The organism is Sulfolobus sp. E5-1-F (assembly GCF_009601705.1).
In the GTDB taxonomy this organism is placed as follows: domain Archaea; phylum Thermoproteota; class Thermoprotei_A; order Sulfolobales; family Sulfolobaceae; genus Saccharolobus.
On the sequence record NZ_CP045687.1, the window covers coordinates 977,603 to 1,035,273 of the forward strand.

Sequence of the window (57,671 nt, forward strand, 5' to 3'; positions counted from 1 at the left end):
TTTGTAGGAGGGATTACGCTGAACAAGAACATTAAAGGATAGACTCTCCTCTATGGACTTTCACTTGGAGTTCCAATATGTTAGCGAGTTGGCTCTCTACCTTCTTCCTAATCTACAACATTATTTACACTCAAATTTAGTGGATAAGGAAGTGATAATTATATATGCACATATTTCAAATGCATAAAATTGTTGACCACGCTCGAAATGTAGAATCAATTACTCTAATCTAGTCTATAGAAACAAATTGAAATCACAAAGGAGACCTGAATGGTCCTTTCTTTTTGAAAATCCTTATAAATTGGTCAGTTTAATATTAAATACGGTGAAATTGTGGATTTAGATTATAAGGTTAAGGGGGCTATGGATATTTGTGAGATCTTTATAAGTAGTAGAAAAAATTTTAAAGAGAGTGAAGAAGATGAGTCAAGTGAGAATAAGAGAAAGGGTTACTTATCTAAAACTTTGATTAGGAAGATCTATACTATTGTAACTTCTCATGAGAATCCTAAGGAGGCTATTCCGGATCTGTTGTATCTAGTAGCTAGGAATGAGTCTAAAGAAAATGGGGGTACTGAATTGTGGAGTTTTGTAAGTAAGGTGATTGAGCTTATTAATAACAATACACTAGAAAATGTTAAAAAGTACCTTGAGGGAGCTGTTATGGTCTTTTACGTATTAGAGGGATTCAGTGAGAAGGGAAGAGATATTGAAAATATTTGTAACCTTTTGAAAGGTGAGAGGAGTGTCGCAAAAGTTTCCTAATTTACTTCACGCTTCTCTTAATTATAGACGAGTAGTGTCTTTTGAAATGCATACTATTGAATTTCTACGAGTTGGAGAGAGTAAGGTGATAGATATTGGTTCTCCAGATTTGCCCATTCTTAAAATTAAGGAGCAAAAGGGAGGAAGTATTAGATATAAACCTATTATACCGGGTTCATCAATAAAGGGGGCGGTAAGGAGTGAGTATTCTAGGGTTTTAAGTGGTCTTCCCGAGGATACTCTTAAATCTCTCTTCGGTTATAGTAAGCTTTTTACCGAGAAGGATTTAAAAAGTAATTATGACTCTTATGAAATTTTTAATATTATTGTTAATAGTATGACAAATAAGGAGAATAATGAGGTGGGATTACTTGATTTACTTTTCGGTAGTGATTTCTTCGCATCTCCCACTATTTTCACGGATGCAATTGTATCTAATGAAGCTGAAGAATACATAGGGGAAAGATATCATATTAGGATTGATGTGGATAGGGATGCTGTGATGGAAAATAGTTTGCTAAACGTTGAAGCTGTTTATCCTGGTACTAGGTTTACTTTCAAAATTATCTATAATTCTCTGGACTTTGGTGTAAAAGATGAATCTCCAGTAGATAAGGCTTTCAACGTATTAGTATCATCATTTCTAGATAATAGGGAAATGTTTTTAGGCGGTTTTAAGAGTAGGGGTTATGGTTTAGTTCGATTGAAAAAAATCGATGATAGAAAGTTTACTCCAGAGGAATTGGTGGGTGTTAAAAATGGTTGAAGTGAATTTCAAGACTTATTATATTTTAACTAAAATATGGGGGAAGATAACTAATAAATCTCCCATTAGAGTGGGTGGAACAAGGGGGTATGGTATTGGTGAGCCGGATTTACCGATTTTGAGAACTCCAGATAGGAGAGCTGTAATACCCGGCTCTACTCTTAAGGGCGTTTTTAGGAATAGTTTAGCTAGATATTTGAAAAATGTTAATCCAGAAAGCGATTTGGCGTTTGCCTTTGGTGGGAATAGGGTGATCGGTGGTAGTAAGGGGAAAAATAACCTAGCCTTAGGATCTGCTGTTATTTTTTCTGATTTCACTACTAGGCAACCTATAGACGTTTATGAAAGAACTCACATAAAGATCGATTTGAGTAAAGGTTCAGGGCGTCCTTTTCAAGTTGAATATGTTCCAGAGAATAACGAATTTGAGGGCACTATTATAGGTAGAAATTTGCCATTAAGTGACATGAGTGGAATGATTTACGTAGTAAAGAATTTAATGGATCTAGAAGTTGTGAGGATTGGCGGTTTTAAAAGTAGAGGGTATGGAATTGTTAGATTTGATGTTGCAAAAGTTGAAGTTTATTTACCCTCTAATAGCGTTGAGTTTGAAACAAGATTGGGGATTTTGAGTAGGGGTATAACAAGGAAGATCTCCATTAAGGTGGAAAATAATAGTCTTAAAGAAAATGAAAAAAGTTTCACTATTATTAGCTCATCTTCTAATGAACTTTTCAATAAATACGAAATAAATGTAGATTCATTCTATAACGTAGGAAAAACTATGTTAGAAGGTGGCTAAAGTGGGGTATAAATGCGTTAACTATAATACAAATGAACATGATTTTCAGAAAAGAGACAAGTATGATGAAATATATAAAATATATGCAACTTTTAAAACTGTAACACCAGTTTGTACATGTAGCGGAAATGTTAAGATCGAGTATGATAGAAATAGTCATAATGTTAAAGTGACATACCTTGGGTATAGAGTGAATGGTAAGCCAGCTATTATGGGATCCTCATTAAAAGGTGCCCTTAGAACTTACGCGTTAATGTTGTCAGATGAGGCTACAGTTAAAAATCTCTTCGGCACTAATGGATTTGAAAGTCTACTCTACTTTAAAGATATAGTTCTTACAGAAAATTACGTGGCATTGCCTTTAGGGGAGGAATGGACTCCCAAAAAGAGTTGTGATAAGCACGCTGTTAAGGTTTATATTTATAGATATCCTAAGGTTAAATCAACTAATATTTACTTTGAAGCGATACCAAAAAATAAGAAGTTTAGTGCGGAAATTATCGCAATTAATGTAAGTATAGAAGATTTGAAATTACTTTTAGCCAGCATGGGGGCTAAAAAGTATGGGATAAAGATTGGAAGAGGAAAAGAAAAAGGATATGGGATAATAAAATTAGATGAAATTAAGATAGAAAGTTTAAGAAAGTTTCAGGCAATAAAGGTAAATGAGTTAATTAATGATGCTCAAAAAATTATTGATAATAGGGTGGAAGAAAATGAAAATCTCCGATATGCTTTCTTTGATTAATGATAAAGAATATGGTGAATTATACAAAATATTAAAAGAAAATACACCACTCGATGACGAGACGATCAACAAAATTATAGAGAACGTTTCAAGAGAAGTACTAGTTAAGACCAAGATTAAAAAGGATGAGTTTAACGAAATTATTAATAGAAGCTTAATAAGGATAAGACATCTTAAGAAATTTAAAGATGAACAGAAAGACGACCATTTTATAAATACAAAGTGGAGGGATCTATTGTTTGAGAAAATAGAAAAAATAGATAAAAAAACTTTAAAAAACGTTTTCGTATATTCCTATTTGATAGCAAGGGAAAAGGAGAAAGAAAGGAAAAAGAAGAGAAAAGAAGAGAGGAGGAAAGGATATAAGTGGAAAAAAAGGTACAGATCAAGATAAATTGTGAATGGGATGATTAACGATTACTACACCCCCATTCTCTTGTTCAAGGTTTAATTTGCAATTTCGCACAACCATGATTGAACCGCTCCTTACTACAATGTCGATTTTCCAAGTATCGTAGTCGAACCTTTTTCTCTTGTCAAAGGTAACGTTTTCGTAAATTATTTTTCCTTTGCACTCATTCTTAATTTTCTCATAAGTCTCATAGCTGACATTCCCGTAAAAGTCCAGAACGCAAATTTCATCATCACATTGGTTTAACGTAAATTCCTTTTTATTAACTAGTTTGATTAGCCCATATCCCTTGGTTTTGAATGAACCTACGTAAATTCCCTCTTTTAAAGATTCCTCAAGCACCTCAATTTTTCCACTGGCAATAAATGAGAAAATTTGACCAGGGTATATAGCCTCAACGTGAGCTATGTAGCCCTCCCTTTCGTTTTTCCCTCGTATAAGCGGATTTTTGGTATACTCATCAAGCTTAAGTATAGTAGTTTCTATTCTCTCTATAGGGATTGAATAAGCTTTATCCCTTAAGTAGATCCAGTGCTGTGGTCCCTTCTTTAACCTAATTGTCTTTTCTCCCCACTTAGATTTCCCCATAATAGTATTTAGAATATGTGACAAACCATCAACGTAATAGTTATCTCTTTCATTATCCTTGTAAAGAGTTACTAACCCAGCAGGGTTTAATGTAGTTTGGTCAATAGAAGAAGGATACGCATCGGAAACTTTGATACCTAGATCAAAATCCTCTTTTGGACCTCCCCAATTCTTAATAGAACGCGACTTAACAGCACCAATTATGCTAGATGCAGGTATATAGTCAAGGGATTTAAAGTAATTTCCCGATGCGTAATTTACAACCAATGGTGTCTCATTTCTTATGAAGAAGAGATAATAGTCTGTCATCCAATTTCACCTCCTCAACAACTCCAATTCCCCTACTTCCACCCCAACCTATGGTTGAGTACTTCATTAAGAGAATTGCCTTAGCCAAACATTTTTTCTCCTCCTCATTTAAGGGTGAAAGTTCGACAATATCAAAGTTAACATTGATCTTCCCTTGGAGAATTTCATAAGAATAGAGTGAGTGATTCTCTACGATCCCTAGTTGCCTATTCACCCTTATGCCATACTTGACCTTTTTCTCTGCCTTTTCACGAATGTAACCCCATCCTACGATAACTTTACTCATTTTCGATCTTCCTTCATCAAATTCTGAGCCAAGAAATCCAGTATCACACTTTAAAATTTTCAAATTCCTTCTAATAATTCCCTTTAATGAAGATCCGGGTATGACGTAAATTCTCTTCTCATCTCCATTCTTCAATTCAATATACATTGCACTCAAATCTACATTTTTCTCCCCAGATTCAATGTGGCCTCTTAGATTATTTACCGTAACCGTATTCGTATAAATTACTCTCACTCCCATCTCACCTCATAATATTTCATAGTTTTACCATTTATCTGATTAGCATCCTTTTCTATAATTTTACTCATTATTGTTAATAGGAGTATATAGCTGGAAAGCGGAATACTTTTACGATCGGCATATTGAATTACTTCAATAATGTTTTCAGCTGCATCCTTATTATTTCTAGCCACGTCATAAAATATTCTGATTCTATCGCTTTCTAGCTTTACGTAATCCAACAGTTTCCTATAGGATATCTTAGATTCCTCTAATTTCCTTATAATATTATAAATATCTTTAGCCTCCTCACCAAGAATAGACAGGACTCTCGACCCCTCATAAATGAATTTATTATCTAAAATGGATAAAATGAAACCACTACCCTTATATCTACGTTGAATCCTAGTTTTTGATTCACTTTTTGAAATATGTTCTAAAAATTCAGCTTTCTCCCTGGCCAAGAATAAGGGGTAGGCTGTATTCGTATAAACGAAAGCCCCAGCTGAAATCCCAAACCAAAGATAGGGCTTCTTTCTTATTATCTTATCAGAAACACTCTCATACTTTTGTTCATTTTCCACTCTCCCATTAATCTTGACAAGAGCCTCATCAAAATAATAGGCAAATTGAAGTAAATTTTGTGCGGATATTAGTATTGAGATATCGTCCCCACCAATTAATATAGGAACCAATTCTACATATGGTTTAAGGAATAGCTTCGAATTGAACTCTCCAACTCTTGTCAACGCGTATAACAATGAGTAGTATATCATATATGTAAAACGTCTAGTTATTTCTATATACTGAGTTAAAGTGGTGACATTCGATTTTATATTACCAAAGTTATCACCATCAGCTACGATCAAAACGGGGTCCCTACCGAATTTCTTCTCATCAGAACCTACTCTTTTCTCCATCTCATCAATTGTCGACAAAACTTTCACTCCATGCTGTAAAATTCTATCTAAATCTACTATTAATTTATAAGATCTCAGCTTACTCAGTTTATCCCTAAAAAAGTCACTTACTTCCTTGTCCCCCCTTATCATTCTTCTATAACTCTCGTAAAATCTCTCAGCGAGACTACATGGTAAACAAACCTTTTCCTCATATACTGGATTAACCTTACACTTCTCACATAGCCTTCCAGAGGGCTCCGGGTTCCATAAGATCAATGTATGTGTATAATTTCCGCCAAAAAATTTAGAAAGTAAAGTTCCAAAACCTCTTAAGGAATCCCTTGTATAAGGATTTACGTTATTCCAACCACTCCAATTTTCCTTGGGACCTAAATGAGCCTCTGCAAACTTAAAATCCATCTTACCCACTCTTATAAAGTCAAATACTTTCTCAGATCCAAACAATTTGGAAATGAACTCCCCTACGTTCAACTTAAAAGTAGAAGGAACTATGGCCAAAACAGAACCTCCTTCTTCACTTATTACCGCTTCTTTGCCGATACTCCTCTTTATATAATGAGATACCTCGTGAATAAAACTGTCTATTAAAAGGCTATACCCCGAGTAAATTGATAATTCTCTTCCCCTCCTTAAGTAAGACTTAATGCTTGGAACTTCAAGATGATATAACGCTAAGAGCTTCTCACCATTACATAATTCCTCCTCAGCACTTATCAATTTCTTAGCAAGAGCTAAAGCCTTATTTTCGTCAGTACTCAGAATCCCATAAGTTCTATAATCCTCTGAATCCTCCTCCGATTCATAAATTCTATTTTCAATTTGATTTAAGTACTCTTGACCACCTAAGTCGTAACCAATACTCTGAAGATCCTTTGCTAAATCCAGAAAATCTTTGAAAGCGTCTGGCGAATCCCTTATCAGAAAAGCTCTAGAGGACGCACTTGCCTTATCAGCATAAGCAATTATCCATTCAAGAACGTTGGAAGGCTTATCTCTATAATTTTGGCCATAGTGGTGCCGAGAAGCCGTATTACTCAAAATCTCAGCAAGTTCCTTATCAATATCCTTAAATATATCATAAACTATATCCTTAGTTCTACTAGCATGACCATTGGGTGGAGGCTTTCCTATATCATGTAGAAGAGCCGAAACCCTAACAATTCCCCTAACTTCTTCCCTCGAAAGAACCCTATTGTTTATCTTAATTTCACCACATCTTTTATCTAAATATGATAAAGCTGCAGAGACAGCAAATGCAGAAGTAGTAATCATGTGATCCCCAATACTATTACTAAAACCCGGAAAACGAGTATCAGCCGGAATTAGAACAAAGTAAAATTCATCTGGCAATTTATCATCTAAACTCACACCTCTACAGAAAGCGTTATCTTTACCGTCAGAACATAATAAATACTTAAAATAGTACTCCCAACCCCTATTAATTGCCTCAATAATTTCATCAGCGATCTCATTTAGAAATCCAGACCAATCATTCCTCCCTTCATACTTTTTCTTGACGTTATTCACAATATTACGAACAACATTAATTATATGCTCCCTATCTGAATCCGAAACACTAGCGACTGCTGAAAGTGTCAATGGATCTATCCTTAAATACCTTGTCACATTATAAGAAAAACCAAACATAGATAATAAACATTATTCCACTATATAGGAGATATACATAATAGAAAAGTTGACCAACTAATGGACTTCCCTTGGGAATATTCCACTCTATAGGAGATATAGCGAGAGGATTAAAAGATAAGAGAAACACCTTCAACTTTCTCAAGAATTTATCAAGAATATAGGTTCAGTTTATATAATTAAAAGTTCTCATTCTTTCAATTCCTTTGTGGATTTATCCCTGCGAGGCACCCGACTGCGAAAGTTGTTTAGCGTGGTGCTTTCAATTCCTTTGTGGATTTATCAGGCAATTGAAGCCATCCTTAATATCCCAGAGACAAAGGTCTTTCAATTCCTTTGTGGATTTATCATGTTTTCGATCGAGATGCAAACTGTGTGCCATTTATCAATCTTTCAATTCCTTTGTGGATTTATCATGTCATGGTTTGCTGGAGTATAATACTGAAATACCCCACTTTCAATTCCTTTGTGGTTTTTTTTTTTTTTTTTTTTTTTTTTTTTTTTTTTTTTTTTTTTTTTTTTTTTTTTTTTTTTTGAGAGATAAAGCTAGAACTTTCAATTCCTTTGTGGATTTATCAATTTTATTGCCAGACGGGGGAGATATTTCAGTTTATGACTTTCAATTCCTTTGTGGATTTATCCAATTCTCATCAGCTAGCGAGATGGCTAAGGCAATAAGCTTTCAATTCCTTTGTGGATTTATCTTAATGCTAAAAAAACATTTTCCAACTCTTCTAAATTATCTTTCAATTCCTTTGTGGATTTATCCTTGGGATAGTAACTTAGCCAATGCGGGATGCCCTATGAACTTTCAATTCCTTTGTGGATTTATCTCAGATATGTAGCACTCGAGCATATAAAAGCTCTACAAAGTCTTTCAATTCCTTTGTGGATTTATCTGGGGACGGGGTCACAGTCCCCAACCCTTAATTTAAAACCTCTCTTTCAATTCCTTTGTGGATTTATCGAATTCTACAGAGGTTGGCAGAGATATTAGAAGCCCAGAACTTTCAATTCCTTTGTGGATTTATCCATCAAATGTATTTACACATATCAAAAATTGTATGTTCTTCTTTCAATTCCTTTGTGGATTTATCACGAGGAGAGCCAGGAGTCCCACCGAACACACAAACCATCTTTCAATTCCTTTGTGGATTTATCATTGAGATAAAAAGTTCGCTCTATCCCAACCGTCAAATTAGCTTTCAATTCCTTTGTGGATTTATCTTGGATGATTTTGACGAAGTACTCAGACAAGCAAATAAGCTTTCAATTCCTTTGTGGATTTATCGAGATATATAACGAGGGGTGTGCTACTGGCAGAGAAACCTTTCAATTCCTTTGTGGATTTATCAGTTGCAACAGAAATGAATTTAAACAATTAAAAGATATTGCTTTCAATTCCTTTGTGGATTTATCGGAGACTACGCTAAATGTCTAGCTGATGCCGCTGCGCAACTTTCAATTCCTTTGTGGATTTATCGGATGGGTAGGTGTGGTGCCAAGCGGATGGGTTCTCACTCTTTCAATTCCTTTGTGGATTTATCTCGTCAAGTTTTGTGATTGTCTTAAAGCTACCAGAGTATCTTTCAATTCCTTTGTGGATTTATCAATCAAATGCACATATAGTATCAAGTAGTAATATGTTGCCTTTCAATTCCTTTGTGGATTTATCCAATATATATTATAACTATAAACTAAATAGCTATATATTCTTTCAATTCCTTTGTGGATTTATCGCAGTGAGAAGCTTTGAGGAATTACGGGACCACTTCGACTTTCAATTCCTTTGTGGATTTATCAAATTTCCTCATCAGTTTGCAAGATTTCGAAAATGCTACTTTCAATTCCTTTGTGGATTTATCGATTCAATCATACAGAATTATAGCGGACAAACTATAGAATTCTTTCAATTCCTTTGTGGATTTATCCCAAAAACGATATGCGGAGTAAACACAGAAAAGCTTTTAAAACCTTTCAATTCCTTTGTGGATTTATCCCTTATCTCATTTTCCAACACTAGACGTTTATCATTGTAACTTTCAATTCCTTTGTGGATTTATCGGAAATATTCCTAGGTAAAATGTTGTTGATGAGAACTTTCAATTCCTTTGTGGATTTATCACTGAAGTGTGAGAAGTATGTTGCATTATAGATAGTACTCTTTCAATTCCTTTGTGGATTTATCCGCTCTATTCCTATACAAGAATGGATACCATAAAAAACACTTTCAATTCCTTTGTGGATTTATCACGTGTTTCGTTAGAGACCCAATTACAAGAAATATTTAACTTTCAATTCCTTTGTGGATTTATCAATAATAGATAAGGAATTTTACCTAACTAAAATGGATACTTTCAATTCCTTTGTGGATTTATCTTGCATAAATTGCGAAAATTGTGCAAAATGACAGATTAATCTTTCAATTCCTTTGTGGATTTATCTTTCATTGTGTCTGGAATATTTACATTAATTTTGGGTTCCTTTCAATTCCTTTGTGGATTTATCTACACGAAGAACAACTTGAAAGAAGGACCAAAAGAGAAACTTTCAATTCCTTTGTGGATTTATCCCGCCCTCAAGTGGATTTATGAATGGTTCTGGATAAGGAAACTTTCAATTCCTTTGTGGATTTATCCACAGGCCGTAACGAACATCGTCTATCTGGTTACACTAGCCTTTCAATTCCTTTGTGGATTTATCATGAGTATGGAAGAGCAATGTCATATCAATCATATCTTGTTCTTTCAATTCCTTTGTGGATTTATCTAATAGCGTTTAAATAAGCTGAAGTTGAAGGTGCTAAAGGCTTTCAATTCCTTTGTGGATTTATCCCATATCCACAACCTAGAACTCCACTAAGACGTATTCGTATACTTTCAATTCCTTTGTGGATTTATCCTTTTTTGATAATGTAACGATGTCATTGATAAGAGATTTCTTTCAATTCCTTTGTGGATTTATCAAAGACTTGAAACAAGAGATGGAAAATTCTGAATCAATTAACTTTCAATTCCTTTGTGGATTTATCCTATTTACAATATTTTGCAAACGCATTCGGCGTAATCTTCTTTCAATTCCTTTGTGGATTTATCTGGTGTATTTTTATACTTCTATTTCCTTATCTCTCGTTTCTTGCTTATAAGTTTTTCATTTCTCTCGTCTTTCTACCATGCGACCAATTTTAGTTGTAATTAATTTAACAAATTGTGGTCGCAAGGATTTTCTGTTTAATTGAAACATGGGTTAACATTTATATACGTTCAATTATTTCATAACGATTCGTTTCGGTCGCATCTAGACTCGAACTATTACACTTTTAAACTCCTTAATCAACTCGAACTTCAATAGTTATATTTATTGGACGAACTTTAACTAGATTCGTTACATATCGTAAATTATTGTTTTATTCTAACCCTACCTTTTTTGATTACTTTTCATTTTAAGGAACAGTTATCTTTTTAAAGAGATTTATAAGCACATAAATTTTACATTTAATCCCACGACGTAATACTAAAAATTATTTAAAATGATAAAAACACATAATAGTATAGGATAACTCTCAAATAGTAGAAATATATCTTCTATTGATGAAGTAGAAAATGCAGACGTAATATTATTTTTTTAATTGATCTTATTTTGGCTAAAACCGCATATATTATTTTTTAAGCAAAAAAGAAAAATGATACCTTTTATGATCAATACTTACTCTGAATCCTTAACATTTCCCTTATTCTGTTCAGGGACTCTTTTTGAATATTTACCCTTTGATTGCTATTCATTTGATATATGTGAAAACTTCATCATCACATTACGCAAGGAATAGTTATTATTGTGGTATACGAGTTATCATTTAGTGAAAACGACTATCAGATTATATTCTTCTCTCTTCCATAAGTTAAATGCCTCTTTTTCCCCTTCTCATTTATTGGGAGTTTTGTGAGCGTTTTTTTTAAAAAAAAAGGTAAACAGATAGAATAAAAAGAGGGGAAAAAGTCATATTAATAAAAAAACTAAGTAAGAAGCAAGGGGAAAGTTAGTCACTTTCTTCTCACAAGTAATGTTACTATACCGGCTAAGATCGAGAATAGTGCCATGGCGTATATTCCATCTACGAACGATCCTGTGAATGATTTTAGAAATCCCACAGTTATAGGACCAGCAATTCCACCAAGATTTCCAACAGCGTTTATTAAACCTATAGCTGCTGCAGCCGCATCTCCATATAAATAGCCTTGAGGTATAGCCCAAAACGTTGCTATGAAACTATAAATCCCTATGGCAGCTATTGCGAAGAGTATGAATGATACTATAAATATGCTTTGAGTTACTGCACTTAAAATTAAACCTATCCCCGCAACTAAGAATACTAAAAATGTCACGAACTTGTGATTTTGCCTTCTATCAGCGTAGCGAGCTATGAGAATTAAGGATATCGATGCAATGACATATGGTATTACCGATAGGAAACTAGCTATCGTAGCGTTAACTTTACCAATAAAACTTATAATTGATGGTAACCAGATCGAATAGCCGTAAAAACTTGTAACTCCTAAAAAGTACACTATAGCTAACAATATTACGTTTAAGTCAGCTAACGCTCTAGTCCAACTAACCTTAACCTTATCCACCTCTTCCTCTTTAAAGGCTTGTTCTAATGCAGTCTTTTCGTCTGTGCTTAACCACTTAGCATCCCTTGGAAAGTCTGTTAAAATGAAATATGCAAGTAACCCACCGAATATTGCCAATATCCCTTCATACCAGAACAGATATCTCCATCCAGGGTAGTCGCCATATACTGAAAATATTGCTCCAGCAATTAGACTACCGAATATTCCAGATATCGGAATCGCAGCTGTAAAGAAACTGTTTGCTGTAGCCCTCTCTGTTTTTAAGAACCACAAACTCAGATAGAACATGACACCTGCGAAGAATGGAGCTTCCGCCATTCCTAGTATAAATCTTAATACGTAGACTTCCGCAACTGAAGTTACGAAACCAGTTGCGATAGTGATTACACCCCACGCTGTAAACGCTATAAGAAATATTTTTCTAACGCCGTATCTGTTAATACCTAAGTTTGAGAATATTTGTGGGATGAAATAGCCAACAAAGAACAAGGATGAAGCTAGGGATGCTATTATACCAACTTGCTTTGCGGGAACTCCTAGATATTGAAACATTCCAGCGTCTATTGCATAGGAAATATTCACTCTATCAAGAAAGTTGACAATATATAAGAAGAAAAGTATTGGGAGTAATCTAACATACCTTTTTCTCCTAGAGATTTCAATGAGGGAACGATAACTCATAAATTAATTTTTTATAGTAGTAATTAATAAGCTTTTTTAATGCTACAAAATAGTCTATTAATAAATTTCATATTTCTTTCTAGATGTGAAATAAATTAGGGATATGGTACGTATATATCAATTGAAGATAATGATAAAGTACTCGATTGTTCCTTTTTTTTTAAAAAAAATAAAGGATGATTGACATTATTGCACTAATAATGTCGAAACAAATGCCTTAACAAGTTGATATAACTGTATCTTCATAGAGAGAATTTTCTCTAACTCTTGATCGATATGGGGTTTTTGAGTTTCACAATATATCATAATATTTTATTTAATATTAACCTCAGCCCTTGGGCTTTACTAAGGTCATGAGTATTCATCTTTGTATGCCCTAGAGAAGTAAACCCTCATTGTGAGATACTTTGCTATGTGAAGAGGGGTAATACAACACATAATATAATGGGTTATAACAAAAGTTGCTCAGTGAATTAGGGTAGTACGTGCTGGTTCTGCGGTAGATCTCTGGGTCCATAATTATAGTTGCTCAGTGAATTAGGGTAGTACATATGAAATTGATTTTGTAGTTGTTTCTAACACCTATTCTGTTGCTCAGTGAATTAGGGTAATACAACAGTTTGGCAAAAATATTTATGAAAGAGCATGAGTCCGTTGCTTAGTGAATTAGGGTATACACAAATCTTTATATATTTCCTTTTTCTGAGTGGTACTTATGGCAGATGTTTTCATTCAGACTATTGGCGATATTGTGACAGCCTATGCCAAAAGCTTAGTGGAGAAGTCAAAGCAAGGTAAGAAGTTGAGTGAACAAGACTACCTCTTTCTCATGATATACTTAAACAGGAAAAGGATAGATGACCTTAGAAGTGACATGAATAAAAAACTTGACGAGTTAAATGAAAATTTGGATAAGAGGTTTAGTGACCTAAAGGGTTATGTTGACAAGAGGTTTGATGACGTTCAAGCTAATATTAGGAGCGTTAGAGAGGAGGTAAAGGGTTTAAGAGAATATACCGAAAAGAAGTTTGAGGAAGCTAGGGGTTATACTGATAAGAGGTTTGACGAATTAAAGGCTGATTTGAATGCCAATATGCAATCCCAGTTCACTAACTTTAGGGAATATGTTGATAAACAATTCGAAGGAGTTGATAAGAGATTTAACGATTTACGTTCAGATATGAACTCAAGGTTCAACGATTTGAAGAACGATTTAAACTTAATCATCAAACTACTAATGGAGAAAAGCTCATGATTGACCTTGAAAAATGAACTTTTCGCATTTGTACTAAATCGTTTTCTACAGTTTTAGGCCACTTGCTACTTTCCTCTATAATACCTTATTTCTCCTTTTCTGTTTGTTTTATCTATAAAAATTATATAAATTTCTTCATAAATTTTCATATACATTATTCATTCTCTTCTTCTATTGGATAGCAGGTTAACCAATTCTCACTAGCTCTTCACATTTTTTGTTCTATAGGATGTAGAGCATAAAGCAACTTCACTTGTTTGCATTATTCCTCGGATATGAGGAAGAGCGTTGGTCTTCATATATATTATCTTGCAATTGAAGGTTGGGGATATTAAGGTAAAAAATCTGCCAGAATACTTGGCCACTTTGAGGCGTAATCTGTTGATTTGAATATTAAGGAAAATCCTATACCACTTAACGTTAGAAGAAGAATTAATTACCCTATAGTAGTATCCTGGAAATGACGTATACTATATTAACGTTTAATTTTTCCTAGATAAGATAAGGTGTATTTATCAATGTATGATTAAAGATTGAAATGGCAATGGTTTGGTTTTGTTGGTCTCTTTAGTATTTATCAATGTATGATTGAACCACTTACGATTACTTAAATCTCCTTGACGAGAAGTTATTTTGTTATTTAAGGTTTAAGTGATTTCAAGTAAATTTACGTAAAGTACTAACCCTATTAGATTTCAGCTAGAGTCAAACCCTTAGCAATGGTAAATAAATTAATGATTTGAATGAAAACCTCCAATCCATGAGCGTTTCAGAAGAGAAGTGAATTGCGTGAGATGGATATTTTTGCCCATTTATGGGATACAGTAACCTTTCTCAAAGAGAAGTGAATTGCAAAAGGCTGTGTATATCCTTTTTATTTTTAAGAGAGGAAAAGAAGTGCGTAAAGGGAACATCAGTGTAATGTAAGTGATCAAAAGAACCTCTTATAGAACTAAAAGTGTAATGATGTAATTTTGGGGAAAATTTTTGAAAAGTTGAAGAACATGCCATTGAACTAAAAGAAGTATTAGCTGGCCAATTTTCCTAAATTTGAGAGAAGAGTGTGTACATATATGCTATAGAACTAAAAGGCCCATGGGGCTGGCGAATGCTAACAGACGCTAGGACGCTGTATAAATGATATAGAACTAAAAGTTGAAGTTTTCCTTTTCTTGGTTAGGATTTCAGACGTTTCACGTATACATGCTATAGAACTAAAAGAAGACTGGAGTTTTTATGAGTACATCGTGCAATGCGATCAACAGTATTTGATTTAAGATAAAGAATAGGAGAAGGAAAGATTACTTTACGTTTGATTTATGTTAACTCCATATTCTTAGGCAAATGTTTGTAGAAATTGAAAAAAGTGGTTTACTAGTTGGGCCGTTAAATTCGGATAAATCAGCGTAAGAAAGAACACCAAAGGAAAGTGAACTTCCGAGTGTTGTAATGCAAATTTAGATATAAATTACTATTATATATATATATAGACATAATACCAGTAGCTTATTATATAATGTGAGGACGCTTAACTTGAGTTGTTCTAATACATCCTAAATAGACGCGTTTAGACTATTATATATAACAATGTAAAGACGTCAGAAAACTATCATGATAAATTACTATAGACATAATACCAGTTTATTTATAAGTTACTTCGATTTATTTCACTTATGGCAAGATTAGTAGCAACTTTAGGGAAATCTCCAGGTGGAATAGCTGAGACTTTAGCAAACTTAAGTTCCGGCAATTACTTAGCCCCTTTTGAGACTAAGGAAGTTAAGATAAACGAACTTATCGTGATAAGGACTGCAGAGGTTATGGAGAGTTATTATTTCCTGAAAACCATACTTTTGTGTTGTCTAGATTTCACAAACATTAGGGAAGTAGGGCTTCCATTTGATGATATTTCATCCCCTCAAGATTTCCTAACTGTTAGGGAAACTGTTAGAAAAGTTTTAAGCACTGGGGATTATTTAGACTTCTCTGGAGGAAGAAAGGCAATTACTGCAGCTGCTGTATTAGCTGCGAGGGATGTTGGTGCGCATTTAGTTACAACAATTATTGACCAAAGCGATTACATCAGAATGAATAAGAGATATGAGGAATTGAAGGAGAGGGCTTTATCAGTTTACAATAAGGGAGAGTGTCTTAGTTACTTCTGCGATTTAATGTCATCTAAAGCTAAGACCATTATATTCTTCTAGGAATGGGGAAAAGTTCAGACCTTGACGTTAGCTATTCTCATTTTTAAAAATAATGAATGCAGACCTTAAAGAGAAGCATGGATGAAGTGATTAAAAATTACGTGGATAATTTAAACAAAAATTGTTGATTTTTGATCATCATCTTCCCTAGTCTAAAAATCTCCTTACATACGAACTTTTCTTCTATTTTACATTTTGAAATTTAGTCTTATTGTATTTTATTTATTACATAATTTTCTCCAAAGGTAATATATATACTAATGTCCTCTCAACCTATACTAACAAACTTCTTCTTATTATTATTATTTGTTTACTATTTCTCCTTTTTCCCCGTCATATACTCTATTAATCCACATAAGCCAAATTTCCCTTTATCTTAGGTCTACAGAAAGTGTAAAACCCACAATTATAACACTTCCTCGCATCTTGAACAACTTTCACTCTACCATTCATAGCCTCCCTTATCTTACTTAAAACACCCTCAACATATCTTCTCTCAGCGTAATTGTAATTTAACCTAACGATTTCCTTCAGACTCACATAATATATCAACCCTTCCTTTACATTAATCCCATTCATATCCATTAGGTAAAGGTAATATTTCATTTGCAACTTATGATCATACCTCTTCCTCCCACTCTTAACGTCAAGGGGAACCCAATAATTAGGGTAAGTCAGTACGTAATCCGGAGAGCCGATCAAATCCTTATACCTAAAAATAGGTTTCCCAATAATATTTAATGGCCTTAAAGTAGCGTATAGAAAGTTCATAACCTTATCCTTTTCAACTCTCTCCCCCTCGATCATAGCCTCACTAACCCTCTCAGCAAACCCCATGCTCTCAAGTCTCACTATTTGAGGACAATACGCAAAGTGCTTTATTGTAATACCACTTATCGTCATTACCCATCACAAATTAGGGATGACAAACACGGTAAAACATACAATCCCTTTCACAATCCTTAGCTATTCCAGGGTCAATCCCCTTATCCATTATGTCTTGAGCCTTATCCCTCATATCTAAAAACTCACTCCTAATGGCATCAGAAATGGGAACCAACTTACAATTACTCCTCACATCCCTATCTGTCACATTAACGTAACACAGATACCCGTAATCTATCGGTATCTCATACTGACTCTCGATCGCTAAAGCGTATCCAGCTAGAGACAACTCATGAGCATACCTATACTTACCAGTCTTCATCTCAGCTATTAATGGAAGATGAGGAACAAAGGCGTCAACCCTCAAATTGGTTAAACCCAAAAACGAACCATCTACTGGGAACTCAACGTAAAAAGGAACAACTTGTGAAACTAAGGAATCCCTAGTCAAGTTAGTAAACCTACTCCTAACCCTATCCAATTCGGCAGAGTAAATATTAGTAATGTGATCCCACAAAACCTTAGCGTATTTAGCATCCTCATCCTTCAAGTCCTTAAGTAAAGAGTAAAACTCATCACCCATCAACGTCCTCAGAGTACTCCCATCAATACCATCCTTAGAGTAAATCAACCGCTTAACAGTTTCCACACCAAAAGCGTAAACCATGTGAATAAGCGAACCTTGAAGAATTTGCTTACCTATATCCCCCTTAAATCCCTTCACTTTAAGGTAAATATTCCTCAAAGTACTGCAGTAATTTAGGTCAGAAACAGAAACCTGAGAAAGAGACCTAGTGTAAACCGGTGGTTCATTCCAATTCCATCCCCTTAACTCCTCATCCACATTCTTCGGCAACTTCTTAAGTCTCTTCGACAGCAACAATATATCCGAATAAGTAAAGAACACAATATAGTATGATAATACAACAATTAATAACTATTTATAAAAAGAAGTACGATAGGGTTGAGTATATACTATCAAAGCAAATTTTTGCAATTAATAATTATAAAAACTACTACACTACCCTCTTGCAATTAACGCTTATGAGATTATGATTAAGCGACTCCAAACCCTTTGGGGACTCGAAAACAATTATGATTAATAATTTCATTAATATGACGTACAGTATGTGAAGTTTAATTTTTCCAATATATGACAAGGTATATTTACACTATACACACTTGACGTATTTACGATTATTTAAATCTTCTTTAAGAGAATTTACGTTAATATTTAAGGTTTAAGGGATTTAGGGCAAATTTGTGTAGAGTAGTAGTATATTATATAAACCCTTTTGACTTTCAATTAGTTAAAAGATTTAGCATAATATTATAATATATTGTTATTTTTGATTTTAAATAATTTTTAGTGTTACGTCGTGGGATTAAACGTAAGATTTACGTGCTTATAGATCTCTTTAAAAAGATAACTGTTCGTTAAAATGAAAATCAATCAAAAATAATAGGGTTAGAATGAAACAATTATTTATGATATGTGACGAATTTAGATGAAATCTCTCCAATAAATATAACTATTAAAGTTCGATTTGATTAAGGGGTTTAAAAGTGTAATAATTCGAGTCTAGATGCGACCGAAACGAATCATTATGAAATAATTGAACGTATATAAATGTTAACCCATGTTTCAATTAAACAAAAAATCCTTGCGACCACAATTTGTTAAATTAATTACAACTAAAATTGGTCGCATGATGACTAACCTAAAATAATGAAAAACTTATAAGCAAGAAACGAGAGATAACGATATAGAAGTATAAAAATACACCAGATAAATCCTAAAAGGAATTGAAAGTAAATGATGAGTGCCCAGAACAAATTATACCAATTATTAGTTGGATAAATCCTAAAAGGAATTGAAAGTCATTGTAATAAACAACCGCCGGATAAACTATTATATAGGATAAATCCTAAAAGGAATTGAAAGTTGTATTCATCGTACTAATATACTTCATCGTAGGTATCAGATAAATCCTAAAAGGAATTGAAAGCCTTCGGAATTACAGTTATATACACAAACGCCTACACTATTATCGGATAAATCCTAAAAGGAATTGAAAGAAGTTGTCAAAAAGGTTGCCAAACCGCAATCATTATTACGATAAATCCTAAAAGGAATTGAAAGAGAATTAAAAAGACAGCAGGTGGATTTATTAAGAAGAACGATAAATCCTAAAAGGAATTGAAAGATAAAATTAGGAGGTGTGTGTGAGTCTGTCTTTATTTTGTGATAAATCCTAAAAGGAATTGAAAGGTAATAAAACACTCCTACCCATAATTTATGGGTACCATCCTTGATAAATCCTAAAAGGAATTGAAAGATACTTATATGCGAAAAGAGTGGTTCTCGGAGAGTAAGGGTGATAAATCCTAAAAGGAATTGAAAGTTAAGTTGGTGGACCAGCTCGTTCCTCTGATAAAACCTATGATAAATCCTAAAAGGAATTGAAAGGCTATTCAGTCCAGTTTCAATTAGAGATGTGATTATAGCGATAAATCCTAAAAGGAATTGAAAGATATACTCTGTTCTCTGTATATTCATTTTTGAACGACATCGATAAATCCTAAAAGGAATTGAAAGAATTATTATAAGCATATTGAGAAATTGCAGAAGGATCCAAGATAAATCCTAAAAGGAATTGAAAGCTGACTTGTAATGGTACCATAACGCCAACAGTTTTTCAATGATAAATCCTAAAAGGAATTGAAAGAGAACGATTGTTTGACGGCCGAGTTTAACCTAACGACGATTGATAAATCCTAAAAGGAATTGAAAGAGAAAATCAATGTTCAAAATCACAAAGAAAATATTTGTTGGATAAATCCTAAAAGGAATTGAAAGTATAACTTCCTCGATACTAATCATTCTCTTTCACCTCTTGGATAAATCCTAAAAGGAATTGAAAGCTTAACGCATTTAGAGGCAATGCATTAAGTAAAATTAATCGATAAATCCTAAAAGGAATTGAAAGATATTGCCGAATTAGCCTTAAATATCTCATCTAGGAAGGATAAATCCTAAAAGGAATTGAAAGTTTGCTACCAGTTTCATCAAATTCACATAATAGTCTAGGATAAATCCTAAAAGGAATTGAAAGTCATACATCCTCACTTTCTTGCCGTTCAAATATATTTTCGATAAATCCTAAAAGGAATTGAAAGTTTGTTAGCTCTAAGTGAAGTCGCAACTTTTTAGTTTCGGGATAAATCCTAAAAGGAATTGAAAGGGTCTTGCACCCGATGGGAATGCTATTATTCGCCTGATTCTGATAAATCCTAAAAGGAATTGAAAGAATCCTTATAATTATTATATTAATTATTGCCTTCGTGATAAATCCTAAAAGGAATTGAAAGAGATAAAAACAACATCTCATTTTTTACAAAACTATTATGGATAAATCCTAAAAGGAATTGAAAGAAGTTGATGCTAACATTGCCAAATCCATCATCACCAGATGATAAATCCTAAAAGGAATTGAAAGGAGGTACCTAACACATTTGAGGGAGTGTTCATGTTCAGATAGGGTGATAAATCCTAAAAGGAATTGAAAGAAGATTGAAAGGAATTGCGACAGTGAAACTAAGGGATAGGATAAATCCTAAAAGGAATTGAAAGTAAATTTTTGCATAAATATTATAGTTTCTATCCATCACATGATAAATCCTAAAAGGAATTGAAAGCTTATGTTCATAATCTCAATATCTAATTCTGTCAAATCGATAAATCCTAAAAGGAATTGAAAGCTTACGGGGTAACCCCCGTTATATGCCCTATGGCTAGCTGAAGGGATAAATCCTAAAAGGAATTGAAAGTTATATATTCTAACCCTTCTTGATAAAACCCTTGGATTGCGATAAATCCTAAAAGGAATTGAAAGGTACTTGTTCCCTTCAACACCCATCCGTGGGGGACCACCCATGATAAATCCTAAAAGGAATTGAAAGACATATGTCTCTACGATTGTTGATCCAAGAGTTGTGATAGGATAAATCCTAAAAGGAATTGAAAGTGGACTTCCTTATGCCAATATGCCCACTGTAATTAAGAAGATAAATTCTAAAAGGAATTGAAAGTACGTCTACTTCAACTAAAGATATAAAAGCTTTTCGCTTGATAAATCCTAAAAGGAATTGAAAGGCAATAATCTCAGTGTATACTCTTTCGCAAACTAAGTACGCATGATAAATCCTAAAAGGAATTGAAAGTAAGAATTGCCTAACAATTCGTTGCACAGCATAATCATGATAAATCCTAAAAGGAATTGAAAGCACAAAATATAGCGATATATTACACACCTGTAACACTATCGATAAATCCTAAAAGGAATTGAAAGGATTATCATTCATCTAACGCCGTCAACACCAAGCCCACCACGATAAATCCTAAAAGGAATTGAAAGAAATAGATGCTTACTATCTCCAATGCTCTGGGGGAGATGTTGATAAATCCTAAAAGGAATTGAAAGTCAAACGGTGGCATCAGTTGGTGGATAACGGGTGTACCCAGATAAATCCTAAAAGGAATTGAAAGGGCCACCACTCCTCTCGCAAATTCAGTTATAGTTAATCCGATAAATCCTAAAAGGAATTGAAAGTTTTTCCACAACTACCGTATTTTCTTCGATTATAATGATAAATCCTAAAAGGAATTGAAAGTCGTCATACACATGGAGCCTTGCATACTCTGTGTAGTTAGGATAAATCCTAAAAGGAATTGAAAGCTATCTCCCTCAGCAGTAACAATGTAAAAATAGCGATAGGATAAATCCTAAAAGGAATTGAAAGCTAGCCATCTGAATTACTCGCATTATTTTGTCCGATAGCACGATAAACCCATAAAGGAATTGAAAGACAATAGTTCTGTATCTGCATCCAATACTGCTTAACACCAAGATAATTCCACAAAGGAATTGAAAGGAGAAAACTAGTGGAGGAGAGACTACATTATATTGTTATGCTAAATCCTAGAGGGAATTGAAAGAAATATTGGAATAAAGATAGAGGGAATACTGTTTCTAGGATAAATCCTAGAGGGAATTGAAGGCTTATGGATTAGATTACAAAGCGGCCTCTAATGATAATTTAGATAGATCCTATAACTAATTAATAGTTGAAATAAATATTCAAGTAACCTAATATTAACCATAGTTAGTAGTCTTGTAATCGAGAATTCGAAAGTGACTAGCATAAATATATTCGATCATGATGCTTACACGATCATTCTCTTTTTTATCTATACGCAAGGGAATTGAAATTTGAGGAGATGTGAAAAGGTTTATGTGTAAAAGTAGTGAGTTTTTCATAAGAGTGATCATTCTAAGCCTGTTAATCCATATGGGTTCGCATTTAGAACAATTAACTCTATGCTTAAAATTCAGCCTGCTTACTGAAAAGTCCAATACATTGCTATTTCTGGCTTTAAGAAATTTAGGCAATTGAGAAACTACAAGTTAAAGAGGATTGCTAATGATAGCAGCTTACTCCTTGGTTTGATGACGAGATCGGTGATCAACACTAAAGGAGGAAGAAGTGAATATTTTCATACTCCAGTATATAAGCACTTAATTTTGTCAAGGATTGGATCTAACTAACTATTCTCGTCTTTCATACTCCAGTGTATACGCAGTGAAGAATTATTCACTGACTATCTGATATACTTTGAATCACTTTACCTAGAGTCACTTAAACCTTAAATACCTAGACGGATCACCCTGAAAAAGATTTGAATAAGATGAATAATTTACGCGTGTACTATTAATTAATATTCTCGCATTAGCGGAAAGATTAGACACTAGTATACACTCCATATTGTTATTATTTTCATGACAACTAAATGTTTTGTTTACACTATTTCACACTTAGGAAAAATTAACGTAACGTATTATTACAACGTGTGAAATTACTTTTCATAATACGGAGCGTTTATTTTGGAAGTAACATTTAAATTATTGAAAACACTGATGTTGTATGATGCAAGTATCAGAACAAATGGCGGAAATGGTATCAAAAAAGTTTTGGGCTTTGATAAAGATGTTGAGGTTTTATGTTGTCCTTAGGAGATTCAGTTACATTGATCCTTTAATATATTCTATTGATCCGAAACAGATCAAGGATGTTATATCGGAGGCAATGAGGGAGTTCGTTTCTTATACCTCATCTTCATCTAGTAGAAATATCATTATTAATGACGATCCTAAAAATCCAACGATCGTACAAGCTCCGTGTCTAGTTGTAGCTAAAAAGGATGAGGTTCCCCAAAATTTCCCCTACATTTATAGGTATACTATTTACAGGGTTCAGAATTCTAACGAGTACTGTATTTCGCCTCTTATTGTGAATGAGAATCGGGTTACTTTGATCTCGCCTAATGAATCAATTATAAAAGAATTTTTTGATAAGTTAGATTCAGATATTCAATACGCTCGAATTCTCGCATCTCTTGCAGTTGGAGGTGAATAATATGTGGATATCCTTTTCCGTAAGGTATTTGGTAAATGTAGAAGATTTAAATAATGTAGAATCTGCAGGTAACTACGTAAGGCATAGAAGGGCTCCAATAGTTTTTAAGGAAAAGGACGTGTATACGGTATCATATGTTCCAGCAGTGAGTGGGGAAATGATCGCTCACGGATATCAAATGAATTTGGTAGAATTGGCATTGCAAAGGAATTTACCAGTGGACGATTTAGCTAAACAAGGTATACTGATAAAGAGGGGTGCTGATGATAAGGTGCATGAAAATACTAAGTGTAAAGACATAGATGATGCGAGTGAATACGAAATGTGTGTTATTAGTGAGGATGTAGTTGAGGATGTTGCTGGGTTCATGAATCCCAATAAGCTAGTCAAGAGGGTATCAAATATAGCCTTTAGTTACATGGTTCCTGCAATAGATGCAGTGAAAGCATCAACAATATCTTCGCAATTTCACGTTAGGTATGCTAATAAGGAATTAATGGATAAATACAAGAATGAGAATCTTCAATCTTTATATAATATCGAAACTGCTAGTGCCTCATATGTGTTAACTGGTTACCTAAACATAAGTGGTGTGGGAAGAACACAAAACTATCCGATAAAAGAGGTTAATGACAAGAAGAATAGAGAAAGGACAGCACTGGACGCTCTAATGATAACTATAACTCAATTCTTATTTGGTGCGAAATTGACTAGATTTAAGCCAATAGTTGATATAGAGGCGATATTTGTTAGCTCCTCAGAGAAACCTTTCAATTTACCGCCAGTAACTGGAGATATAAAGAAATATATTGAACTAGTAAATTCCACTGCGGAATCATTCGCTAATATGTTGAAAGTAAATAAGCCGGTTATAAAATACTATCTAAAGGAGGAGAAAGGTAACGTTAATACACCAGTAGATGCGTTTATGGTAATGTGAATGATAAATAAGGGTATAGTTATTTCTGGTATTCATCATTGGGGTTTTTCTATCAGGGTTCCTAGAACTTCTGCTGGTGGAGATTCGTATATAGTTCCACCTATTACGACTATTTTAGGTGCGTTAAGTAGGGGTTATTGTAGCGATTACGCTGTTAGGTCCAACGTTTCGTGCACTAAGGAGTTTATAGATAAATTCTCTTCTGAACTATTCTGGATCACTTACGGTGCTGAGGATCGTACTCTGATCCCTTATTCAGATCTCCTAAGAGAGGAGAGAGTACCGTACAGGCAGTCTAAGAATAGAGATATAAAAGAGATGGCGAATTGGTTTGGAGTTTCAGCCTTTGGGAAGGTTTATGGTGCTAGTGCTAGTTTTAGTATAGCAGTACTTCTGAACAAGGAAAACGTAGAATTTTGGAGTAAACTGGGTTGGCAAATAGTGTCACTGGGTACGAAGGAATCGTTAGTTACAGTAACTGATGTTAGGGTAGTTGATGTGGTGGAGAGTAATGAAGAGGAGTTTTATACCATATATTATACTCCAGAGGAATGCCTTAAGAATAAAGAGGAATTTGAGACGGTGAATATGCCAGTAAAGAACGTTTACGAACTTTCTAATAGGCCGAATATTGGAGTTTTCTCAAACTTCCTTGTTCCAAGGAAGACACCTTTTATTGGTGGAAGGGTAAAAGTTAATAGGAGAAATGTAAATGAGGAGAAATGTAAAGTTCTCAAACTTTTAGGAAGTGATAAATACGTGATAACGTTAAAAGAGGGGTTAAGGAAATGGTATTAAAGATAACTCTTCCACCTGAGGGATATTTTGTTAGGAGTCTTGTAATAAGTGAATTGTTAGGTTTAAACGAAGTTGGGATCAATATAGAGGGAGATATAGCAACTATAGAGAAGACGGAGGAATTTAAGGAGAAATTAAAGTATGAGTTAGAACAATTTAAATTTGTACTGAATAAGCTAAAGAGGTATGTAAAGAACTACGGAAATCAGGTTAAGCTTGCAGAGAAAGTCTTTAGTGGGGATATTGAGGAGTTTTTCAAGAAAGATAATAATAACGCCAATGAGTACTTTTTACCATTAATCTTTCCAGAGATCATGGAGGCTGAAAAGTGGTTTGGTGGATGGAGTGGTAGTGGAAAGGGTAGTAAGAGAACTATTGGAATTAGCAAACAATCCTTTATCTTGTCCTTATTGGGTTTAGGGAAGTATCAATTAGTTAATTATAGGGTTGGGAAAGAACAAGTTACTGTTTTGGCTACGGTTGATACTACGATAATGTCAGATATGTGTAAGCCCTCAAAGAGAAAAGAGATCAAAATTAAAAATAATATAATAGACAAGCTCTCTCACATTAGTAGATTACTTATTTTCTCTATAGCATTAGACGAGCAGGGTTGTCAAGAAATTCTCTTACTAAAGGAAGGAGAACACAGAGCTGAAATATACGAGAAAAATCCTCACGCGTCCCTAAGGCCTTTAATTCGTTTCTGGGCTCTGGTAAATGATGGGCAAGTTGAGGATAGAGTAACTAATTTGGCAAATGATTCTCCAGATTCGTTTAACAAAGTATCGAATTACATTTTTGATGGAATTAGAGGGACATTGTCATCAGCAGAAGTGAGTTTCATGATAGCAAAGGAAACCTATTTGAAGGAGGAAAATTCACCTCTCACCTCATGGGATATTTTCAAAATAAGAGAGGCATTAAGAGCGTTAAGAGAGGAGATGAAAGAGGTCTATTCATCGACATGAGGAAAGGGATACAGAAAGTTTTGGATATTCTTAACTGTCGTAATGGAAATGAAATTTATGAATGTGAAGATGTAAATTTCATTCTAACATTCCCAACTGGTTATGGAAAAACTACACTATCCTTAGAAATTGCCGAAATGCTTGAGTCGAAACCGGCTAGAAACTTCAGCAGATTAATTCACGTTGTACCTACAAGGTCTTTAGCCAAGGATATTAAGAGAGGAGCTGAGGAAAGGAAATTAAAATACGCAGTTCAATACTCGTTTTCTCCTTCTGAAGTAAAATCCCCTCTTTTCTTAGCCAAATTCATAATAACGACTTACGACTCCTTTTTGCTAAATCTTTACAAGGCTTCTATAGGAGAGCCCTTCTCATACCATGGCCATTACGATTTGCCGAGATTTGGAATATACACGTCATTAGCACACTTCGATGAATTCCACTTAATGAATGAGGGAAATTCTTGGTCATCTCTGTTAAGCGCTGTTGGGCATTTGTCTAAAGTTGGAGTAAATATGATACTTTCATCAGCCACACCTAATAAGAACATAGAAGAGGAATTAATTAGAAAGATGGAGAATAGAAAAATAGTGAGGCTAGCGGTAGTAAGCAATTACGGTGAATCAGTAAAAAATAGGAACTGTAAAGAGGTGAGTGAAGGTTATTACGAATGTAGAGTGGGAGATGTTAAATACACTAGCCTGGAAGTGAAGGATGATATAAAGACGCCTAAGATAGATATTGAATTTCTAGATAATAAAGATAAATTATTGGAAGTAGTTAGAGGAAATAAGGATAAAAAGATAATAGTTATAGTAAACACTGTTGAAGGGGCAATTGAACTTTATGAAAAATTAAAGGACTTGTCCCCTTGCCTAATACACTCGAGATTTAAGATAGGTGATAGAGATCAAAAGCTAAGGAATGATTGTAATATTATAATAGCGACGCAAGTGATTGAGGTTGGTGTAAATATCTCCTCTGAGATAATGATAACTGAACAAGCTCCAATAACTTCTATCGTACAGAGGGTTGGTAGGCTATTAAGATATAACGAGAAAAATGAGGGAAAACTTTACATATGGAAGAGTGGAAACTATTATCCTTACGATAAGGATGAAGTTGAAAACACAATTAAGGAGTTGGAAAATAGGAAAGACAACATATCCCTAAAATTGCCTTCAAGTTATGGTGAAGTTGTAGATAAAGTCATAAAGATGCCAATTAAGGATATTGAACTACTTAATGAACTAGAAAGGATAGCTGAAAACATATTCGCAACTAAGGAGGATCTGGAAAAATTACTCGAAGATTACTGTACTTTAACTACATCATATGTGATAAACGTTGCATACGATATGCCTAATTCTGAAAACGATCTAATTCCATTAGATGGTAACTTAGCGTTCAAAATAGCTCTAAAAAATAACGACTGTGTTTACGCATATGTGGAGGAATATACGCCAAATAAGAACTCGGAAGTGGACAAGGTAACTCTAAAAGAAACGTGTGTTAAGATCAAAGATCCATGCAGAGACTATCGAAAACCTATTTACGATAATGGGAAACACTATATAATATATGCACTAAAGATCGATAAAAACCTCTATGATGAGAAAACTGGATTGAGGTTGACGAAATGACTTGTTGGGCCTTTTACGGAGTGGAAACGTTTAAGCAACACAGTTTAGGAATACTTAGATTCTTTAGGAATAACTTCTCCTATATTATTCCAATCATATCACATAGAACTGGAATTAATGAAGAAACGGTTAAGAAAAGCGTTGAAATCGGCGTTTCTCTTCACGATATAGGTAAAACATCTAAAGGTTACACTAAAAGCTATTTCGGTCATGAATTTTACAGTGGTTATCTTATTTACAAGATCCTCCAAGAATGTTGTGATTCTGAACTAAAGCCTTTAGTTGCATTAGCTGCAATGAACCATCATCAAGCAATGAAAGGGAGAACCTTAAGGGAAATGGTAATAAAGGGAAATTACACAAGAATCCCTTCAGTATATGAATTAAGGGATGAGTGTAGGGACGATATTAGGGAAGTATTTAAAGAAATTGGCGTGGAAATAAAGGGTTTTCCCGAAAAGGTCACTAGAAGTGATGTTATTGAATGGTTTAAGAGATTAAACCTAAAATGGAAAAACTTATACGTTATAATCCTAGGACCATTAATGGTATCTGACACAGTTATAGCTAACATGAATAGGGGAGAAAACCAATACAATAAAATTATAGAGGAATATGAGAAGTGGATAACTAAGTGAATTTTTTCTCTCGCAAATTTGAAAGATGAAAAGATGGTACTTACGTAAATTTGCCTAAAATCCCTTAAATCTTAAGCACTAACATAGATTCTCTTTGAAAAGATTTAAACTAGTGGAAGCGTACACGGTATAATCTTGAATTAGAAAATTAGACGCTATACATTATGTGTAATTTTCAGGGATCTACTAACTGAGTATTCTCTTCAAAAAGTAGTCGTAAATAGTTCAATCGTATGTGTAGATAGTATACCCGGAAAAGTTTTCGGGAAACCGCTAATCTACCATATGACATTACTCTTCTCCTCACTCTCTGAAGAACCTATTACTATTCTTTCCCTAAATTGGTTTTCAGTTATTGGCACAATCAATATGAAGAACCTCTCACCCTCTTTAAGTTTCTTCCTATTACTGATCATCTTCAATCCAGCCTCAACGTCCTTTAACCTTGAAGAGTTCAGATCCCCCATGAATACGCTGTACTGTATCCTATCTAACCCCTTCTTCTTCAAGAACTCAGCTACCCTAAGCCTAAGATTATCATCGGTAATATCGTAAAATATAAGATAAAGCATTACAATATCACTTCGCTAGATAAGGTCTATATTCCTCATTATTTAATATAGCGTTAACCAACCTTCTAGCCTGAGTGTAAATATCCTCCTCATTGATATCAGAAAAGAGAGAGTAAATTGTCTTAAGGTCATTTACCTTATCAGCATTTTCCCTTGCTAATCCAATAAGCTTTCTATCAACAAATGGACTCCTAAACTCCTCCATCAAATCGAAGACTAATGATGCCCTCCCACTCCTAAACTTATGTAGAAATCCAATATACGGATTTAATCCAACAGAGATTACAGCACTCCAGACAACTTTCCTCAACATCCCATACCCTATATTCAAAGCCCTATTGAAAGGATCTAAATTATCGCTTATCCTCTTCCTCCTTCCCTTAAATTCCAAGGACTTAGGCAACAAAACCCTAACCCCCCTCCAATAAACCTTAGCAGCCTCAGCCTCTTTCTGCATTACCTCTTCCACAGTGTTAGAAAACGAGACTTCCCTCATTATCCTATCCAGCTCCTCACTCATGAGATCGTATCCGTACTTCCTCTCATAATACCTCAACGTAATCCATTGATTGTGAATCTTACCGTAAATGAAGGACTTAGAGAAATCCACCTTTCTCCTCTTCCAGGCTTTTAACTGATTCAACCACACCTTAAATGAACCACCGTATTTCGCTGGAATCAATTTGGCGTAAGGCTCGTGATTATTAAAGAACACTAGCTCTATTCCGTACTCGTTCGCAACCTTTACCACTTCCGATGAGATCGAAGAGTTGACAAGAATAATAATTGATTGAAGCTCCGTAGGAGCAATTGACCATAACGTTTGTTCTTTAACCTTACAAGTGATTAACCCTTTCTCTAACTTCAGATAAGCACCAAAATCCTTAACGAACGCTATTTTCTTATCCATAGGTAAATTTGTTATCACCAACTTAAAAATAATCTGACGAATTCTAAACTACCAAACTGAGATATGCTCGTCAAGTTCTGAAACAATTTAAAGATTCTCATCAGTCTGTAAAATTGACAGAATGTGTGACAACTTGAGTTAAAATGTAATGTTTTCATGAGGATTTGCTAGTAGTAGCAGATATATATAATTATAAATGATAGTCGACTTCAGTCTAAATTCCTCCAATGTGCATCTTTTAAAGCTCGTGTTAATTTGCGTGATTAGCAGTACGCATTATATCATGACATGAGGAATAGTTTGAGAAAAATTTGAAAAGTGATAGGATCGGGCTTAAGACCCAGCCCGCGTTTGAGAAAAAGACAACTCGTTTAATTTTTCACTATTAGCCTATACAGTTTTATTGTCAAAAAATTGATCCCTTGAATATCTTTCCACTTTATTATTTAAATTAACGATCCGATGTAATGTTCACGTATAAGAATACGTCTGAGAATAATAATGTAGTAACGTATAGAGACGGAATATATGTGTATAAAAAATAAAAAGAAAATTATATAATATATGTGTATAATACTTATGTTTAAAAATGCCGTTAAAAGGTCAAAAGGGAAATTTTCAATAAGTCAACAAACTATCACTGAATACCCTAACGTGAATATTAATTTTGATGAATTATTCTTTCAATTCCTTTGTGGATTTATCTAAGATAACATTAGATATATACCAACAAAATGTAAATATCTTTCAATTCCTTTGTGGATTTATCATTGATAAAAAAGAGATTGTCTTTATAGTTTAAGATATTCCTTTCAATTCCTTTGTGGATTTATCGGCATTAATGAGCTTCCAAGGTTGTTAGCAACATTTTGTGCACTTTCAATTCCTTTGTGGATTTATCGTTTTTATGATGCTGTGGCGCTTGACACAACAGTAACAAGAGCTTTCAATTCCTTTGTGGATTTATCAGGGATAACAGCCACAACAAAAGACAGCAATAATGAGACACTTTCAATTCCTTTGTGGATTTATCGCTATTGATGCTAGCGGACCTAAAAATAAAAAGTTAATCTTTCAATTCCTTTGTGGATTTATCACCATTAACGTATCTGTCACTGGAAGATTGGAATAACTTTGTCAACCTTTCAATTCCTTTGTGGATTTATCACCGAGGCACCCAGTTATGCCAATTTAGTATATGACGCTCTTTCAATTCCTTTGTGGATTTATCGTAACTTGATGGAAAAAATCCAGGTGATAGACAATGAGCTTTCAATTCCTTTGTGGATTTATCACGTGTTGTTGCCAATAATAAGGGAAGAATATAAAAAGTCTTTCAATTCCTTTGTGGATTTATCCGAAACATATATTTCAAACTATGAATTATACTATAGAATTACTTTCAATTCCTTTGTGGATTTATCAAAATCCGAAAATCGAGATAGAACTAGACCCGAAAGAGACTTTCAATTCCTTTGTGGATTTATCTCTTTTGGAAACTTGTTCAGAGATAAGCCTGTATCTCTTAAACTTTCAATTCCTTTGTGGATTTATCATGACGTTTTGTATGATGGTGTGAATGTTGTAAAGCGTTCTTTCAATTCCTTTGTGGATTTATCAGTATCTTAGAGCTGGAGTTGCCGAATTTCTACGCAAACTTTCAATTCCTTTGTGGATTTATCCTATAAAGGGTAGAATAAGGTTTAAAAGGAATGAAGACCCCTTTCAATTCCTTTGTGGATTTATCCGTCACTTTCGCTGTAATGTCTGCACTTCCCGTCATTTCTTTCAATTCCTTTGTGGATTTATCTGTTGAATTTTTAGCTAGTGAGTTAAATGCTGAGATTGTAGTCTTTCAATTCCTTTGTGGATTTATCAGCAATATTGAATAATCGCCTAAGGCTTATCTTGAAGTTCTTTCAATTCCTTTGTGGATTTATCCGGCTAGACTGAAAGTAAAAAAAAAATTGGACCGCAAAAACGCTTTCAATTCCTTTGTGGATTTATCCGAATATATTCTAGCAAAAAAACTTACGCAAATATATTCGCTTTCAATTCCTTTGTGGATTTATCAGAAAATCGTTATGATGGAGGATGGTGTGCATGAAGACCTTTCAATTCCTTTGTGGATTTATCATACATATTTAAATATTTCTAAAAAACCAAGAAAGATCTTTCAATTCCTTTGTGGATTTATCATACTAAATTGGCATACGATGGTGCCTCAGTGTAATATCCTTTCAATTCCTTTGTGGATTTATCTATTTGTCAGGTAAGTCATTATAATCAACAAGATTATCTCTTTCAATTCCTTTGTGGATTTATCTTGTACTTGAACTTAGTATCAACTGATGTAAAAGTCTTTCAATTCCTTTGTGGATTTATCAACGGTTGTCTCACTGGCGTAAACATATAGAAGTTTAAGATTCTTTCAATTCCTTTGTGGATTTATCAAAAAATTAAAGTTTGGAACTTGCTTTTTGCGTAAAAAGCTTTCAATTCCTTTGTGGATTTATCAAAAAATTAAAGTTTGGAACTTGCTTTTTGCGTAAAAAGCTTTCAATTCCTTTGTGGATTTATCAGTACCCAAATTTTAACTGAAGATAAGTCAGAGGTATACTTTCAATTCCTTTGTGGATTTATCAAAGCCGTTGTAGGCTCAGTACCCTCGGCTACAGCGTCATCTTTCAATTCCTTTGTGGATTTATCTTTGGTTGCCGTATTTGAAATCTGTTATTGTAAGTTACTTTCAATTCCTTTGTGGATTTATCGAAATGGGGTGGGTTTGCGAAACAAGCCTCAACAGTATCGCTTTCAATTCCTTTGTGGATTTATCTTGATAATAAAAGTTTTACAGCAAGAGTAGAAACGATAACTTTCAATTCCTTTGTGGATTTATCAGTCTTGACGTTTGCTAATGGATTTGGAGGAGGTAGTGGTTTCTCTTTCAATTCCTTTGTGGATTTATCTTAACTCACCATACTCCCGCTAGCTTTTGCCCTACATTATATCTTTCAATTCCTTTGTGGATTTATCTAAAAAACGCTAACTAGCACTGACGCTAAGCCAAACTTTCAATTCCTTTGTGGATTTATCTTTACGCTCCGCAGAATTTCCAACAAGTCCTAGCTGAGATCTTTCAATTCCTTTGTGGATTTATCACAAACCACCCTTGATTTGGTGATGGTGGGAATGATGTACTTTCAATTCCTTTGTGGATTTATCCAAAGGATGGGAAACTGAGTGCCGTGGGGGGCCTTTTCTTGGCTTTCAATTCCTTTGTGGATTTATCCGACATAATAGTACAAGCCACTGGTATTCCTAAAGGCTTCTTTCAATTCCTTTGTGGATTTATCGTACCACCCAAGTAAACACTGTCTCCGCTAAAACTACTCTTTCAATTCCTTTGTGGATTTATCGTATTTGGGCGATAAAGTAGTAATTTTAGGTCAGTCTTCTTTCAATTCCTTTGTGGATTTATCCAAAGGCTATTCCTTTCTTCATGATTAAGAGGATTGATAACTTTCAATTCCTTTGTGGATTTATCTTGCGATTTTATGAAACTGATGAGGAAATAGAACTGTATCTTTCAATTCCTTTGTGGATTTATCAATATTCATGGAAGAAAGTCTACGCTATATAACCATAACTTTCAATTCCTTTGTGGATTTATCCTAAACGATCTACAGACGATAATTGATGCCGTTATGGCTCTTTCAATTCCTTTGTGGATTTATCAAGACATCGTTAAGATTCTGGAAGTTACCATTTTGATAATATCTTTCAATTCCTTTGTGGATTTATCCATAGAAGGTACGATGGAGGACTATGCGGGTGAGTAATACTTTCAATTCCTTTGTGGATTTATCCTAAATCCAGACCAAACAGAATTAATTACACAATATGAGCTTTCAATTCCTTTGTGGATTTATCAATGTCATTTCCTGCGGTAGTAAATGCACTGATTATCGCCTTTCAATTCCTTTGTGGATTTATCAATCTCATGTCTTTTCTTTATCTTATCTGGCGTTATTTCCTTTCAATTCCTTTGTGGATTTATCGTAATACTCCGCTTTACGCTTGGATAGAATCATATTCATACTTTCAATTCCTTTGTGGATTTATCAAGGATTATACATATATGCATGTTTGATAACGTGATACACTTTCAATTCCTTTGTGGATTTATCTTTGGAGAAGAGTTTTCTGGGAAAGAAAACAGAAGAGAACTTTCAATTCCTTTGTGGATTTATCGGGACGATGTCATCAGTGCAGTAGATGCAAAGTACAAACCTTTCAATTCCTTTGTGGATTTATCTTAAGAAGAGAAACAATAAGCTGATATTAGAGTTCTACAACTTTCAATTCCTTTGTGGATTTATCATAGCCAGCACCAAAACCAGCCGCGGCAAACCCTAGTGCTTTCAATTCCTTTGTGGATTTATCCTTGCTTAAGAACGAGAATCTCTATCCAAATGCTGCTGACTTTCAATTCCTTTGTGGATTTATCGACGACACCCCAAGGGATAAATCGTACTATCGTGGAAATTCTTTCAATTCCTTTGTGGATTTATCTCAGTTTTCATCCAAGTAGTAACAACGGTGCTAATAATTTCTTTCAATTCCTTTGTGGATTTATCCTGAAAACTTTGTATTTTTTCTATACGCAAAAGATGGACTTTCAATTCCTTTGTGGATTTATCATCTAGTCTCAAATGAATATTTGGAATTATATGTGGTCTCTTTCAATTCCTTTGTGGATTTATCCTTTAACAAGTTGGTTGAGATTCTTAATAACGCACAACAACTTTCAATTCCTTTGTGGATTTATCAAAATTGAACAACTCTTACTTAAGCACAAACCATATAAGTTCTTTCAATTCCTTTGTGGATTTATCAGTAGTATGTTATTTCTCAATGGTGCTGGGTATGGTGGGCTTTCAATTCCTTTGTGGATTTATCTCTATGGTCTTCACAAAGTGTTCCCGCTTCGGGAAGTTCTTTCAATTCCTTTGTGGATTTATCGAAGAAAATACATTATTACAATCACAACAACTCACAACTTTCTTTCAATTCCTTTGTGGATTTATCGAATGTAACCGTAACAAATAGTTCCCCTATTCCAGCTTTCAATTCCTTTGTGGATTTATCGATTTGTTCGAACACAGTACGACTCAAGACGTAAAAAACTTTCAATTCCTTTGTGGATTTATCAGAGGAATAAACTGAAATGTTTGGGTTTGTCCATTACTAGCTTTCAATTCCTTTGTGGATTTATCTAGGTGTTTTTACCGCAATCTCAATCCTAGATTATATCTTTCAATTCCTTTGTGGATTTATCGGAAGTGGCCGACACTGATAAACTTTCAAATAAATATATCTTTCAATTCCTTTGTGGATTTATCTTAATCTACAATACTTTGCACAAACGTTTGGGATGATTCTCTTTCAATTCCTTTGTGGATTTATCAAATATTCTACCCATGCACCGCCTTTAGTTGCAATAACTCTTTCAATTCCTTTGTGGATTTATCAAAAAAGAAGAAGAACAACTAAACGAAAATCAGAAAATACTTTCAATTCCTTTGTGGATTTATCCTGACCTTGTTTTTGGTGGTGTTGTAGTAGACAAATTTGCTTTCAATTCCTTTGTGGATTTATCTTGTTTTTATCGCAACGGCAAGCTAGTAAAGCGTATTGACTTTCAATTCCTTTGTGGATTTATCTGGTGTATTTTTATACTTCTATATCGTTATCTCTCGTTTCTTGCTTATAAGTTTTTCATTTCTCTCATCTTTCCACCATGCGACCAATTTTAGTTGTAATTAATTTAACAAATTGTGGTCGCAAGGATTTTCTGTTTAATTGAAACATGGGTTAACATTTATATACGTTCAATTATTTCATAACGATTCGTTTCGGTCGCATCTAGACTCGAACTATTACACTTTTAAACCCCTTAATCAACTCGAACTTTAATAGTTATATTTATTGGAGAGATTCCATCTAAATTCGTTACATATCGAAAATAACTGTTTCATTCTTACCCTATTATTTTTGATTGTCTTTCATTTTTACGCACAGTTATCTTTTTAAAAAGACTTATAATCACGTAAATTTCACGTTTAATCCTACGACGTAACACTAAAAATTATTTAAAATGATAAAAATACATAATAGTATAGGACGACTGGGAGTGTTCTCATGCAGTCATCTTATTCGAGAACTGTTAGTAAAATTATATCAGACTAGAAATTTTTATAATTACTAATCTTAACCTATAGGTTAAGGAATTAGAACACTAAGGAAATAGGTTAAACTCTGACGAAGTATCGAGAGGAACTTTTACGATTAGTACTTTACGTAAATTTACCTTAAATCACTGAAATCTTAAATATTGACATAGATTCTCCTCAATGAGATTTAAGTAACTATGAATAGTTAAGGCGTACATAGTATAAATATACCTTAAATCTTACATAGGAAAGATTAAACATTATACACTCTATACCTAATTTTCGGGGAACTGTTATACGCTGTATTGTTATAACCTCCATTGGGCCAGCTTAGTGTTAATGGTTTACTCTGAGTGGAATTACTAAAATGATTAGATAGTAACTAGAAACTCAGAAAACTCTCATTGTAACTCTTGTTAATTTACTAAATAGAAAGCATACACCCAATAAGATTTAGGTTTACTGCTGTAACTATTGCTGTCTTGTATTGTGAATGAGACATTTAACACGTTGTATGCTATTACGGCATAAGCAACAAAACCTTATATGAATACTGCTAATGCTAGTAGCGCTGCAATATGGTTGTCTTCATCAAGTCTATACTTGCTAAAAGTTTTTAATAAGAGTTTCATAGGTCTTAGAAACGATTTATATAAACTTCTCTCTTGAAACTTGGACTCTTTAAACGCACCTAGAGATGTAGTTTCAAGGGCAAATATCATAGAAGCCAGACTCTTCACATTGAGACCTAATATTTTATAATAACTTTTTAATGAAGATCTTTCATGAGAATTCTATTGGACGGAAAAGTTTTGTTACCCTTACGATATTAAGAGATCGTAATATACCATAGTAAAACCAGGATAATCTCTCTAGGCTGAAACTAAAGAAATAGTTAAGAACTATTACTTGCGAAAATTTCTAGTCTGATATGATTATAAGACTAAATATCGAAGAATAAGATGATTGCATGGAACTCCCCCTCTCTCTACTGTAAACACTCGACCTTAAAACCTAGACAAATCTACTTAATATCCCTATTATAGGGACTATTATTAAGATATATATGACTGTTCCCAATAAAAATCCAAACCTTAATATAGTCAAATAGTATATCATAATACCAACCAAATCTAACCACAGACCATCTGCAAGACCTACTCCACCTAGTATACCTTCTACCTCCACCCCAAGGCTTTTATTAATGTTGTTAAGTTGTCTTCCCTTTAGGTAATCCACTATGATATTATCAGCAACAGCAGGCAGAAAAATAACGGGAAAAGTGTTTAAAGTTAGTGGAGAAAAGTATTCGTTAGCTAATAATCTCGCAGTATACCATATGACGATAATCAATATTGGGAAAAACAATGATAATCTAATTGGCGATACTACACCTATGGGGGTAACTTTTGCAGTGGACTTATCTAAGAGAACCAAAGGCTTCATCGATACCCAAAATATAAGGAAGGAGGAAGCAATTACAAGTAGGAGTGTAAAAGGTGTTACTTGGAAGAATGAATTCTCTGAGTATTTTAACGCAATTATAACCATGGGAATTAAGGATAAGTTGAGTTTGTTTCTCTTAGTACCAATTGCTATAAATGAGAGTAACAAACCTACAACGGAACCATAGAGAAAGGGAGTTATTGAAATCTTAGTGTAGAATGAGAGAAGAATTAGGACTGAGAACATTACGGACCCAAACCACAACTGTACTGTGGATAACGAAACTATGTCTGCGTTCCTATTCTTTAACCTAATCAAATACATTACTAGAGTTGGTGGAATTGAGTAAAGCAGAGAGACAATAATCCCAGTGAATATTCCTAAATTAAAGGGAAAATATAATTCAACGCCAAAGAAGTAGTAGTTAATAAAGATAGACCAGTACCAGATAATGTAATATTTGCCAGGTTCATTACCTTTAAAGAGTTTATAGGTCAATAGAGAAACGATAACAGAGTAGAATATCAAATTTACTAGAGTGGTGAGTAATTCGTGGTAGTGAGTTAAACTTTGAATTTCGGGCAAAGGAAGATAGAACTTTTTTAAATAATGTAAGATTAGAAAGGACAAGATACCGGTCGCAAATAACCTAAATTCATGAGAATAGAACCTTATAGCCATCGCATGATTCTTTACCCCTCAATTATAAACTTTTTGCTCGTTAAATTTTCATAAAGAGTTAAGAGACACTACTAGGGTAAACTATACTGATCATTACTGTGTTTATCAAGTCCTTGATAAAAGGGTAGTAAGAGGTACACTGTGGAGAGTCATAATTCTTGGTGTAGATCTTGCTAGGTTAGGTAGGGATACTAAGGTTAATAGGAGTGGGAGGATGGTAGATTACGGCTTGGCCTTATTGAGCATTATGTATCCTCACATGTTCTCAAGAGGGATAAGTTGAACGAAACCTACTTGAAGGCAGTACAGTATATTAGAGATAATCTGATATAATTTTACAGCTAAATATCGAATAAGATGATCATATGAGAACACTCCAGTAAAAATTATATTCATAAAAAACATTTTTTATTACTCTTCTTTTTTTAAAAAAAGGGAAGACTTACTTCCTTCTTCCCATGAACATAGCTACAATAATAACAGCTATAACTACTATTACTATGATAACGCCTATCATAAGCTCCACATTACTAGATGAAGCAATTGAATTTGAATTCGTAACCTGAGTTGTTATATTAGACGTAGTGCTAACTACCGGTTTGAACTCTAGTGAAATTATCTCAGCTTTATTTAACGTCAACTTTCCCTCTGTAACGTTGGGGACATAGTTATTATTAATGAAGAATATTCTATACTCGTATGTACCATAAGGTAAAGTTATATTTAACAATGACGACGCAGTAGTGTAGTTCTTACCATCTATGCATATTGACCATTTAGTTCCGTTAGGTAAACCACTTTCCTCAAAAGTCAAAGTAAAGTTTTCTGGAAAGAATGTGAGCTTCAACTCAGTATTTTCACTTAGGTTCACGATGTTCACTTCAGAATTTGCTACATAATACTGAGAATATGCTCTAACTTCGTACTCTCCATAGGGCAACGTTATATTTATCTCACTAGCTGTGGTAGTATAATTGCTACCATTAATATCTACTATCCACTCATAACCAATAGGTAAGCCACTTTCAACCACTATCAAGGTGTAGTTGATGGGACTAAATTTGACGTAAATTATTTCGTTAGATGTTAAGTTTACAAGGCCTTGGCTAACGTTATTTAAGTAGTGAGCTGAGAATATCTTATAATCGTAAACTCCCTCTTGCAACGTTATTGTAATGGAATCTGACGTAGTAGTGTAGTTCTCATTATTAATGTAGACTGTCCAGGCTTCACCATGGGGTAGCCCTTCCTCTTTAAACGTAATTTCATAGAATATGGCATAGAAGCTAACTTTTATGGTTATATTATGAGTTAAATTAACGTAGCCCGAAGATAATGTCTTATAGCCACTCACATTAAGTACTTTATACTCGTAATAACCATGGGGCAATAGGATAGAGATACTGCTTGTAGTTGAAGTATGTACAGTTCCATTAATCCATACTGACCATTTAGTTCCATTAGGTAAACCGGACTCAATGAAGGTGATATTATATAGCGTTGGAACTGGAGTGAAAATAACACTTATTTGAACGTTGGAATCGGTTACGGTAACTTCCCCAGCGGAGTGTGAGACAGTATATCCTGGGACGCTACTTATGCTATATGAATACGTCCCTGGAGTAATACTGAACGTTATAGTGTTAGATGTTGACGATTTTGTAATGCCATTGAGTGTGACTGACCATTTTGTTCCGTTAGGTAAACCAGACTCAACAAAGATAACTTGATGCGGTAGTACGTTATCAAGTGATATTTCCTCCACATAATTTCCAAAATTTCCGGTTAAATTAAAATTATATATCCCTTGTTTGCTTGAGGCAGATATCGCTAGCCTACTGGCATTTTGTGGTAAAGGCAAATAATAAACTCCTTGATTAAATAGATAGCTCTTAAATGAGGTTAACGTTCCTAGGGAGTTCAATGAGAAGAGAGATACTATTGTCTGATTCTGATTTACAGTAATTTTTAGCTCTCCTTGTGAAACTGTGGCGTTAAAGTAATCAAGCCCCGTATTAAATGTGGCGTCTGGATAGCTGAAAGTACCATATACTGGATAGATAGTATAACCGTTCATAGAAGTAGGAATGTCAAGGATTGAGCTATTATAATTGCCAAATATTAGTTCCCCTGGTGGTATACTATTGTTTTGAATATTACCTTGAACACTGAATAAGGTAGTCCCGGGAGAATTAGAAGTTCCTATAGAAAACCAATTCTCTCCTACAACACCTAATCCTAGATTTGGAACTTTCACCCACTGATTTCCTATTTTCATCTCCATTCCTTGAATTACTGTAACAGGATTTGGAATAAAGGAAGTTGCGTTCTCAGACCATATCCTCGCCTCTGTTAAAACCTCAAATCCCAAGGTGAATCCTCCGTTAGAGTAAGTAGTTTTAGTGTTTATGTAACCGTTTAATCCGGGTTCTACAATGGGAGTACCATTTACAAAAAATCCCCATGTGGTATTGGAAATAAGTGCCATGGTAAAATTATAAATATCTCCAGGTATGAGAGGGTAGTTGGAATCTGTTCCCCCTACAGTTTGAAACATATTTGAAAATATTCCCCATCCTGCATATGATGTGTAGAAAGAACCTTGAGAGCCATTAACCCAGTTGTTGAATCCCACTTGGGCCCACCAGAAACTGCCATTGGGTGCATAGTAGCCCTCCCCTATCCAAATCGCTAGAGGATAGGCAGAAGTGTAATTTGGAGCTTTCAATAAGAATGATAATCCTGTATTATTTTCATAGAAGTTAACTGGTACGAAGTTTAGTGCGAATTGTGGAGGTATAGTTATAAGGGAGGCTATGTAATTATCGATGTAATAGTCCCAAAGGCTATAAGCATAATATCCCGTTGAAGGACCTAAATTTTTAACAACTAGCGTTAGTCCTTGTCCAGAGTAATTGAAATTCACATATCCATAAGCGTTATTGGGTTCTATCGATATGAGGGAGAACGGATTACCCACTATCACTTTTGAGTAGATTTTGGTTGAGCCTAAGTATACGCAGAACTCTATGGTTGAATTCATGGCACCGAAGCTTAGGCCTTCTGGTCCTTCAGTTGGATATAGGCTTAGCGTAATAGTTTGATATCCATTTATTGGCTTATATGGATGGTATCCGTTGGGCCCTCCAGCCCACGGTGCAGGAACAAAATGGATTGACACATTTGCACTTCCCTGCACATTTAAAACGTTAACAGAGTTGCTAGTAACATACAAAGGATCACATGAGCTCACTACGTAAATGTATTTACCATTGGGAAGGTTAAATGAAAGTTGATTAGAGTAACTGGAATATCTAGCTATACAATCATTTCCTTGGGAGAATATTCTAACTACCCACTCATTCCCGCTTGGTATTCCAGTTTGAGTAAAAACTACGTTCCCTGAAGAAGAATAAGCGCTTTGTTCAGTGACTTGGGGTGTATAACTAGTGTGTGATGACCAATATTGAAGATCGAGTTGCATGTATTTCAGAAGCTGTTGATTAAACTGAGTCAGGTTACCTTGGGGGGAAGTGAATGTAGAATTACTGTAAAAGTAAGAAAAACTTAACGAAGATTGAGGCAATACCAGAAACGTTAACAGTAGAGAAACTATTAATCTTATCTTTTTGTGCTCAAACTTCGTTTTTATTACCTCTTTGATATACAATTAAATAATACTAATATAAAAGGATTATCTTCTATTAGGGGGCATATACGACAAATGTGGGTACAAAGCTTCACTATTTAGAAGGAGATGAATTCACTGCTTGGTTGAACTCTTGAATATTTCTCAATAATCATTATTACCTTTATTTCAATAAATCCTAATATATGTAGGAGTCTTCAGAAAATGACGTACAGTATATAACATTTAATTTTTTCCGATGTAAGATTTAAGGAGTATTTATACTATACGCGCTTAAACTATTTTATAATTATTGAAATCTCCATGAAGAGAATTTACGTTAGTGTTTAAGGTTCAAGGTAAATTTACGTAAAGCTCTAATTAAGGTATCTTGAGTCACCCTTATATGTATTTAAGTGCCCTTTCAACATAAATTCAAATTTGTTAAAGTAGATTTTAAGTTTATAATTAAAATCGTTTATTTCTATAAAAAGGGAATGTTAATTAAAAGTTAAATATAAGATATTAATAATTATAAACATGGAAGAAAAAGTAACTACTTTAGAAGAATTACTTAAGGACTCTCCGACTAACTGGAGAAGATGGGGTAATGATGATGAAGTAGGTGCACTAAACTTTAATGAAGTATTAAGAGGTATTAAGGCTGTAAGGCAAGGTAAGGTCTTTACACTTCAGGTGATTGTGGGTTCACCTAAAGGTGATCCAGTATGGCCCGGTAGAACATCTGCTATTAGAATTAACGTTAACGATAAAGGGTATTACATGTCGGGTAAAAATAAGCTACTTTATGGCGGGTTAGAATACGCTGATGATATTATAATAATGTTCTTACAAGGAACTACTCAGATAGATGCGCTAGGACATACTTGGTATGGTGATAAAATATGGAACGGTTATAGTGCAATGGAGACGATAGGAGGTCTTAGTAAAGCTAGTGTTCTTCCTATAGCTCAAAGAGGTATTGTAGGACACGGAGTGCTAATAGATGTGGCTCGATGTAAAGGTGTAGAATCGTTATCTCCCGGGGAAGAAATAACTTTAAATGATCTGCTTTCTTGTGCAAAGAAAGAAGGCATTGAGATACAAAAGCATGATATACTCTTAATTAGAACAGGCTGGATAGCACAGTATTTCAAAAAAGATCCTGCAGAATTTTATAAAAACTTTGTAGAGCCTGGATTAACTTATAGAAAAGAATTGATAGAATGGTTCCACAATATGGAAATTCCTGTCCTTGGAACGGATACTATAGGAAATGAAAGAACAACTCATCCAGATACGGGAATAGTATTGCCACTTCACGCTGCACTTATGAGAAATTTAGGAGTAGTATTCAATGAGATCTTATGGCTAGAGGATCTAGCAGAGGATTGTAGTAAGGATGGACAATGGGATTTCTTATATGTTGGTGCACCGCTTAAGGCTACTGGTGCTCCAATAAACCCAGTAGTAATAAAATGAGGAGGTGACTTAGGTTTGAATTCGAGTTATGAAATAGATCTAAGAACGTTTAGAACTGACGACTATGATGTACTATATAGGGAATTCAAATGGACTATTCCAGAGTATTTCAATATGGGTGAAGCTATTTCTAGAAATAAAGATGGTATTGCAATAATTTATAGAGATGATGAAGGAAATAAATCAGAAACTACTTACAGTGAGTTGAATTCGTTCTCAAATCAGGTTGCTAATTTCTTATCAGAATTAGGTGTGAAAAGAGGTGAGCCAGTAGGAGTTATGATAGGACCTAGGCCAGAGACCGCAGCCGTAATAGTTGGTATATATAAAATGGGAGCAATCGCACTATCGATGACTCCACTATTCGGAATCGATGCTGCAAATTATAGAATTCAGCATAGTGGGGCTAAAGTGTTATTTACAGATAGGGAGGATATAATTAAGGAACTGAAAGCTCAGACAGTAGTTAGTTTTAGTAAAGGTAATTATACTTTTAGCGATATAAAGAAGAGTTCTTCATCTTTCACTCCAGTAAAGACTAAGTCATCAGAACCCGCTCACATGTTATATACTTCTGGAACTACGGGATTACCTAAAGGGGTTTTATTATCTCACGCAGCAGTTCTAGCCCATGTACCTTGGTATCAGTTCGTATTCGAAATGGCTCCGAGAGAAGATGATATATTCTCTCAGTTAGCGGATTGGGGTTGGATAGCTGGAATATTAGATGTGGTAGTTCCAAGCCTTTATTTCGGGAAACCAATGGTTGCATATAATAGAGGTGGAAGATTAGATCCTAGAAGGGTTATGGAAGTTCTAGAGGAAACTAAGGCTACATGCTTCTTTGCACCACCTACTGCGTTAAATATTATAATGAAATCTGTAAATCCTAAAGATTATGATCTAAAATTAAGGTCATTGGTAAGTGGTGGTAGTGTTGTTACTTTTGACTTGATAAAATGGAGCAGGGAGAAGTTAGGTGCTCCTTTAAATGTAGGGTATGGTCAGACTGAGGCTAATGTATTAACTGGAACTAATAGTAAGATAATGCCTATGAAGATATTGGAGGAGAAGGGAGGAGGCAACTTATTAGGTAAACCGATACCTGGACATGTTATTGAAATAGTTGATGAGAACCTAAATGTTTTACCTTATAATCAAGTAGGAGAAATTGCTGTAAAGTTACCAGATCCTATAGTTATGTTAGAATACTATAAGAACCCAGAAGCTACGGCTAAGAAGATAAGGGGTGGTTTCCTACTGACGGGAGACCTAGGATGGAAGGATGAGTACGGTTATATATGGTTTAAGAGTAGAAGTGATTTCTTAATAAAGAGTAGTGGATATAGGATAGGTCCAGAGGAAGTTGAATTCGTAATTAATCAGCACCCTGCCGTCTTAGAATCTGCTGTAATAAGTAAGGAGGATCCAATTAGGGGTGAGATAATTAAGGCGTTTATAGTGTTAAAGCAAGGTTATGAGCCTAGTGAGAAATTAAAGGAGGAGATAGTGAGTTTGGTTAAGAACAGGTTAGCAGCTTATGCTTATCCTAGAGAGATCGAATTTGTTAATGAAATACCTAAAACTGAGTCAGGTAAGATCAAGAGAGCTGAATTAAAGAAGAGAGTGTAACAGAAATTGATGAATCATATTTTTTAACCCTTTTCCAATTTTCTCTTGCTTTTCTTTTTTTTTTAATCCTAAAATAAGGGAAGTAATTATACTAAAAATATAGTGTGTGTCTTAACATACCCATGAAGAAGAAATGGAGATAGAAGGATCTAAAAGAGTATAAAGTCTTACTACAAAAATCACAAGTATGGAAAGCAATTTACTTAATTTGAAATGAATCGTGTAGATTGTTTTTGAGCATGAAATAAATACTTTTGTTTGGCGTGATACCTTTTTGGGTGAGCATGAGATTTTTGTTGGTATGCACATGTCTAATAGATAGAATATCCCAGTGCTCACCCAGGTTATAATTATTGACCACACTCAAAAGCGTTATAGAATAAATAGAAAATATACTACGATATGATACGAGTTTAGTTATACTTATTACCGATGAATTCGATAAGTAAAGTTCGAGTTGATTAAGGAGTTTAAAAGTGTAATAGTTCGAGTCTAGATGCGACTAAAACGAATCGTTATGAAATAATTGAACGTATATAAATGATAACCCATGTTTCAATTAAACAGAAAAATCCTTGCTACCACAATTTGTTAAATTAATTACAACTAAAATTGGTCGCATGGTGGAAAGACGAGAGAAATGAAAAACTTATAAGCAAGAAACGAGAGATAACGATATAGAAGTATAAAAATACACCAGATAAATCCTAAAAGGAACTGAAAGGTGAAAGCTGGATATCGTCTATAGACGTAGTCCAATAGATAAATCCACAAAGGAACTGAAAGCTAAGGATTTTGAAATAAGAGAATTTGACGCACTATGATAAATCCTAAAAGGAACTGAAAGGCTACAATAAACTGAAGATTCTGTCTCACCCTGTTCTTCGATAAATCTTAGAAAGAACTGAAAGGGTTTAGTGATGATAGGCCAGTCCCGCTGAACTATGATGATAAATCACAGAAGGAACTGAAAGGATGAAATTTAGAGTTGTATAAAATCTTATTCTACATATGGCAAATCTCCCAAAAATTGAAAGATGTTCTTATTGTCGCTTAAAAATCAAGAAAACCTCGCCTTTTATGATAGACCCAAAATCACCTCCTTAAAAAATAAATCTACAGTATTACTAAGCGTTTTCTATAATTTAACTAAAAATCCTCTACATTGAATATATTATCAATAAGTGATAGAATGAATAAAAGTCTGAAATCCTCCCTCTTCACGTTATTCTTGAACAAGGTGAAGAGGGAATAGAGGAGCATTGGCAAAAAGAAGCCTAACTGTTAGGGCAAGGTTGTTCACGGAAAATTACTACATCTATTCAAGGAATGTGACTTCTACTTCTCCAAAACCTATATTTCTGCTCTTTCCTATACCGAAGTAGTTTGCGTAATCTAAGAGCCTTCTGATGTTTTCCCTTAATTTACTTCCCTTCTTAGCTTTTAATTCAAATAAAACCCATCCCACAAACCCCTTATTAGGTATGTTCCCATAATATGCAGTTAAAGGCCTTATCCTATAATTTACTTCTCTAAAATAATATAGGGTCTTTGTACCAGTTACTCCAACGATCTTGCTATTCATATATCTGTTCCAATGGGAGACTATGGAGTAAAAGAGGAGTGGAACGTAAGGGAACAAGACATATCTATTGGCTTTTCTTTTTATGCTTGGTCTTGGTGGTTGTAGGAGTGTTGGTGTCTTAAAGTGAATTTTATAAAATCTGGCATCTTTAACCTTAAACTCTTCCTTCACTATTATATTTTCCAACTCAACGTGAAATTTCGTATTGTAAATTTCCTTATCAACGCTTTCTGTCTTTACCACTTCCTTTACGACATCCTCTAATAAGGTGTTTACGGTAAATGTGTATGTGTTTTCAGCCTTTAGCACTATTTTACTTTTACCCGTGGAGTATAGGGGTTTACCTTGATCTTTTATTACGGTTATTCTTAAGGGTTTGTGTGGTTCCTTGCTTTCAATGATCTTTGAGTAGGTTGGGGAGAAGGATAAGAATAAGGTCCTACTGAGTTTGGATGTAAAAGGGGGAACGATCACGTCATTAGAGGTTTTTAGTTGAAATTGTAAAGTATAAATCACAGTATTAAAAAGTATATAACATAACTTTAAACTTAACTCGAGCAATTGGACAGTAGCGAGTGTGGTCAACAATTTCATACATTTGAAATATTTACATTTATATAATTATTACTCTTTATCCACTAAATACACTTGAGAGTAAAGAAGGTTGTAGAGTAGGAAGAAGATTGAGAGCCAACTCTTTAACCATTAAAATAGGGGAAAGTTCATGGGGGGAGCCTATCCTTTAATGTCATTGCTCGGCGTAATTCCTCCTACCAAACCCTCTTATGCCCAACATTAAACCAGTCAAGGGACTGATATCCCGTCATGTAAGTAAACTACCCTATTAACCCTCCTAACTAATAATTCCCCTAACGTTAACGATCAACACGTGAAAACTCCTCAACACAACATCCCTAATAATCCAAGCGTAGTAATAATTACCCCTAACGCAAACAACCTTAGTCCCGTAAATACCACTCAAGAATACACATACTTAACCCTACCAAGCCTCTTATAATAGTAGAGCAAAGGGATAAGTCAGCTAAATAACTAGGCTTAACGCTATCTCCTCCATAACGTGAAATCTTGGCTTAAGATTAATATAAGGATTAAGATAACTTGGGTGAGCACAGAGATATTCCATCTATTACACATGTGTATGCCAACAAAAATCCCATGCTCACCCAAAAAGGTATTACGCCAAACAAAAGTATTTATTTTGTTCATGAAAACACTTTACACACTTTATTTCAAATTAAGTAAATTGCTTTCCACATTCTTTTCGAGAGAGATTACGCCCTTAGACAAGACCTACTTGAATGGAATACAGTATATTTTAGAGATAGTCTGATATAATTTTACTAATAGTTCTCGAATAAGATGACTGTATGAGAACACTCCTCTATATTTCAACTAACGTTTTAAGTTATTATGGTTTAATTTAATATTATATGATAGATGAGAAGGCTTTGAAGGAGTGGATTGAGAGATTTAATGAAGCTAAGGAAATTAGGAGAAAATATGCAGACTGGGACTTCATAAGATCACAACCAACAAAAATAAGAATAGCACTAGAATACTACGTAGAGACCGGCGATTTATATAATGCATCAAAGATATCTGGAATGAGTATGGAAGAATTTAACGAATTGAGAATAAGGGCGAGGATTCCCAGTATATGATTGCTATTGCAGATACATCGTTTTTGATAGATTGGGTTAGATACTCAAAACGGGATCTAATTTTTCATATTTTCGACCTTGTTTATGTTCCAGAATCTGTATTTAATGAGGTTAGAAGTGAAAGAACGCTCTTATGGATTGCTCAGGGACTAGAGAGTAATAAACTTGCAATATTCCCAGAACTACCCCAAATTAGAGATGAGGCATTGAGATTAGTTTATGAGACCAGAAGACTTCCACTAAGACCCGTTGATTATCCAGAAGCTTATTGTGTAGTTGTCGGTAAGGTCTTGAGATATACTGTATTAACGGAAAATGGAGGTGCTGTAGCGCTAGTAAATTACTACAAGGAATATATGGACGTAAAGGTTATGAGAGCATTGGAAGTCTTAGTTGAACTTCACAGAAATGGATTAGTAACAGACATAAGAAACGAAATTAAGGAGTATTCTAGGGAGACTGGGCACATGTTTTCTAATAAAGATTTAAGTTATTATGGTTTAATTTAATATTATATGATAGATGAGAAGGCTTTGAAGGAGTGGATTGAGAGATTTAATGAAGCTAAGGAAATTAGGAGAAAATATGCAGACTGGGACTTCATAAGATCACAACCAACAAAAATAAGAATAGCACTAGAATACTACGTAGAAACAGGGGACTATAGAGGTGCTTCAGAAATGGCTGGAATGGCAATAGATGAGTTTGTGGACTTCGCTAAAGATAAAGCTAAGATTCCTACAGTTCTTTAACAAACGAAACAAGGCAATTTACAGAGCACTAATCTGCTAAGTTATTAAGGAAAATGAGTATTAATGTTGCGTTTACATAATGATTTTTGAGTTCACTGAAAGGGCTTTCTAGTACTTTACGTAAATTTACCTCAAATACTAACACAGATTCTCTTCAAGGAGATTTCAATAATCGTAAATACACCAAGCGTGTATAGTATAAATACACCTTAAATCCTACATTGGAAAAATTAAACGTTATATACTATAGGTAATTTTCAGCAAACTACTATTGATGAACCTTCTTCACTGATAGAGTTACATGATAAACACTTCTTCTAAGTATGCTTAAAAAAGACTTGCTATTTTTCAAACTTCCTCATTTGTTAACTCAGATATTCCCTAAGTTCGGTGAATTTGGGAGTCTCAATAACGTTATTTATAACTGCATACTCGCTTTCCTTTTCGTCTAGTACAATGTAACCAATACCCCTAGACTTACTTCCTCCAATGAAGTAGCCAATCTCTTTCAAGAACTTTAAAGTATTTTTCCATAATTCAAACTCATTTCTAACTATGACTCTAACCTCAATCTTTTCAGTATCAACTATCTCCTCACCAAACAAATGTCCTTCAGAACCCTTTTTACTCTTCCTTTCAATAGTAACGTGTATTCTCTCCATGATCCTTGAATCGCGAATAACGCTATCCGAAATAGTTATACCTCCTGCGAAATAATTACTTCCATATAACCTCTCTATTGGACAGTTGTATTCGTTGTAAAGTTTCATCAGATCAGTCAAACTTCCACTATCCAGTTTATCAACATTTATACCATTTTGTGTAATAACATCCTTACCAATTTCGCTTATGGCTATCCTTCTGAACTTCTCATCGCTCTTCAGTAAGGTATTTATCGTTTTAACGTCTACCTCTTTTTTACTGTGCCCCTCAAAATGTTCTTCACTGTTGAAAATGATCTCACTAACCCTTCTAAACATTCCCTTCCAACTACTGGCAGGGATCATTACTTCATCTGCACCTATCCTCAATTGACGTAACACGTTGTCACCTACCTCTTGACCTCCACCTACCCTGAAACCAGTCCTTAATCTGAAATTCAGCCTGAAAACCTGAATAGACATTCTAACTCACCTTATCAAGTAGTGACTTTAAGTCTGATATTCTGAACATGAAATTTAGACCAGCGGGCATCAAACTCTTCTCACTACTAAAGCTCTCAACGTAAACTAGCGAACCTTCCTTAAGCGTCTCAAAAACTGGCTTTTGACCGCTAAAACTATCAACAGTAAACCAGCCGGAGTAAATTGATTTATCCCCTATGATGTATTTAGCTTTAAAGAACGTTTTACCAAATAGCGATGTTACACAAGGCGATAGACAGTATAACAACCCTTTAGACTGGTCCAATGAAACTTCCCTAACCTTTTCAACGTCGACAATCTTATTGCCCCTATTCTTTCCCCTACCAATCTTTATTCTCTTAATAGTATCAATAATTTCAGAGTCTGAGGCAATAGCCCACATTTCATCAAATTGCTTGTACTCATAGGCGAACAACATTCCCTTATATGACGATATTGATGTTTTATCAATAGCTACGTGCATTTGAATAATTGATTTACTCGAGAATCCTTTGTACTTGTTCTCCTTATCAGTCTCCCCCTCATATGTTATTAAAGATCCGATCTTTGGCTTGGGGTATTTACCCTCTATGTTCAATTTCATTATTTCCTCAATTGGCTTATTAGCGTCAAACTCCTTTTCCTTTCTCTCAAGTATCTTTTTAGCCTCAATGAACTCATCACCCTTCCTCTCAGTAGCAGGGCTAAAGTAATGGGCTGGCGCAGTCCTAATTGGATAAGCTGGGGATACGTAAAAGTTCTCGTCAATCTTCCCGGTTTGGTTATAGTATTCAGCTAGTATAGCTCCCCTAAGAGTTGTTGAAGGAATGTAGTTCGTTATTGAGAAGTAGTAATTCCTAATTCTCCTCATTTGAGTAGTTATGTAGCCTTTAACCTTTAACCTTATTAACATCATTTGCCCTCAACCTCCCACAAATATTTGGAAAGTTGGTTTAATATTCCCTTAATTTCATCATCGCACCTAACGGTCTTACAAATCTCCTCAACGTTATTTACCTTTACGTCAACCATAGTATTCCTTCCCAATCTCCAATACCTTAAACCCAGAATAGAGTAAAGTAAAAGTTTAAACAACCTCTCATCATTGCAATTGTAGTGAATTGTAAAGGAAATGTCACTATTTGGCAATATGATTTGTTGAGTAAAAAGGGAACCCTCCTTAGCCTTTTGCGTTTTATCATCAATTGAAACTCTAGTTATATGTGATACACGGTAATTAGCTTGGGAAACCTCTATAGTGAAACACGACGTAAGGGAATCTGGATAACCGAAAAGCTTACAAACGTCACAAATCCCATTTTTGTGAGCTTCCTTAATGCTTTCAGGCTCTATTTCCCCACATGACGTAAACCCTTTAGGTAATAAATTATGTACTGCAGTCCTCATTGCGCCCTTTATTGTTGATGGTGGAACTCCTAATGGGTTTAGAGGTATATCAATAGAGCTTATAGTACTTCCTCCAGCTATTGTGAGTGAACCCAAATTCTTCATGCTAACCTTAATCGATATCATATTCCCACCCTAATTGACTTTAAGATGAAATAGTAATCGTAAAGTGGAAACACGAAATTATCCCTATCCTTTAAAGTGAAATTAATTATCTTCCTAGTCAAATCGTTTTCCTCGCTCTTAGCCTTAGCCCTTATCAAGTAGGCTAAAGTATTGTAAAACTCGTGAGTATCAGCGTAATTGACGAAATTCTCTAAAGGTCTAATCTTATCCCTAATTACCTTCCTTCCCTCTTCCGGATTCCCATACAACTCAATGAGCTTTCCAAAGTCATTCAATTCCATCATTCTTAGGAAATTCTCTACATCATCAATGTCATTGGAAACCATTAACAAACTCTCCTTCTTTTTCCTATAACTTTCCAAATCACTCTTAACAACACCCTCACTTGCCAAAGTCGAAGAAAACACCAAAACCCCTATTGAGGACTTCTCACCCGTATGGATCTTGCTCTCTTCCATAAGCGCATTTACAGCATTATAAGCGAATTGTACTGGGTGGTCTGGCTTAACAGATATAACACCCACCTTGAACGTAAACCCCGTATAATTTACACTATTCTTAAACATTTTAACAGCAAATGGCACTGCAATCGCTGAGGGCGACAATAACATTATATCATCACCACCTAAGTAAAGCACACCTAGTAAAATCCTTGAGACCAGATCCTTCTTAATTGACTCATCATTAGAAGCCCTCATAATTTCCAGTAACGTATCGTAGAACATCTTCTTCACTCCAAAATCTAACCTAAAACTCTTATCTACATACTCTGAAAACGTAACAGTATTTCCAAAGATCTTTCCAGCGTTATTCCCATCAGCCTTAATTAAGGCAACATATCTACTATCAGAAATATTACGATAACCCGCAATAATCTCCATGGCGTATTTACTAGCGTACTCATCACTCTTACGCTCAAATTTTATATCGTTCCTAGGACAAATCTTAATAAGTTTTTGTCCCTCATCAACTAGAGTATATGTAGATTTATACTTGGCCATAAAACCTCTATCCTTAGATAGGTTCCTAACTAGTTTACAAGTCTCACATAAGTACTCGCCATCCTCACTCTCATCAACAGCCGGCCTTATCCCACAATTATCACAAACTCTATGCAAACCATAGGAGTAAACTCTCCCATCTCCATTAATCAAATACCTCTCATAACTCTTAGACCTTATCTCCTCGTAAATCTCCTTGTAATTCCTAACGTAGCTCTCATAGGCAAAGTCAACAACCTTAACGTCTAATCTAATATCTAACTTGCTAAGAGCTGAGGAAGAACCACTTCCCAATAAAGCCTTAACCTCATCCTTAGAACCAACATCACTCCTAACTATAATATATGAATGCCCACCATAACCACTTAACAACGCCTCAGCGGGGATTCTAGACTTCTTACCAGTCCTCTCGTAATATGCTTGATCTAAGAGTATAAATGAATAAACTGAGGTTACAAAGTCCACTAGAAAACTAGCGAAACTCATCTCCCTTAACTTTGGAAAACTCGTTATGAATCTCTGTATTCCAGGGAAATCAACGTAAACAAGATAACCTATAGGATTACCCTCAACTTTCTGACTAACAACAGAATTACTTATTATATCATACAATCTCTTACTCTCTTCCTTATACGTCTCATCACCGTACTTCTCTAAACACTCCATACACTCCTTTGTCCTCGCATCCTTGCCATAACACAAACTATAACACTCACCTATTTTCGAATTATTTAAAGCACCTTTAACGATCTCACTAAACCTATCAGTAGCTGCAGCCAACCTATCAGCATTGTTCAAAATAGTCTCCAAAGGAGCGTGATGCTGTTCAATTAAACTCTTCACCCTGGTCAAATTGGCCTTTAGACACTCGGATCCCTCAATAACTTCATCCAAAATCTTAATAGATTCACTAACGTGTTGAGTTGGGTTAAACAACTTACCTAAATCATGAAGTAAAGCCGAAATCCTTAAGTAGTTTAAATCCACTGATCCCTTTTGCAACAACCAGACTAAAATTGATGACAATTGAAGGTGAGAGGCCAATGACGTGAAATTATATCCTGGCCTAGTATCAGCTGGAACGTAAAGTAGTTGCTCGTAAATTTTCCTCAAAGTTGTTACGTAATCTAAAACTTCTCTAACAGCATCCTTTTTTTCCTCTAATTTATCCAATAATTTTTCAGTATCATCAACTGGCATGGGATCATCTGATAAATGCCTAGACACTATATAAGCAAAGAAGTACTCATAGGGAGTTGACAGCTCGTTATTAGAATGGGAAGTTTGCATTTTATTACTAGATACGTAAGAAATCAACATAGGTAGTTTGTAAATCATAGAAATCAGATCGGCGAAAATATTAGTTGCTTTCGTCTCATTATTTCCAGCAAACTCACACGCTGAAAGCGCCAACGCCTTTAAAGCGTCTACAACGCCTTTCCTTAAACTCTGCACTTCACTTTCGTTCACTAACACAACCCTTTTTTCGGGTAACAACAATTTACCCCTTATCATACCTCACCACCATCTCAATATACTTTACCCCATTACATTCAATTTTCCTTATATTGCCCTCCTCACTTTCCTTACAATCCATCTCATAAAGGTAATCCTTCCCAGGCTTACACTCCTCAATATACAAATCATATCTAATACACTTCTTCATTCTACCACTCCTCATTAATATTTCTAGGATTGAATTGTTTAACAAAATCGGAAACAAGTTTATTACAATCTGCCATAGGAGTCTTCAAACTAAATTGAACCCTTCCAAACCTTTTATCAGAAAACTTAAACCTACCTAATAACATGACCTTAGAACTGTTACAACTATTAACGAAACCAAAACCATACAATAACATCCCGAGTTCTACAGGCTTCAGAGACTTATACAAAACCCTTCCAGTGAAAATCGAACCCTTAGTAGCAACTTCATAATCCCTATCCTTAACCTTCACGTAATCCACCTTACCTGACGTCATTACGAAGTCACTAAATGACACTCTACTACCTAATCCCATATTGCCTAACAAATCACAAACTGGGCAAACTTGTGGAAATTTATCAACATCAAACCTATCACTACCCCTATTGGGATCAGGTTTGAAGATCTTCTTATAAACTGCCGAGGACGAAGTAGAAGGTCCAGTAACTATATAACATGAACCCGGTATAGATAACTCCAATCTACTCCTAACCATTCCCTTGATAGTTGATCCAGGGATAACAACATTATCCTTTTCCCTAACCATCAGAAAAGCTACCCTTGAGAAGTACTGATCAACATTATTAGGTATCCCTTTACTAACTCCATTCAAATAATCCTCAACCAATTGTTTAACGTCACTAACGTCTTTCATTACCTCCACATCATACTTCCCAGAACCTACGTGCAAGTAGTCAGAAACTACCCTTAACTGTAACTCTATAATCCCCTCTAACCCCTCCTTATTTCTAGGAGTATAATTACTTCTTCGGATAGGGGATTTTTGCATTATTGAAAGCCTCCATAAAAGGTTTCATTTTCACGAAAAACTCATCTCCATTTCCTTCCACCAGATCACCTATACCCTTAACTTCAACATCCTCATCCCCAATCCTCTTCTCTCCAAGATCAGTAAACTTAACTATATTGAACTTCACAAAACCGAATCCCCTACTCTTATGCCCTCCAACTTGCGTGAATCCATCGTGAATATTCTTCATTATAGTAACCAAGTAACCAATAGCGTAATTAGGCAAATTATACCCCATCATCTTGAAATTGAACTTAGACCCTACATCGACGTATTCAACAGTAACTAAAGCCCTCCTAGCTACAGCACCCTCAGTCCTACTTATCGCTATCATCGACCTAGTGTTCAATGAATAACTAATGGGAAGTGAATCTAGAAATCTAACAGCACCTATAACACTTTTCGTCCCAAAGACTTTACAGTTCAAACAAGTATAGTCCCAAAATAGTCTCAATGCTTGATCAATAATATTTTCTCTCAATCCACTATCGAACTCCCTTTCCTTTTGAGTGTTATTCAAACAATAATCCTTTCCTACACCACTACAAACTACTATATTTTTTAACCTTAAAATCCTTTCACCAGTAGATCTAAATATCCCCTTCCATGATGACCCCGGAATTATAGGCCTACCTTGAACGTCCTTCAGTATAGAATCTCTTGCTAGGGAAGACGGATCGAAATTTTCCTTACTCCCACCTATTCTTAAAGGAGATACAGTTTCCACTACTCCCTCAATTACAGTAGTCCTCTTTATTACACTTTTATTAATAAAGGTGTAATTAACCATTACTACCAATCACCTCATCCAATTTCTTCACAGTGACTGGAGAAATTAGGTTCTTAGGGGGTTTGTATAAACTAACCTTAGCGTCAACCAACTTAATTAGACCATAACCAACACTCTTCCTAGCTCCTAAGAAAACCCCCTCTTTAACCAAGGCCGTTAAAAGGAACTTCAAGGCTTCAACAGACTTTGCTTTCCAATCCTCATTCTCCCCCTCAACTAAGTTAAGATTATAAATAAACATCGTAAAACTGAACTCACTACCCGGATCTACGTAGTCTAAAGTATACAAATGACGTGGCATTTGTCCACCGAAAACCCTATTAATCGCAACCATAGTCCTCATTGAAATAGAATACTTTTCAGCAATAGCATCTAAAATATAAATCCTAGAAGCCAAATCCTTAAAACCAAACAATATACAAGGAATACAATATTTCCTCTCTTTAACCTCATTTTCCTCCACGCAACTAACACAATTTTTATCGTCTAGATCACACACGTAATATTTACCATCATTTAACGATTTAATATATGATTCTACTAAACTCCTAAATGCCCCCTTCAAACTAGAACCGGGTATTAGAGGTTTATCCCCATATTTGATTATTGGATTATCAGTAGGCTCAGTGAAATCTTGAGTCTTATCCTTACCTATACCTATTCTTAATGGGGTCTCATTACGCAATTTACCCTCAATTTTCACAATACTTGTTATAACATCAAGATCCATACAAGACATTTTCACACCTTACTTAAGATATTGACAAGCTCCTTGAAGGTCTTAACATTCTTGACCTCATTGTAATTAACTCCTAATCCCGTTAAAGTCTCGTAAACCCACTTTACATATCCTAAAAGACTTACAGCATCCTCTAACTTCCTATCCTTCAAACTAGATAGTAAAAGTTTCACAGTCTCCTCATCAATCTCCTCTCTCCCAGCTTGACGCATGATGTAAAGTAACAACTCATTTATATTTCTCCTACTCTGCAGAAAACTCAACAAACTGTTTATCGTACTGGAATCCACAAATGGTTCATTCTTTTTAGGTTTAGGTTTAATTGAAGATATAGCTATTCTTGTAGCAATATCCAGTAAATCTTGAGACGACACAATATCTTTCCACTCTTTAAGTATATAATATTTTATCCTCATAATACCTTCCTTCCTTTTTCACATTTCTGAAAAATTCCCCATCATAAACGACTATCTTTCCCCTCTCAGTAATGCAATATTTTCCGCCATTAACCTTTTTAACTAACTCCATCCTCTCCAACTTCCTTCTAATCCTCGAAATCGTAGCCTTACTAATCCCAGTAACCTTCTCAATCTCCTCTATCTTATAACGCCCATTCATTATCTCCCTCAGCACAACAACCATTTTATTGTCAATCTCAACCTTTCTGAAAACATCTCCGTCCAGTTCAATCCTTTCTTTATCGTATATTACAAACCTCACCCTCTTTTGAATAGTGGAAAATAGGTAAAACATAGCTGTAGCAAACCTATT

The 57,671-nt window shown here is 34.7% G+C and carries 40 protein-coding genes, 3 pseudogenes and 4 CRISPR repeat arrays (2 of these 47 running past the window's edge); of the genes and pseudogenes, 20 read left to right on the plus strand and 23 right to left on the minus strand.

The features are described from left to right. From GFS03_RS13815 to GFS03_RS04885, 6 genes and pseudogenes are all read left to right on the plus strand, one after another. A pseudogene (locus GFS03_RS13815) lies at window positions 1-140 on the plus strand (IS6 family transposase) (its annotated part extends 260 nt beyond the left edge of the window); the annotation flags it as partial. A gap of 193 nt (window positions 141-333) precedes the next feature. Further along, window positions 334-765, plus strand: a complete 432-nt coding sequence (locus tag GFS03_RS04865) for a hypothetical protein (RefSeq protein ID WP_153422767.1) — start codon at window positions 334-336, stop codon at window positions 763-765. Further along, window positions 746-1,531, plus strand: coding sequence for an RAMP superfamily CRISPR-associated protein (locus tag GFS03_RS04870; RefSeq protein ID WP_153422768.1), 786 nt, complete (start codon window positions 746-748; stop codon window positions 1,529-1,531). The genes GFS03_RS04865 and GFS03_RS04870 overlap by 20 nt, the downstream gene beginning before the upstream one ends. Next, window positions 1,524-2,333 carry an RAMP superfamily CRISPR-associated protein gene (locus GFS03_RS04875; protein WP_162000401.1) on the plus strand — a complete coding sequence of 270 codons (810 nt, stop codon included), beginning with the start codon at window positions 1,524-1,526 and terminating at the stop codon, window positions 2,331-2,333. Before GFS03_RS04870 ends, GFS03_RS04875 begins: the two co-directional genes overlap by 8 nt. A 1-nt stretch (window position 2,334) precedes the next feature. Beyond that, window positions 2,335-3,081, plus strand: coding sequence for an RAMP superfamily CRISPR-associated protein (locus GFS03_RS04880; RefSeq protein ID WP_162000402.1), 747 nt, complete (start codon window positions 2,335-2,337; stop codon window positions 3,079-3,081). Continuing rightward, complete coding sequence (locus GFS03_RS04885) at window positions 3,074-3,475, plus strand: hypothetical protein (RefSeq protein ID WP_153422771.1); 402 nt, start codon at window positions 3,074-3,076, stop codon at window positions 3,473-3,475. Before GFS03_RS04880 ends, GFS03_RS04885 begins: the two co-directional genes overlap by 8 nt. Here the strand turns inward: GFS03_RS04885 and GFS03_RS04890 are convergent. The 4 genes from GFS03_RS04890 to GFS03_RS04905 form a co-directional block, all read right to left on the minus strand. Further along, on the minus strand, window positions 3,467-4,390 hold the full coding sequence (locus GFS03_RS04890; RefSeq protein ID WP_153422772.1) for an RAMP superfamily CRISPR-associated protein: 924 nt from the start codon (window positions 4,388-4,390) through the stop codon (window positions 3,467-3,469). The two genes, GFS03_RS04885 and GFS03_RS04890, sit on opposite strands and share 9 nt — an antisense overlap. Further along, the gene (locus GFS03_RS04895) at window positions 4,356-4,910 is read right to left on the minus strand and encodes an RAMP superfamily CRISPR-associated protein (protein ID WP_162000403.1); all 555 of its coding nucleotides are present in this window, start codon (window positions 4,908-4,910) and stop codon (window positions 4,356-4,358) included. The genes GFS03_RS04890 and GFS03_RS04895 overlap by 35 nt, the downstream gene beginning before the upstream one ends. Further along, window positions 4,907-7,444 carry an HD domain-containing protein gene (locus tag GFS03_RS04900; RefSeq protein ID WP_162000404.1) on the minus strand — a complete coding sequence of 846 codons (2,538 nt, stop codon included), beginning with the start codon at window positions 7,442-7,444 and terminating at the stop codon, window positions 4,907-4,909. The genes GFS03_RS04895 and GFS03_RS04900 overlap by 4 nt, the downstream gene beginning before the upstream one ends. 215 nt (window positions 7,445-7,659) lie before the next feature. Then, a CRISPR array of direct repeats spans window positions 7,660-7,945; the repeat unit is 25 nt; unit sequence CTTTCAATTCCTTTGTGGATTTATC. 72 nt (window positions 7,946-8,017) lie between these two features. Continuing rightward, a CRISPR array of direct repeats spans window positions 8,018-10,560; the repeat unit is 25 nt; unit sequence CTTTCAATTCCTTTGTGGATTTATC. A gap of 945 nt (window positions 10,561-11,505) precedes the next feature. Then, entirely contained in the window at window positions 11,506-12,777 is a 1,272-nt protein-coding gene (locus GFS03_RS04905) for an MFS transporter (RefSeq protein WP_153422775.1), read from the minus strand. 715 nt (window positions 12,778-13,492) lie between these two features. On the opposite strand from GFS03_RS04905, the gene GFS03_RS04910 reads away from it, so the two are divergent. Together GFS03_RS04910 and crn1 are read left to right on the plus strand one after the other, a co-directional pair. Continuing rightward, on the plus strand, window positions 13,493-14,032 hold the full coding sequence (locus GFS03_RS04910; RefSeq protein ID WP_153422776.1) for a hypothetical protein: 540 nt from the start codon (window positions 13,493-13,495) through the stop codon (window positions 14,030-14,032). 1,673 nt (window positions 14,033-15,705) lie between these two features. Beyond that, the gene (crn1, locus tag GFS03_RS04915) at window positions 15,706-16,239 is read left to right on the plus strand and encodes a CRISPR-associated ring nuclease Crn1 (RefSeq protein ID WP_153422777.1); all 534 of its coding nucleotides are present in this window, start codon (window positions 15,706-15,708) and stop codon (window positions 16,237-16,239) included. Between the two features lie 345 nt (window positions 16,240-16,584). Here crn1 and cas4 read toward each other — a convergent pair whose 3' ends face one another. Then, a complete protein-coding gene (cas4, locus tag GFS03_RS04920; protein ID WP_153422778.1) occupies window positions 16,585-17,142 on the minus strand; it encodes a CRISPR-associated protein Cas4 in 558 nt (185 codons plus the stop codon). Window positions 17,143-17,155: 13 nt separating this feature from the next. Then, window positions 17,156-18,031 carry a type I-A CRISPR-associated protein Cas4/Csa1 gene (gene cas4a, locus GFS03_RS04925; protein WP_153422779.1) on the minus strand — a complete coding sequence of 292 codons (876 nt, stop codon included), beginning with the start codon at window positions 18,029-18,031 and terminating at the stop codon, window positions 17,156-17,158. Window positions 18,032-18,912: 881 nt separating this feature from the next. Then, a CRISPR array of direct repeats spans window positions 18,913-22,186; the repeat unit is 25 nt; unit sequence GATAAATCCTAAAAGGAATTGAAAG. A gap of 923 nt (window positions 22,187-23,109) precedes the next feature. Between cas4a and GFS03_RS04930 the strand changes: the two genes are divergently transcribed. Genes GFS03_RS04930 through GFS03_RS04955 form a run of 6 tightly spaced genes read left to right on the plus strand, consistent with a single transcriptional unit; the run spans window position 23,110 to window position 28,591 of the window. Then, window positions 23,110-23,601 carry a hypothetical protein gene (locus GFS03_RS04930; protein WP_238699206.1) on the plus strand — a complete coding sequence of 164 codons (492 nt, stop codon included), beginning with the start codon at window positions 23,110-23,112 and terminating at the stop codon, window positions 23,599-23,601. Between the two features lies 1 nt (window position 23,602). Beyond that, the gene (gene cas7a / locus GFS03_RS04935; protein ID WP_153422780.1) at window positions 23,603-24,541 is read left to right on the plus strand and encodes a type I-A CRISPR-associated protein Cas7/Csa2; all 939 of its coding nucleotides are present in this window, start codon (window positions 23,603-23,605) and stop codon (window positions 24,539-24,541) included. Further along, window positions 24,542-25,339 (plus strand): type I-A CRISPR-associated protein Cas5a, encoded by a 798-nt coding sequence (gene cas5a, locus GFS03_RS04940; RefSeq protein ID WP_153422781.1) that lies wholly within the window; start codon window positions 24,542-24,544, stop codon window positions 25,337-25,339. Further along, window positions 25,330-26,310, plus strand: coding sequence for a CRISPR-associated protein (locus GFS03_RS04945; protein WP_153422782.1), 981 nt, complete (start codon window positions 25,330-25,332; stop codon window positions 26,308-26,310). Before cas5a ends, GFS03_RS04945 begins: the two co-directional genes overlap by 10 nt. Beyond that, the gene (cas3, locus tag GFS03_RS04950; protein WP_238699208.1) at window positions 26,235-27,953 is read left to right on the plus strand and encodes a CRISPR-associated helicase Cas3'; all 1,719 of its coding nucleotides are present in this window, start codon (window positions 26,235-26,237) and stop codon (window positions 27,951-27,953) included. The genes GFS03_RS04945 and cas3 overlap by 76 nt, the downstream gene beginning before the upstream one ends. Then, on the plus strand, window positions 27,950-28,591 hold the full coding sequence (locus GFS03_RS04955; protein WP_153422783.1) for a CRISPR-associated endonuclease Cas3'': 642 nt from the start codon (window positions 27,950-27,952) through the stop codon (window positions 28,589-28,591). The genes cas3 and GFS03_RS04955 overlap by 4 nt, the downstream gene beginning before the upstream one ends. Before the next feature lie 278 nt (window positions 28,592-28,869). On the opposite strand, the gene cas2 is transcribed toward GFS03_RS04955, so the two are convergent. From cas2 to GFS03_RS04975, 4 genes are all read right to left on the minus strand, one after another. Next, on the minus strand, window positions 28,870-29,169 hold the full coding sequence (gene cas2 / locus GFS03_RS04960) for a CRISPR-associated endonuclease Cas2 (protein WP_181443796.1): 300 nt from the start codon (window positions 29,167-29,169) through the stop codon (window positions 28,870-28,872). Window position 29,170: 1 nt separating this feature from the next. Next, the gene (gene cas1, locus GFS03_RS04965) at window positions 29,171-30,073 is read right to left on the minus strand and encodes a CRISPR-associated endonuclease Cas1 (protein WP_153422785.1); all 903 of its coding nucleotides are present in this window, start codon (window positions 30,071-30,073) and stop codon (window positions 29,171-29,173) included. A 680-nt stretch (window positions 30,074-30,753) separates the two neighbouring features. Continuing rightward, window positions 30,754-35,799: direct repeats of the CRISPR family, unit length 25 nt; unit sequence CTTTCAATTCCTTTGTGGATTTATC. Window positions 35,800-36,851: 1,052 nt separating this feature from the next. Beyond that, window positions 36,852-37,031, minus strand: coding sequence for a hypothetical protein (locus GFS03_RS04970; RefSeq protein WP_153422786.1), 180 nt, complete (start codon window positions 37,029-37,031; stop codon window positions 36,852-36,854). A 292-nt stretch (window positions 37,032-37,323) separates the two neighbouring features. Beyond that, window positions 37,324-38,436: a hypothetical protein gene (locus GFS03_RS04975; RefSeq protein ID WP_153422787.1), complete on the minus strand. Its 1,113-nt coding sequence runs from the start codon at window positions 38,434-38,436 to the stop codon at window positions 37,324-37,326. 70 nt (window positions 38,437-38,506) lie between these two features. Here GFS03_RS04975 and GFS03_RS04980 point away from each other — a divergent pair. Beyond that, window positions 38,507-38,769: pseudogene (locus tag GFS03_RS04980) on the plus strand (IS1 family transposase); the annotation flags it as partial. A 109-nt stretch (window positions 38,770-38,878) separates the two neighbouring features. Here the strand turns inward: GFS03_RS04980 and GFS03_RS04985 are convergent. After that, window positions 38,879-41,920 carry a hypothetical protein gene (locus GFS03_RS04985; RefSeq protein WP_153422788.1) on the minus strand — a complete coding sequence of 1,014 codons (3,042 nt, stop codon included), beginning with the start codon at window positions 41,918-41,920 and terminating at the stop codon, window positions 38,879-38,881. Window positions 41,921-42,604: 684 nt separating this feature from the next. Between GFS03_RS04985 and GFS03_RS04990 the strand changes: the two genes are divergently transcribed. Next, window positions 42,605-43,546 carry a cyclase family protein gene (locus GFS03_RS04990; RefSeq protein ID WP_153422789.1) on the plus strand — a complete coding sequence of 314 codons (942 nt, stop codon included), beginning with the start codon at window positions 42,605-42,607 and terminating at the stop codon, window positions 43,544-43,546. A 15-nt stretch (window positions 43,547-43,561) separates the two neighbouring features. Beyond that, window positions 43,562-45,178 carry an AMP-binding protein gene (locus GFS03_RS04995; protein ID WP_153422790.1) on the plus strand — a complete coding sequence of 539 codons (1,617 nt, stop codon included), beginning with the start codon at window positions 43,562-43,564 and terminating at the stop codon, window positions 45,176-45,178. Between the two features lie 1,318 nt (window positions 45,179-46,496). Here the strand turns inward: GFS03_RS04995 and cas6 are convergent. Together cas6 and GFS03_RS05005 are read right to left on the minus strand one after the other, a co-directional pair. After that, the gene (gene cas6, locus GFS03_RS05000) at window positions 46,497-47,279 is read right to left on the minus strand and encodes a CRISPR-associated endoribonuclease Cas6 (protein ID WP_153422791.1); all 783 of its coding nucleotides are present in this window, start codon (window positions 47,277-47,279) and stop codon (window positions 46,497-46,499) included. 108 nt (window positions 47,280-47,387) lie between these two features. After that, window positions 47,388-47,971: pseudogene (locus tag GFS03_RS05005) on the minus strand (IS6 family transposase). Between the two features lie 243 nt (window positions 47,972-48,214). On the opposite strand from GFS03_RS05005, the gene GFS03_RS05010 reads away from it, so the two are divergent. From GFS03_RS05010 to GFS03_RS05020, 3 genes are read left to right on the plus strand one after another with little or no spacing between them, the layout of a single operon-like run. Then, complete coding sequence (locus GFS03_RS05010; RefSeq protein ID WP_153422792.1) at window positions 48,215-48,445, plus strand: hypothetical protein; 231 nt, start codon at window positions 48,215-48,217, stop codon at window positions 48,443-48,445. After that, a complete protein-coding gene (locus GFS03_RS05015; protein WP_153422793.1) occupies window positions 48,442-48,954 on the plus strand; it encodes a DNA-binding protein in 513 nt (170 codons plus the stop codon). Before GFS03_RS05010 ends, GFS03_RS05015 begins: the two co-directional genes overlap by 4 nt. Before the next feature lie 6 nt (window positions 48,955-48,960). Next, the gene (locus tag GFS03_RS05020; RefSeq protein WP_153422794.1) at window positions 48,961-49,197 is read left to right on the plus strand and encodes a hypothetical protein; all 237 of its coding nucleotides are present in this window, start codon (window positions 48,961-48,963) and stop codon (window positions 49,195-49,197) included. Window positions 49,198-49,562: 365 nt separating this feature from the next. Here the strand turns inward: GFS03_RS05020 and GFS03_RS05025 are convergent, their stop codons facing one another. The 10 genes in view from GFS03_RS05025 to GFS03_RS13540 are tightly spaced (at most 11 nt apart) and all read right to left on the minus strand, a layout consistent with a single transcriptional unit that may run on beyond the window. Then, the gene (locus GFS03_RS05025) at window positions 49,563-50,321 is read right to left on the minus strand and encodes an RAMP superfamily CRISPR-associated protein (RefSeq protein ID WP_153422795.1); all 759 of its coding nucleotides are present in this window, start codon (window positions 50,319-50,321) and stop codon (window positions 49,563-49,565) included. Window position 50,322: 1 nt separating this feature from the next. Then, on the minus strand, window positions 50,323-51,237 hold the full coding sequence (locus tag GFS03_RS05030; protein WP_238699210.1) for a hypothetical protein: 915 nt from the start codon (window positions 51,235-51,237) through the stop codon (window positions 50,323-50,325). Beyond that, window positions 51,234-51,854, minus strand: coding sequence for an RAMP superfamily CRISPR-associated protein (locus tag GFS03_RS05035; protein ID WP_153422796.1), 621 nt, complete (start codon window positions 51,852-51,854; stop codon window positions 51,234-51,236). Before GFS03_RS05035 ends, GFS03_RS05030 begins: the two co-directional genes overlap by 4 nt. Continuing rightward, the gene (locus GFS03_RS05040) at window positions 51,851-54,370 is read right to left on the minus strand and encodes a Cas10/Cmr2 second palm domain-containing protein (protein WP_238699211.1); all 2,520 of its coding nucleotides are present in this window, start codon (window positions 54,368-54,370) and stop codon (window positions 51,851-51,853) included. Before GFS03_RS05040 ends, GFS03_RS05035 begins: the two co-directional genes overlap by 4 nt. After that, entirely contained in the window at window positions 54,357-54,521 is a 165-nt protein-coding gene (locus GFS03_RS05045) for a hypothetical protein (RefSeq protein WP_238699213.1), read from the minus strand. Before GFS03_RS05045 ends, GFS03_RS05040 begins: the two co-directional genes overlap by 14 nt. A gap of 1 nt (window position 54,522) precedes the next feature. Continuing rightward, on the minus strand, window positions 54,523-55,350 hold the full coding sequence (locus GFS03_RS05050; RefSeq protein WP_153422798.1) for an RAMP superfamily CRISPR-associated protein: 828 nt from the start codon (window positions 55,348-55,350) through the stop codon (window positions 54,523-54,525). After that, the gene (gene csx7 / locus GFS03_RS05055; protein WP_153422799.1) at window positions 55,322-56,161 is read right to left on the minus strand and encodes a type III CRISPR-associated RAMP protein Csx7; all 840 of its coding nucleotides are present in this window, start codon (window positions 56,159-56,161) and stop codon (window positions 55,322-55,324) included. Before csx7 (GFS03_RS05055) ends, GFS03_RS05050 begins: the two co-directional genes overlap by 29 nt. Next, window positions 56,154-56,891: a type III CRISPR-associated RAMP protein Csx7 gene (gene csx7 / locus GFS03_RS05060; protein ID WP_181443778.1), complete on the minus strand. Its 738-nt coding sequence runs from the start codon at window positions 56,889-56,891 to the stop codon at window positions 56,154-56,156. The genes csx7 (GFS03_RS05055) and csx7 (GFS03_RS05060) overlap by 8 nt, the downstream gene beginning before the upstream one ends. 11 nt (window positions 56,892-56,902) lie before the next feature. Next, on the minus strand, window positions 56,903-57,316 hold the full coding sequence (locus GFS03_RS05065; protein WP_181443779.1) for a hypothetical protein: 414 nt from the start codon (window positions 57,314-57,316) through the stop codon (window positions 56,903-56,905). Then, on the minus strand, window positions 57,291-57,671 hold the 3' portion of the coding sequence (locus GFS03_RS13540; protein WP_238699215.1) for a Trp family transcriptional regulator. The gene runs 18 nt beyond the window's last position; 381 of the gene's 399 nt are visible here — the last part of the coding sequence; the start codon falls outside the window, past its right edge; the stop codon is at window positions 57,291-57,293. Before GFS03_RS13540 ends, GFS03_RS05065 begins: the two co-directional genes overlap by 26 nt.

Coding starts and splice junctions, on each gene's coding strand:
- GFS03_RS05015 (WP_153422793.1), top strand. CDS start 48,442: ATGATTGCTATTGCAGATACATCGTTTTTGATAGATTGGGTTAGATAC.
- GFS03_RS05050 (WP_153422798.1), bottom strand. CDS start 55,350: ATGCAAAAATCCCCTATCCGAAGAAGTAATTATACTCCTAGAAATAAG.
- csx7 (WP_181443778.1), bottom strand. CDS start 56,891: ATGGATCTTGATGTTATAACAAGTATTGTGAAAATTGAGGGTAAATTG.
- GFS03_RS04990 (WP_153422789.1), top strand. CDS start 42,605: ATGGAAGAAAAAGTAACTACTTTAGAAGAATTACTTAAGGACTCTCCG.
- GFS03_RS04975 (WP_153422787.1), bottom strand. CDS start 38,436: ATGGCTATAAGGTTCTATTCTCATGAATTTAGGTTATTTGCGACCGGT.
- GFS03_RS04930 (WP_238699206.1), top strand. CDS start 23,110: ATGATGCAAGTATCAGAACAAATGGCGGAAATGGTATCAAAAAAGTTT.
- GFS03_RS05030 (WP_238699210.1), bottom strand. CDS start 51,237: ATGATGTTAATAAGGTTAAAGGTTAAAGGCTACATAACTACTCAAATG.
- crn1 (WP_153422777.1), top strand. CDS start 15,706: ATGGCAAGATTAGTAGCAACTTTAGGGAAATCTCCAGGTGGAATAGCT.
- GFS03_RS05040 (WP_238699211.1), bottom strand. CDS start 54,370: ATGATAAGGGGTAAATTGTTGTTACCCGAAAAAAGGGTTGTGTTAGTG.
- GFS03_RS04955 (WP_153422783.1), top strand. CDS start 27,950: ATGACTTGTTGGGCCTTTTACGGAGTGGAAACGTTTAAGCAACACAGT.
- GFS03_RS05045 (WP_238699213.1), bottom strand. CDS start 54,521: ATGAAGAAGTGTATTAGATATGATTTGTATATTGAGGAGTGTAAGCCT.
- GFS03_RS04905 (WP_153422775.1), bottom strand. CDS start 12,777: ATGAGTTATCGTTCCCTCATTGAAATCTCTAGGAGAAAAAGGTATGTT.
- cas3 (WP_238699208.1), top strand. CDS start 26,235: ATGGGATATTTTCAAAATAAGAGAGGCATTAAGAGCGTTAAGAGAGGA.
- GFS03_RS05035 (WP_153422796.1), bottom strand. CDS start 51,854: ATGATATCGATTAAGGTTAGCATGAAGAATTTGGGTTCACTCACAATA.
- GFS03_RS04945 (WP_153422782.1), top strand. CDS start 25,330: ATGGTATTAAAGATAACTCTTCCACCTGAGGGATATTTTGTTAGGAGT.
- cas5a (WP_153422781.1), top strand. CDS start 24,542: ATGATAAATAAGGGTATAGTTATTTCTGGTATTCATCATTGGGGTTTT.
- GFS03_RS04890 (WP_153422772.1), bottom strand. CDS start 4,390: ATGACAGACTATTATCTCTTCTTCATAAGAAATGAGACACCATTGGTT.
- GFS03_RS04875 (WP_162000401.1), top strand. CDS start 1,524: ATGGTTGAAGTGAATTTCAAGACTTATTATATTTTAACTAAAATATGG.
- GFS03_RS04985 (WP_153422788.1), bottom strand. CDS start 41,920: ATGCAACTCGATCTTCAATATTGGTCATCACACACTAGTTATACACCC.
- GFS03_RS04910 (WP_153422776.1), top strand. CDS start 13,493: ATGGCAGATGTTTTCATTCAGACTATTGGCGATATTGTGACAGCCTAT.
- GFS03_RS05025 (WP_153422795.1), bottom strand. CDS start 50,321: ATGTCTATTCAGGTTTTCAGGCTGAATTTCAGATTAAGGACTGGTTTC.
- GFS03_RS04970 (WP_153422786.1), bottom strand. CDS start 37,031: ATGATATTTGCCCTTGAAACTACATCTCTAGGTGCGTTTAAAGAGTCC.
- cas4 (WP_153422778.1), bottom strand. CDS start 17,142: ATGACGATAAGTGGTATTACAATAAAGCACTTTGCGTATTGTCCTCAA.
- GFS03_RS05010 (WP_153422792.1), top strand. CDS start 48,215: ATGATAGATGAGAAGGCTTTGAAGGAGTGGATTGAGAGATTTAATGAA.
- csx7 (WP_153422799.1), bottom strand. CDS start 56,161: ATGGTTAATTACACCTTTATTAATAAAAGTGTAATAAAGAGGACTACT.
- cas1 (WP_153422785.1), bottom strand. CDS start 30,073: ATGGATAAGAAAATAGCGTTCGTTAAGGATTTTGGTGCTTATCTGAAG.
- GFS03_RS05065 (WP_181443779.1), bottom strand. CDS start 57,316: ATGAGGATAAAATATTATATACTTAAAGAGTGGAAAGATATTGTGTCG.
- cas7a (WP_153422780.1), top strand. CDS start 23,603: ATGTGGATATCCTTTTCCGTAAGGTATTTGGTAAATGTAGAAGATTTA.
- GFS03_RS05020 (WP_153422794.1), top strand. CDS start 48,961: ATGATAGATGAGAAGGCTTTGAAGGAGTGGATTGAGAGATTTAATGAA.